Source organism: Bacillus sp. PSXD-155 (assembly GCF_049310765.1).
Classification (GTDB): domain Bacteria; phylum Bacillota; class Bacilli; order Bacillales; family Bacillaceae_G; genus Bacillus_A; species Bacillus_A cereus.
The window spans coordinates 1-57,671 of record NZ_JBMOWC010000025.1 but is presented as its reverse complement, the minus strand read 5'-3'; the positions used below and the strand labels follow the sequence as shown (position 1 = coordinate 57,671).

Sequence of the window (57,671 nt, the reverse complement as noted above, 5' to 3'; positions counted from 1 at the left end):
GGGCTCCCCCTTCCTTATATAAATTGACGAAAGTTTTTTCCATCTCTATACTGATAAGAGTTAATGAAATGAAACAAGGTGATAAATATGGATTTTGAAATAAATTATCTTTCCTTTTATGTTGTACAAGTAGAAGGAAAAGGTGAAGCAGTTGATAAACGCTACAAACATTTTCAAACTTTAGACGCTGAAGAATATGAAGATAGCTCCTTAAAAGAATTTTTGAATGGTGAGTTATTAAAAATATCGAAGCGAAAAGTAGAACGTCATGCAAAAACAGAACAAGCCCCAACAAAAATTGGTCGCTTTATTGTAGAGGAAGGGCACGAACTTGATTCAAACCCTCATTACAACCTTTTTAATCGTATTCGCTTTGCAGATACAAAGGACAACTTTAAAGATATGAGCGAACCTCTCGTTTATACATATCTTGACACAAGCGCTGTACGCGGTGGTGTATTTTTAATTGCTCAGGCAAAACTACGCAAATACTTTGATGACCCATTCGTATTCGTAATGAAATGCGACTTCGAACCAAAGGTTGCTTCTATTTCTGATGAATCCACACTGATTCGTAACGTTGAAATGGCCATCACAACAAAGAATATGAAATCTATCCAATACCCATACATGCCTGAAGAAGGTATGGTTGAAGTAGGCGAACTAAAAATACACCAAGCATCACATGCCCGCTACTTTGAAGACTTCTTAAAATTCGTCGAATATGAACGCTCTATGCCTGAAATTATGAAAACACAAGTAATGGACATGGTATACGACCAAATTGAAGATGTATTTGAAGAAGGTACGGAAGAACGCGAACAATTCGACCAAGCGATGGAAGTATGGGCTGCCAGTCCGAAACGCGAAATTATGGAACAATTTTCAACCGAAGAAGTAATGGAAGCAACCGCTCAAATCGTCGAGCATGCTCCTGAAGTGGAATTAAAACTAAAAGCCGATCATATCTCTGTGAAGGCGTTGCTTGCGGATTTCGGGGATCAAATACATATTGCGAAGGTAAATGATCGATATGTACTTATGATTGAAGCAGACACACTTACATTTGAAAAAGGCTTCTCTCCTATTGAGTTTCTGAAGCCGGATGAGCTGCAAGATGTGATTGAGCGGATTGAGAATAAGCAGCAGTATTCGTTTGACCCGAGCGGTATTGAATAAAGTGAAACTTTAATCAGTGGGGTTTTGTTCATCCCCCACTAATTATTAACCCTCACCAATCGGGCTTTTACGGGATAAATACTTCCATATAACTGTTGTTACTGGGCGCTTTTAATAAGCGCTCTTTTATTTATATTAAAAACCGATTCTACTAAGAATCGATTTTTCTGCTTTATAATAAAACATGTTTATTTTCAAATTTTTTTGATGCAAGATGACATTTGTTGCAGAATCAAATACATCCCTTCCTTGTTATACAAGCTTATTTCCATTAGAAATATCTACTTCAATATTTCTAGTTGACCAAGTCCTTCTATAAGTTGTTAAGATGCAAATTTCACTTTACTACCTCAAATTTATTGTACTCGTAAAAAGATAATTGAAAACGATATTCCGGATGTTCTCTCACCCAATCGTAGGCTTCTTCTAAAATTTCCATTTTGTTTTGCAAGTCATTAAGTTCACTACATTCGTCCCTTTTCTGTTTGCACAGAGGGCAGAATCCATTCACTATTTCCGCACTCGTCGCCCTAATAGTTTTACTTTCTAAATCAACTACTAGACGAAGAATAACAGAATGCTCTTCTTTTGTAGTCACCTTCATTTCAGCAATCCGATCCTCATTCCAAAAGACACCGTTTAATTCCATCTTTACTGTGACATCTTTAATATCCAAGTCTACCACTATCACACCTCCCTTGTACAAAACTCAATCTTACTCTTCTATTTTAAACTTTAATACACCACAACTTAAAGAGATATTAAGTTTTTTCCAATCCTTCTTTACTATGAAAGAAAGTGTAGTTAATGCTAATTGTGTGGTAAATATTATCCAAAAAACTAAAACAGTTAAAATGTTAAAGATTGCTTCCATTAAACTACACTCTTTTCTTTATATATATTTTTATTTTATTAATACGGTTTAAAACTCTTATTACGTCTTAACACTCCCAAAGCAATTATAATGCACAATCACAACAACAAGTTGATGCCTATTTAATATCAATACGCTGTTATTACATGTATGTAGTTAGAGATGGAGGAGAAATTCATTTAACCTCTGTATTCTCCTCCATCTCAGCCAAATACCTAATCTGTCGTTCCGCTTTTCTCACTGCCGTACGAAAATGTTTTTTCAGGAGTTCTACTGTATTTTCACTTATATAATATCTTTCCGTTATACTTTCCCACGTGTCACTACTTTCAAATGTACTCCATTCAAAAGGGCGTTCTGTATTTTTCTTTAGTTCTTTAAACACCCATTTCCGCATCTTTTTTTTCGCTTTTTCTGTTAGTTTTCCGTTTTTTACAAGTTCAAGTTCACCATGTCTTTTGTATCGCTTATTAATATCTCTCTCGCTATACACTTTAAGAAGTATATTTGCTGTATTTTCGGCATCTGCTAAAGCACGGTGCTGTTTCCCTTCCCACGTTAAAGCGAGCTGTTCTACCGCAAATTGTAAACTTGGCGTATGTTCAAACAATTCCTCATATGCTTGGAAAACAAATTTTTGCAAATCAATTCTACTTTCTTTTTCTATAATGGGGCATTCAACACCATGTAATGTACAATCATGAGATAGAAAGCGATAATCTTCTTTTCCCCATGAAACAAATATAGAATCTTCTCCGATAAACTGAATAAATTTCTCTATAATTTGAGGGAATTTGTCTACAGCCATTAAATCTTTCTTCGTAATACCGGTTAATTTTGTTGTATGACGAGTTAATCGTGCACTTGGTTTTACTAACTCCGAAAATTCTTCAATTATCTTCATTGTACCTATTTCTATTTTTACAGCTCCGATATCAACTATTTCTGACGGATCTTCTGATTTATACGGTCTGAAATTCCTCTCAATATCAAACACAATGAAATGTGTAGCGTTTTTCAATTTATTTACCTCTTTCTAAATTCCTTTTTCACACAAACACTCTATTTTCAGTATTTATTTATTCATGTACTTTATACAAAAATACTACGAATAAATAAATGAAAATTCAGTCTTGTTATGATATGTAAGTAGGAGGATATCTATAAAAATGCAAAAAAAAAGAAGGGCGAGCCCTTCTTTTTTCAAAAATTACTTCTTGTTTACGTTAGTAGCTTGAGGTCCACGGTTACCTTGTTCTACTTCGAAAGTAACTTCTTGACCTTCTTCTAAAGTTTTGAAGCCTTCGCCTTGGATAGCTGAGAAATGAACGAATACGTCTTCTCCGCCTTCAACTTCGATGAAACCGAAACCTTTTTCTGAGTTAAACCATTTTACTTTACCGTTTTGCATGAAAAAAATCCTCCTACAATGTACCTATATGTACATATTCATTTTCAACCACCTTACAATAATAAGCCAGATATTAAAAAACTGCAACCCCTGAGGAGATTTAACATTGCTATCCTCCTCGGAAGTTACAGCTCATTTAAATCTCTATATTATTAAAAGTAAAATGGTTTAAACATACTATATCATATCAATATAATAAAAGTAAAGTTTTTTCTTAAATTATTTTTTGTTCCCACTGCATTGCTTTTAATTCACCTGATCCAGCTACTACATAACCATCTTTTTGATTAACAATGCGCCATCCGTGCCCTTTAACTGAATCACATACTGTAACAATACCTTCGTCAAGAAGTACACGGCACACACTACTAATACCCGCCTTATTTTGTGTTGAAGTTGTATATAAGACATGTTGGTCTACACTTAAGTCTAAATAACTACTTGCTTTCTGCTCACTTTGACATGTATGCCAATATATTTTTTCACTCGCAATACTGTCATCTATTTTACAATAAGAAATATTCCCGCTAACTCCCTTGCACGATCCACTTGCCGCTACTAAATAAGAATTGTGTAAAGTCAACGCAGAGATCATTTGATTCATCGTAATTTTAATCCTCTTTAATTTACGTGTCTTCAAATCAAAGAGCCAAACACCACCATACTTAGCATGTATTTTCGTACCAATAAATAAGTAATGTTTATATAAAAATAATGATCGAATAGACGGTGCCGCACTGCCATACTCAAGAAACGGATGAATAGTCTCCCATGTCGAACCGAAATTATTAGAAAGATACAGCGTTTTTTCTCCATGAGCAACAACAGTTCCTTGTACATTGCTACATACATTCCAACTTGTTGCTTTTGTTGGAAAACGCTGAATTGTCCAGTTCTCTCCACTATTCATACTACGAATAAAAATCCCTTCGTCACCTACACCATAAACTACATTATCTTCGCTATGTAAATCCCTAATTCGTTTTTGAAAACCATTTAAAATTCGTTTCCATTCTCCGTCTTGTTCAACAAATAAGCCATTATATGTAGTAGCTAACAACAGTTTTCCATCTCTTAACTTTGTAATAGCAGTTGCACTTAACATCGTCTCCACGTTGACACTCCCATTCTTAGAAATTCTCAGCAAATGCAATTGCAAAATTACTGCATTTTTCAACATCCTCTTGATCTTCTGGAGCTAATTCAATTTTCAGCCCTTCTTGTACAAGCTCTGCACCTCGTTCTACAAGGCGTTCTTCAAATATCGTTACCGCTTCACAAAACAGTTCATACGCCGTATCACCTGATCCGAATACCGCTACCTTTTTCCCAGCTAAATCTATATTTTCTAAGTCCTCATGAAAATCTTCTGCTTCAAATGGTAATTCACCATCGCCCCACGTATAAGATCCTAAAATGATTCCATCATAAGCTAATAATTCTTCAGCATCCATGCCTTCCATCTCTTGCAATACTACTTCATGATCAAAAGCATCTAAACTAACTTTAATTAAATCAGCAATACTCTCTGTATTTCCTGACATACTTGCATAAGCTATTAAAATTTTTGCCACTTTGGCATCCCCCTCTAACAATAAATGATTCTCATTCTCATTATATTAATAATGAGAATCAATTTCAATTGATTTTTTTCTACTTTTATTTACATTTCACATTACTTATTTCAAATAAAGTGAAACTTTAATGAGTCCTCACCAATCAGGATTTTTCAGACAGCCCACAAATAGAGGAATAAATAAAAAAAGCACAGATGACTATACAATCATCTGTGCTTTTTTATTACTTTTTAAAAATACCAAAAGGCTTCCCTACTGGTAAAACAACTTTTCCGAAGTGTGTGTTTAACACTGCTGCTGCTGAACCATAGAAAGATAATAATGAAATAAGAAGTTCAGAATATGCTGCTAAATTATGCATTGCGTGCGGCATAACACCTAAAGTACTTAATGAAAGACCAATAAATAAGAAATCAATAAGGACGAAGATCATAAATAATACTTTATGTGTTTCCATTGCACCAATCGTCATAAAGATTGTGAAAATCAAATATCCGATAAAGGCTACACCAAGCTGTTTTGAATCTGCAACTTGTGCTAATTTTTCGCCAAATACTCCAAGTTGAATTAACCAAGTCATTCCAACACCTAACCAAAATAGGCCGTACGCACCAAATGCTGTCGTACCGAATGTATTGTTATGCTTTGCATCGTGAATGCAAGCAAAGATTTGTGCAAATCCTCCTAAAAAGATTGCCCATGGTAATACAAGTGAAACGCCATCTGTTAAGCCTAACTTTTGAGATGATGCTACAAGTGTTACCATCGCTAATCCAAATAGACCAATTCCAGATGGATCCGCTGTTGTCATTTTCACATGATGTGTAGTAGTTTGATTGCTCATATAAACCTCCTGATTATAAACATACTCGAATACAATACTTAAATCAGAAGCCTATGTCAATGGTTTTTTTTGTATGTTGTCAGACGTTATATTTTATAATAATTAAATATATTTCCGACCACTTCATAAGGTTTTATATTCACTTTTTCCAACTCGTTTATCGGTAGCCATAACGGAATATAACTCCCTCTACCTTCCCGCTGAAATTCCTCACCTGTTCCGCTTCCGAACACTCCGCCTGTAATATAGGCGCCATAATAATATTCATTTCCTTTATATTTTAACTTTGCAATAAGGTGCTCCACTTGTATATATACCCCTAATTCTTCGTATACCTCTCTTTTCGTTGCTTCTTCAGGCGTTTCACCTTCCTCAATCCCTCCGCCAGAAAAAACATAATATGTTTCCTCTTCTCGAATACGTTTTATAAGAGCGATTTTTCCTTCCTGTACAATGATGGCCGCCCCGCGATTTCTTATCATTTTATTACCTCAATACGAATCGCAACTGTTCCCCACTCTTTTTCTTGTTCTTTCGTATATATTTTGTATGTACTTTCTAACATTTCCTCTAAACTATCATTTTCACAATCCAATAATTTTTTATCAATTTGTTCATACATAGATTTAAAGCTCTCGTATCGCTTTATTTCCGTTACTTTTACCGTCATCATTTCTGTTGTCGTAAGATTCGTAAATACGATTTCATCGTCTTTGTTTATTAGTTGACGTTTTTTATCGTATAGGCGTACTTCATATACTTTTTTCCCTGATTGAATTGACTGAAACGGTTTATTATATAAACCCATTTCGTATCGCATACATCCCACTCCCTTTTGTTCATTTCACCTATTAATACAGTTCACATTACTACATCTTGCATATAATATTCCATACGTATCGCTTAATTGAGAAAGGAGGCTGAAGAAGCATGTTATATTTAAATCAAAAACCTGAATATAATAAATATGATATTGGTGATTATACTTATAGTAAAGTAGGGCCAACCATTTTTTCTTGGAACGATGAAACAAAATTAAAAATAGGTAAGTTTTGTTCATTAGCAGAAGAAGTCGTTTTCATACTTGGCGGTGAACATCGCGCAGACTGGATAACGACTTATCCATTTAATGCACTTTTTGATGAAGGAGCACATATTACTGGTCACCCTTCTTCAAAAGGTGATATCGTAGTCGGCAATGATGTATGGATTGGTTATCAATCCTGTATTTTATCTGGTGTTACAATTGGTAACGGGGCCATTATCGGCGCCAGGAGCGTTGTTACAAAAGACGTACCCCCGTATGCAATTGTAGCTGGTAATCCTGCAAAATTTGTTCGATATCGTTTCCCACAAGAAACGATTGACAAACTAGAGAATCTCGCATGGTGGGACTGGGACATTTCTGTTATAAAAGGAGCCATTCCATTACTACTCTCCGACAAAATCGACGAATTTTTCACCTCGCCTGAAAATGAATCTATATGATTAAAACAAAAAGAGCATCCAATTATTTTTCAGGATGCTCTTTCTGTTTTTATTTTTTATGTCCATGCAAATGATTACACGGAGAACATTGAAATGGAATCTTATCTAAGCAATTAAAGTTTGTTTCGCAAATTTGTTCAATCGTTGGAACAAATGGAATAACAACTATGTTACTTTCTACTATTTGTGTAACAGGTGGCAATACTGTGCCTACTTGATGTTCAAAACGAATACTCGCTTGATTTATATAATTTCCTGAACCATTTGGCGCGCTCTGTACTGCTACTTGGAACGAAACTGTCCTTGCTTCACCAGGATTTAAACTTCCGATAAGAAACCCTACTGCCGGGCTTACATTCGGCACTGGCGTATTATCAACCGTTACACTTCCAGGAACAAATCGAACACTACTATCTAACATATCTTGAAAACGAATATTTTGCATTACAGTATCACCCGTATTTGTGATGACTGTCGTAAACGTAATGACATCTCCAATTGTTGCTACCTGTAAATCTGCCGTTTTTACGACTGTCGTTGAGACATTTTGAGGAATAAACGGGATAACAACTGTATTACTATCACCTTCAACTACTACTGGCGGCTCATTCGGATTTACAGTTGCGAGCCCATTCGCTGTAGCGGTATTTGTAACTAAATTATTTACTTGCCCTCCTGTTATTACAACTTGGAAATTAATAATTGCTGCATCATTTGGCTGAAAATCACCTAACGGAATACCAGTATTCGGATTAGCAAATGGAAGAGGTACATCATTTACCGTTACCGTACCATTTATAAATAGCGTATTCGGATCAATGATATCTGTTAACACAATATTGGTCACAGGAACTGTACTATCATTTATAACAGCGATTCCGTAAGTGACAACATCCCCTATCATTGCTACTTCAAAGTTTGCTCCTTTTGCAACAAATAAGATTGCAGTATTTACCGTTACAATAACTGTATTGCTCGTGTCCATCACTGTAACTGGCGGCTCTCCTGGTACTAAAATATATTCTGCTAACGCTCCAGCAACGTTTACTACTGTTCCACCATCCGGAAAACTTGTAATCGTAGCTTCATATGTTACAAGTGCCGTCTCACCAACTGGTATATCAGGTATCGTAAATCCAATCTGCGGATTTAACCCCGGTTGCGGAACCCCATTTATCGTTACACTATTTGGAACGAAATCAGCTTCCTGAGATAGCACATCGATAAATTGAACATTCATTGCATCAGCAGTACCAGTATTTAATATACGAACAGTATACGTTACCATTTCTCCTACACCAACAACTGAATGGTCTACTTCTTTTAGCATATCTAAGCTGCCTCTATTTACCGGCGTAACCGTCGTATTACTTGAATTTGTAATTGTAGACGGAGGTTCTCCTGGAATCAATTCGAAATCACCCGTTACTCTTGCTGTATTCATAATGCTACTAGAAGGCGGAACTGCGATTACATTTACTTCAAATGTAATTAATACACTATCCCCTACTGCAAGATCAGGCAATGCAAAGCCTACAAATGGATCTAAACCTACTTGCGGAATCCCATTTATTTGTACACTTCCAGGAACGAATTCTAAACTAGGTGATGGAACATCGATAAACTGAACATTCGTTGCTGTTACCGTTCCCGTATTTGTAACTTGCACACTATACGTTAACGTATCTCCTAATCGTGTCGCTTCTTTATTTATAGATTTTATAACGCTGAATCGTCCTCTATTCACTCTAGTTATCGTCGTATTACTCGGCTCTGTTACTACAACTGGTGGTTCTCCTGGCACTAAAGTAAAGCTTCCTGTTATATTTGCAACGTTCGTAATTGTTCCTGATGACGGGATGTTTGTAACTGTCGCTTGAAACGTCACTATAACTGTTTCACCTACCGGTATATCTCCAACTCCAAATCCAGTAATTGGATTTAAGTTTGGTTGCGAGGCTCCATTTATCGTTACACTATTTGGTACAAATGACGCCCCTGCTGAAATGGTATCAACAAACTGAACAGCATTAGCTGTTACTGTTCCTGTATTCGTTATTTGAACCGTATACGTTAATATATCTCCAACGAGAGTAGCAACCCTATTTACTTGTTTAATAACATTAAATTGCCCTCTATTTACAGTTGTAAGTGCTGTATTGCTCGGCTCTGTTACTATAACTGGTGGTTCTCCTGGTACTAATACAAAACTTCCAGTTACATTTGCCGTATTGGCAATTGTTCCGTTTGATGGCGCACTAACAACGGTTACTTGGAAGATGACTTCTACACTTTCACCTGGATTTATATCTGGAAGCGGGAATCCGTTATTCGGATTGAATCCAGGTTGTAACACACCATCTATCGTTACACTGTTCGGCACGAATGCTATAGAGGAAGGTAATACATCACTATATTGAACATTCGTTGCTGGCACTGTTCCTGTATTTTGAACTACTGTTGTATATGTGATTGTATCGCCTACTGCAACAACCGGCTGACTCACTGATTTTAAAACATTCAAACCAGGCTCATTGATTTCTGTTAATGTCGTATTACTTGTCGTTGTTTCCGTAATAGGCGGTTCTGTTTCACTTACAGCAAATGTAGCTGTAACGTCTACAAAATTAACAATCGTTCCACCTTCTGGTATGCTTGTAACCACTTCCTGATATGTGACAAGTACAAAATCATCGACAGGTATATCTGGAACTGTAAAACCAATGAAAGGATCTAATCCTGGTGCTGGTACCCCGTTTATGCTCACACTTCCTGGTACAAATGCTACACCCGCGGAAGTAGTATCGATAAATTGAACATTCGTCGCTGGCACTGTTCCGAAATTAAAAATCAATACATCATACGTTAATATTTCTCCTACCGTCGCTACTTCTTTATCTACTAGTTTCAATGGAAAAATAAACGCTATATTAATTGTCGTAACGACTAAATTTGTTAATATCGTTTCCGTAATCGGTGGTTCCTGCGGATTTGGTTGTGAAGTAAATGTAACATCTGCATCATTTAATATGACTTCATTATCTGGAATTTCTGTAATCGTCACTTGGAATGTGACCTCAATACTTCCACCAGCGATTAATAATGGAGTAACTGTAAATCCTATTTCTGGATTTAAACCAAGTTGCTGCACTCCACCTATCGTTACACTATTGTCAACAAACGTCGTTCCTTCTGGTATGACATCTTGGAAGAACACATCTGTAACAGGGATAATTCCTACGTTTGAAATGAGCACAGTATACGTTAATACATCCCCAACGGCCCCAGTTGCAACATCAACTGTTTTTGTTGCAGTTACTTCACCAGGAGGAGGTAACGGTATTGTAACTACCGTTGTATTACTTGAATTCGTTGTTGTTACAGGTGGCTGTAAAGGATTTAATAAGAAAGTGGCTGTAGCAGATGCTGTATTTAATACTGCTCCACGTGTAGACGGTGCAACTACCGTAACTTGGAACGTTACTGTCAATGATGTTCCAGCTGCAATATTAGGAAGCGGGAAACCAACATTTGGGTCAAATCCAGGTTGTGGCGTTCCATTTATCGTTACACTATTTGCTACAAAAGTTGTTTCTAAAGCAATTGAATCAAGGAAAGAGACATTCGTTGCTGTTACTGTACCGTTATTTCGAATGACAACAGAATACGTGTAAGTTTCTCCAAGTGATGCTTGTTGTACAGATGAAGATTTTTGTATATTTAACTGTGCTGTGTTTACTTGCGTCACTACAAAATTACTATTTGTAACAGTCGTTATTGGAGGGTTTGCTGGATTTATAAGAAAACTTGCAGTAACGTTCGATTGGTTTCTTATATTTCCACCGCTCGGAACACTCGTCACTGTAACTTGAAACGTAATCGTAGCCGTTTGCCCGACCGGAATATTTGGTACCGGGAAACCTAGCATAGGATCCGCGCCTTGCTGTACGACTCCATTTATCGTCACACTATTTGCTACAAAGGCAGTACCAGACGGAATTGGATCTTGAAAAACAATATTCGTTGCAGGAACAGTTCCTGTATTTTGAATAAGAATCGTATACGTTAACGTATCTCCTACACCGGCTTGTGGTGTATTTACACTCTTCATTACATTAAGTGATCCTACATTCACTCGCGTCACAACAATATTACTAATCGTTACAATTGTAATTGGTGGCTGGAGAGGACTTACCTGGAAATCAGCAGTGACATTCGCATTATTCGGAAGAACTCTATTTGGTGGTACACTCGTGATTGTCACTTGAAAAGTGACCGTCACCATACCTCCTACTGGAATATTAGCAAGTGGAAATCCAGTTGTCGGGTTTAAACCTGGTTGAGGTGTCCCGTTTATTGTTACACTATTCGCTACAAAAGTGGTTCCAACTGGAATCGGATCAAGGAATGATACATTTGTCGCTGCCACCGTTCCACTATTTTGTATACGAACTGTATACGTTAACGTATCTCCTACACCGGCTTCAGTAGCACTTACACTTTTCATTACATTTAATCCTGAAGAATTCACGATCGTCATAACAGTATTACTTGGTACTGTTACAGTAATCGGTGGCTCTGTTGGATTTACAAGGAAATCTCCAGTTACATTCGCATTATTTACAACATTATTTCCTTGGGGAATTTCATCAATTAATACTTCAAATGTAACAATAACGCTGGCGCCAGTAGGCAAATTATTTAATGGGAATCCAAGTTCTGGATCTGCCCCTTCTTGTAATACACCATTCACAACTACACTATTTTCAATAAATAATGTCCCTTGTGGAATTGAATCTTGGAAAAATACATTTGTAGCTGGTACACTACCTGCATTTATAACTTCGATTGTATATACTAAAACATCTCCTACCGTTGCAACATCCGTATTGACTGCTTTCACAACTTCAAAGTTTCCTGATTGTACTGTCGTATTCACAACATTACTCGGTACATTGATTGTTACTGGTGGTTCATTCGGATTCACTTGAAAGCTTGCTGTTACATTTGCTTGATTTAAAATATCTTCATTTTCTGGATTCTGTACAATTACTACGTCAAATGTGACTACAACCGTTTGAGCCGCAGGAATATTCGGAAGAGAGAATCCTGTATTCGGATTTAGTCCACTTTGCTGTACTCCATTAATTGTTACAGAATTTGCAACAAATGAAACAGCAGAAGAAATAGGGTCTTGGAAAAATACATTTGTTAACGGAACGTTCCCTGTATTTTGGACGGCAATTGTGTACGTTAAAGTATCCCCTACCGCCGCTTGCGTTGTATTTACTTCTTTTATTACATTTAAACCGCCTGTATTAACTTGTGTCACAACTGTATTCGTTTGTCTATTAATTGTTATCGGTGGCTGATTCGGAATAACGACAAAATTAGCAGATACATTTCCGCGATTCGCAATCGTACCTCCCGATGGTGTAGATGTTACTCGTACTTGAAATGTAACAGTCCTACTTCCGCCAGGAGATATATTAGCTACTGTAAACCCAGTCGCTGGATTTACCCCAGGTTGTGAAACCCCATCCACAGTCACACTATTTGCGATAAATGTCGTTCCAATTGGGATCGGATCTTGAAAAATAACGTTCGTTGCAAGTACATTTCCTGTATTTTGAATTGTTACCGTGTACGTAAGAACGTCGTTAACCGTTGCAAAAGCTTTATCCACTGTTTTTCTCGTTGTTATATCAGCTATATTAATTGTCGTAACTACAGTATTACTTGTCGCTTGCCCTGAAACTGGTTGTTGACCAGGCACTGGAGTAAAGTTAAATGTTACACTCGCACGGTTTGGAATTGGATTGACAAGAGGGTTCGATGTTACTCGAACTTGAAAGCGCACTACAGTCGTTTGCGATGCATTAATACTTCCAAGATTAATACTACTTGCTGGATTCGCTCCTGGACGCGCTACTCCATTTACCGTAACGCTATTTGCGACAAATGTTGTTCCAGCAGGGATACTATCAACAAAAATAACATTGTTCGCAGTGACGTTTCCATTATTTGTGACATTAACTGTGTACGTTAATACATCATTAAGCGTTGCCGTCTGTAAATCTACAGATTTCTGCATACTTATAGTTGCTTGATTCACTGTCGTTTGTACTGTGTTTGAAGAAGACGTACTTGTAATAGGAGGACTACCAACGAAGGGACGGAATTGATATGACACCATTGCACGATTTAAAATAGGATTGGGATTCGGGAATGATGTTATTCGAACTTGAAATGTAACAATTCTTTGCGTGTTATTTGGGATTGTGCCTAAATTAATTCCATTAGCAGGGTTTGCATTCGGCTGTGTTACTCCCCCTACCGTAACACTACCTGCAACAAACGTCGTTCCGTTCGGAATACTATCACGTAATACAACGTTTTCTGCACTTCCTGTTCCTGTATTTGGGACCGTAATTGTATAAGTGAGAGTATCCCCTACCCCCGCGACTGTTCTATTAACTGATTTAACAGGATTAATAATTGGACCTGTTGCATCAATTTGAACACCAAAACCAGCTGCAGCGTATCCATCTCCATTTGTAACAAATCGAACCGTTGCTGATGTTTGACTGTTTACTAAAGATGAGGAGGCATCTACATTCGTAATATCCCACCCCTGTCTTCGGACGGCCAAAGCTACCCCTAACGGCTGATTCAAATCTCCAAACGTGCCGCTCGTATCTAAATTTCCACTGTCATTACAAATTTGTGACTGAAAGAAATTATTCGCAGGATTTCTCGGTCCGAATAATGCAACTGTAGCATTTGCATTCGGCCCAAAGCGAAGTTGATCTCCAACAATGTTAGAATCACCTTCTTGAGCAGTTACGAGCACTCTTCCTGTAACAGCTCCTGTTGCCGGCGTAGCAAAACCTGAAATTGTAGCATCAACTGGCGGGGATGAAGCATCGATAATTTCTTGACCTGCATATACTGACAAATTTCGAAGTGGTAAACTTGCATTTTGATACACAACCTCAAGCGTCCATCCAGCTGAACGACTGATTGTTGGGTCCGCTGAAGTTCTTGCAGCTGGCACAGCACCCGTTGTATATGTGCCTGCCCCACCTGCACTAACAAGATTCGTTACATTGGCAGAGCGAGCATAATAAAACTGATTTCCTACTGAACCTTGCTGCGCGGTAGCAGGATCTGGCGTAACAGAAAACGTCCCTGCTGGCGTTGTAAATGTAATGTTATCATTTAAAAATGGTAACACATCTTCCGTATCAGTCCGGAAAGTACCAGCCCAAACTAATTCTGCATATAATACACTGCTTCCCGCTGGAAGATTTAAAATTGCACTTGAAGAATTCAATTGCCATTCATCTGTTGTCCCTGCTGGGAACCCTGGTACTTGCAATGCTGTATTTACTGTCGTAAACACAGCAAGTGTACCAAAAATATTACCTGGTGCAGGTGATGTAGGGCTAAGTCCCAGCGTATTCCCAGTAAACGTGACGGCACCAGGTACTGTTGTCGTAAACCTATTTATAAAAGGCACACAATCATCTCATTTCAATTATAGTAAAAAGTGCTCTATACTATAAAATGTAGACAAACTATACAATGTACGTTGTCCAACAAAATTCCGCACATATGAGAGGGGTTTATAAAACTATGCGCTACGTTATCATAACAGGAACTTCACAAGGTTTAGGTGAGGCAATCGCTACGCAATTATTAGAAAAAAATACAACTGTCATCTCTATTTCTAGAAGAGAAAATAAAGAGCTTACGAAACTTGCAGAACAATATAACAGCAATTGCATTTTTCATTCCCTAGATCTTCAAGATGTACATAACTTAGAAACTAACTTTAAAGAGATCATTTCATCTATTAAAAAAGACAATGTATTCTCTATTCATTTAATTAATAATGCGGGTACAGTTGCACCTATGAAGCCAATCGAAAAAGCTGAAAGCGAACAATTCATTACGAACGTTCACATTAATTTACTTGCACCTATGATTCTTACATCTACATTTATGAAACATACGAAAGACTGGAAAGTAGATAAACGCGTTATTAACATTTCATCTGGTGCAGGAAAAAATCCTTACTTTGGCTGGGGCGCTTATTGTACAACGAAAGCTGGTGTAAATATGTTTACACAGTGCGTAGCAACTGAAGAAGTAGAAAAAGAATATCCAGTAAAAATCGTCGCTTTTGCACCTGGTGTTGTTGATACTAATATGCAATCACAAATTCGTGAAACAAATAAAGAAGATTTCATAAACTTGGACCGCTTCATTGCATTAAAAGAAGAAGGAAAACTATTATCACCTGAATATGTTGCGAAAGCTATTCGTAACTTACTAGAAACTGAGGACTTCCCTCAAGGCGAGATTATTAGAATTGATGAATAACAAAAAGGTGTGCTAAAATAGCACACCTTTTTGTTTTACTTCTCTAAAAATATAAGCACAGACTCCGCAATTTTCTCATAACCAATTTCTTGATAAATTTTATTCGATATCGGATTCGCTAAATCAGTATATAACGTAGTCGTCTTGTACCCTTCATCTAACATACGTTGACTAAGTGCCGCTACACAATTAGATGCGTATCCCTTTTTCCTTGCTTCTTTCGGCGTGTATACGAAATTAACTGTTATATTATTTTTAGTTGGTCTCGTTTTTGCAGCTACAGAAACAAGTTTCCTATCTACTTCCAAACCAAACAGTCGATTTGTAGTTATTAATGTATGCGCAGTTTGTTTTGCTTCTTCTTTCGTAGTAGGAAGCTTTACGTCTTCACAAAATTGATATATCCACTGTTCTATTAATGGTAATTCATCATTATTTACCGCCCGGAAAAGTCCGTTCGCATTACACTTCTTCTTTACTCTGTTCAGCTCATACACACCTTGCTCCATTGCAACATTCATTTTCTTATTTTCTAATACCGCAATCTCTTCCGCTAATTTCTGTACAATTTTCTTATTACCGATCAATCCAGGAATATCTGGATATACTTTCGTTAACTCTTTTGCAAGTTCCTCAATAGCTACTCCCGAAATTTCAGAAGTTGCAACAATGATTTGTTTCTTCTCTTCTGTTTGCAGAAATACAACCGCAATCTCTTCTCCTTGTTTCGCTATCCCCATAAATATTGGTTGTTGGATCATTTGTAATACACCTAATATGAGATTGTTTTCCTGCTCATTCTTTTCTAGAAATGGTGTAACATCTTCTTTAAAATGAAAAATCTCTTCATATACATGTAATTGAATCATCGACAATCTCTTCTCTCTATTTATATTTTAATTAAGTATTGGCGATTAATTCATTAAATCCCTCTTTTACGATTCAATAATATTCAAAACTAATGTATTTAAAGCATTTTCAGCTTGTAAAATTCTCTGTCTTTCCTTTTCAAATACATCTTCTTCTTTTCGAAATGACTCTTTTCGATTTTTAATCATACGATTCATTTCTTTTTTACTCGGTCCACCGTATACATTTCTTTTTTGAATAAAAGCTTCTGGCGATATAATTTCTTTCCACTCTTTTTCTAATAAATTTATTTTAAAATGTTCTTGCAAGTACATATTTATCTCTTTGAAGTGTAATTCATGTAGTTCTTTTTTCTGCTCCAATGACATATTTGCAATAGCACTTGCTGCATGATGAGCATGCCGAAATGGAATTTCATAGTTTTTTGTTAAAACATCGGCGAAATCCGTTATCGTTATTGCATGTTTATAGGAACGACTTTTTAACGTTTCTTCTTCTACTTTCATCGTTCGGATCACTGCATTCATCATACAAAAAACACGAATTGCCTTTTCAATTCCTTTATATAAATATGGCTGCAAGTCATCTTCCGTATCGACAATATCACCAAATGGTGTATTATGAATCATTTGAAATACTGTAAATGATTCTCCTAAAGCACTACTCGTAATTGCACGAGCGTGTTCAATTGAAACCGGATTTCGTTTTTGCGGCATTATACTACTGATTTGTACATATGGCTTTGCAACAGTAATACCGTCATATTCTTTCGTTGCTAACAACAAAAAGTCATGAATCCATCTACTCGTATTCGTCATCATTACCATAAGTAGCGAGCTAACTTCTAATAAATAATCCGCTCCGGCAACAGCATCATATGAGTTCTCAATTACAGTTGTAAATCCAAGTAGATGAGCAACTCGTTCTCGTTTAATCGGGAAACTTGTTGTAGAGAGTGCAGCTGCCCCCATTGGAGACTGATTTAAAAGCTGGTACGTTTTTTTCATTCGTTCTAAATCTCTTTGCATCGTATCGTAAATTGCTAAAGTATAATGACCAAATGTTGTTGGCTGTGCCGGTTGTGTATGTGTATAAGCTGGCATGATCGTTTCCTTATGATCATCAGCAAGTTGCAGTACACTTTCTTGCAATAGCAAATGATGTTCCATTAATCGTAATATATACCGCCTTAAACTCATGCGATACATCGTTACACCCATATCATTTCTACTTCTACCAATATGCATATTACTTACAAAATCGCATTTCGCTTCTTGAGAAATTAAATGTTCGATTAAAAAAAAGAGGTCTTCATGCTGCTCTGTATATACCAATTTACCTTTTGGTATTCGCTCTACTTTTCTAAGTGCGTTTAATATAACTTTAGCTTCTTCTATTTTCATTAAACTTTCTTCAGTCAGCATCGTAATGTGTGCTTTATGCACTTGAAACATATCTTTCAATAAGTAATTTCGTTGAAAATCAAATACATGTTGTAATACACAATCCACATATGTTTTTCCAGGGAAATCAGCGCCTTCACTCTTTATAAACTCTTCCTTACTCTGTTTCATCACCTTTTCCCCTCTCGCCTAAGTATTACTACCCATCATACCCAGAGATAGAAAAAAAGTGCCTGTACATAAAAATAAACTCGGTGCTCTCTGCACCGAGTTTATTTAATAAAAGTCGCATCATACTTATCGCTTTGCAACACTTGGAAATGTAAGTTTGCTAAATGTTTCCGTATTTCTGCACTATCGTCTTCATTTAAATTGTTCGCCAAAAACACAATTTCTGTACAGTTTCCACGTTTATCCATAGCGTAAACCGCTTTTGTAACCGTCCATGGTGTGTAACCATTCTTTTGTCCAGCATGTCTAAATGTTTTACGGTATTTCTTAGCACTCATGTCTGTTTCAACGATATTTGCCCACACTTTTTCTTCAGCTTCTGTCAAGCCACCTTTATGGTTTGCCTTTTGAAGTAATACCATATAATCATTTGCAGAAGCTGCTGGTAATCTATCTGACCAAATTTTGTCGTAACGTTCCTCTAAATAAAGCGGAATTTCCTTCTGTAATAATGGTCCCTTCTTCTTTAAGCGTTCATGAATAATCATCGAATATTCACGATATTGCTCTTGAGACATTTCTTTTAACTTTTTCTCTATTTTATATTTTGGAACATGTAATTCTTTATGCAAATATCCCGGGATATACAAAGATGAAACGATTGGAAATAGTGGTTGATGTGCAGGAAGTGATAAACTTTGTAAATTTCGATTGATGTTATCTAATCCTAACAATTCCATTAAGTATTCAGCATTTGCATTCGAACTAAACTTAACCATTCCTTTTGCCACTTCTTCTAAAGAAACCGCTCCTTCAGTTATCTTGCCCGTCTTCTCCAAATACTTTTGCCATCTATCTTGTGCACCACCATCTGTATTCGGCACATAATAGCGATTCACATCGTTAATCGACACGAAACTAGACGAATCAATTTTCCCTTCAGTAACTTGTTTCGTATATTCAAGCGCCACAATTAATTTCATCGTACTAGCAACTGGCAATACAACATTTGGGTTTACAGAATAAACAACTTTATCATTTCTCTTTACTAGAAGCGCACTATTTTTTTCATCTTTATGTTCTTCAATAAAAGATGCAATATACTGTGCATCATCATTATTTGAACTCCACACTTTTTTCACTAAAAAGTTACCCGATATTAGCAAAACAAAAATACCCACAATTACTGCGCATACTATAGTTTTTTTCAAGTAAAATTCCTCTCCTATTGTGTAACTCTTCTCTATTTATCATTAAAAAACAAAATAATGGAGATGGTCATTTAAATAACCATCTCCATTATTTTAACTTGTATGCTCCTATTATGTCTACGTCATAAATTTCACAAAATCCTCAAGAAACTTTTTATAATGTAACGACCAACCAATTCGCACCCAATTTTTTAATGCTTTTGCATCAGGTTGAGGTCGAAAATCAGCAATACTCTCTCCTTTTGCAATTCCAGCTGTATCTACATCGACACGACGATATACATAGTCTAAAAGGGATGGATTTGCCGCAACCATCATTGTAACGACGTCATGTACTGGGCTTCCTTTTATTTTCGGATTTAACTTTCTATAAGCTTTATAATAATACGTAAATATCGGCTCGATTAACTTATTAAAACTCGTTTTAGAGTGTTTCGTAATATATTTTACCATTTCCGGCGTAATAATTGCTTCAGATGTAACGTTAAGTGGTACTAATGTCACATTTTTAGCATTTTGCATAACTAATTGCGACGCAATCGGATCACCATGAAAATTCGCCTCTGCGACTGGTGTTACATTGCCAGGCATTAAGAAAGCACCGCCCATTATATAATATTCTTTCACATACTTCATCATCGGCTTTTCTAAAATAAATGCCGTCGCTAGTGTTGTTGATCTACCAGCATCGACTATTATTAATTCCCCTTTATATTTTTCAAGAAGATCAAAAAATGCACAAAAAGGCTTTATATTTGGCGAAAAAGTTTTTGGAGGTTTAATTGGCCCTAAACCGTCTGCCCCATGAATTTCTGGATAATACGTTGTAACATCTCCGGATAAAGGAATTTTCGCACCATTAATAACAGGTATATCTTCCCGTCCTGCCATTTGCAATAAATATGCGGCATTACTTGTCGCCTTTTCTTGTGTTACATTTCCATATCCCGTTACTACCCCAACAATATCAATATCAGGATGCAACAATCCATACATAATTGCTAAAGAGTCATCAATGCCTGGGTCTCCTAAAAATAACACTTTTTTCATCGACCTCAACTCCATCCCCTCAGTTGTTATTAATTTATGAATAAACGTGGATATACAGAATAAAAAAGAACAAATTCATACGAAAAAACGCAGTCTTATAAGGACTACGTTCTTCAGCTAACCTATACTGTTTTTTTTACAGCACTCATACTTCCAATAACATAAGCGATAAACGCAAAACAAATTGGGAAGACAACTGTATGTATACCGAACGGATTTGGATAGAAAAGATGAATACACATATATGAACCTACTCCAACGAAAATGGAAGCAAGCGCTCCTGTAGCATTTCCTTTTCTCCAATATAACCCTAATACGATTGGCCAAATGAATGCTGCTTCTAATCCACCGAAAGAAAATAAATTTAGCCATATTAAAAAATCTGGTGGTTTAATCGCCGCTGCATAAACGAGTAGCCCTACAATACCAGTAATCCACAAACTTCCTTTTTTTATCGTACTGTCTGCTGCATCTTTATTTATGTAATTTACGTATATATCTTTAATAATTGACGAGCTTACAAGTAATAATAAAGAGTTTACTGTAGACATAATCGCCGCCATTGGTGCGGCTAAGAAAACTCCAGCTAACCAAGGTGGCAACACTTCCATCGCGAGTAGCGGCATTACTTTATCTGGTACCGTTATACCTGGAAGTACTACTCTTGCAAATACACCTGTTAAATGCATACCAATCATAATTGTACCAACGACAACTGTTCCAATTATTAAAGCTTGGTGCATAGCTTTTGAATTTTTATAAGACATGGCACGCACGCTAATTTGCGGTAAACCTACAACGCCAATTCCAATTAAAATCCAAAATGATGTAACATATGATTTCGTTAAACTGCCATCTGCTCCGAATGGTGTAATTAAATTTGGATTAATTTGAACAAGTTCCTGCATAATCTTTTCAATTCCACCACCAGCAATGACAGTAGCAATTAAAATGATTGTCGTTCCAACTAACATAATGATTCCTAATAATGTATCTGATAGCGCGACTGCACGAAATCCACCAATTAATACGTACACAAGTACAGAAAAAGTAAATAAAAATAGTGCTGTTGTATACGATAGACCCGTTAGTGACTCGATTAATCGTCCACCGCCGACCCACTGGGCTACTGTCGCTGAAAATAAAAAGATAATAATACATAACGCAGAGAGTATAACAACTGCTTTATTATTGTATCTCCCTTTTAAATAATCGATAAGAGTAATTGCTTCCATCTTCCTAGCAATAATTGCAAACTTTTTACCGATAACCGTTAAAACGATATATCCTGTTACAACTTGAATCGCAGATAATAGTACCCATCCAAGCCCCATATTGTAAGCAATACCGGGACCACCAATAAAGCTACTTGCACTACCGTACGTAGCAATCATTGTCATCGCTAATAATAAACCGCCTAACTCACGCCCACCAAGAAAATATTCTTGTAAAAATTTATTATGTGCTGTTGCTTGCACGCGTCTTGAAGCATATACACCAATTAAAAATACAACGATAAACGAAATTATCATTGGAATGATTACATACCAATTCATCTATTATTCCTCACTTTTTTCTTCCTCATCGAGTGAAATATCTTGAAATACAAAACGAACAACTAAACTAAGTAAAATAACCATAACGATAAATCCAACGATACAGCTATAAAAAAACCATGCGGGAAAACCTAATACATATGTATATTCACTTGGATCTTTACTACCAAGCCCATAAGCAAATCCGTACCATATTATAAAATTAATAATAGCAAGTCCAAGACCAATTAACGCTTCTCTATGGGCTATTCGAAAGCGTGGATCATCATGATAATCTTTCATTTTTCCCCCTCCTCTCACGATGTATTATTGTACCATTGTTCTTCTAGTTTTTCCTACTAGAAAGCAAAAACAAGCAGGATTTTTTATAATCATATAGAAGCTTCTCTTACATTACATATTTTTTACAATTGTAACACAAATGAAATTTGAATTTTCAGTATTTATTAATTATGATTTTAATTAGAGGCTTTCCATCTAGTTTCCACATCCTTGATTTCGGAATAAGCGCCGTCTCGTACTGCGTTTACATTATATTTTCAAGGGGGTTATACAATGAGTCAACTAGCTGTAAATCTTCATGAAAAGGTAGAAAAGTTTCTTCAAGGTACAAAAAAGTTATATGTGAATGGATCTTTCATTGAAAGCGCTTCCGGTAAAACATTTAAAACACCTAACCCAGCAACTGGTGAAACACTTGCCGTCGTTTCTGAAGCTGGTCGCGAAGATATTCATAAAGCTGTAGTCGCAGCTCGTATGGCTTTTGACGAAGGTCCTTGGTCTCGTATGAGCACTGCTGAGCGAAGCCGTCTCATGTACAAGTTAGCTGATCTAATGGAAGAACATAAAGAAGAGCTTGCACAGCTCGAAACATTAGATAACGGAAAACCAATCCGTGAAACAATGGCAGCAGACATACCACTTGCAATTGAGCATATGCGCTATTACGCTGGATGGGCTACGAAAATCGTTGGTCAAACAATTCCTGTTTCCGGTGATTACTTTAACTATACACGCCATGAAGCTGTTGGTGTCGTTGGTCAAATTATCCCTTGGAACTTCCCGCTTCTTATGGCAATGTGGAAAATGGGGGCAGCGCTTGCTACAGGATGTACAATCGTTTTAAAACCTGCAGAACAAACTCCACTATCTGCTCTATACTTAGCTGAATTAATTGAAGAAGCTGGATTCCCGAAAGGTGTTATTAATATCGTACCTGGATTCGGTGAATCAGCTGGACAAGCTCTCGTTAATCATCCACTCGTTGATAAAATTGCATTTACCGGTTCTACTCCTGTCGGTAAACAAATTATGCGACAAGCATCCGAATCATTAAAACGCGTTACACTTGAATTAGGCGGTAAATCACCAAATATCATCTTGCCAGATGCTGATTTATCTCGTGCGATTCCTGGTGCACTTTCTGGTGTTATGTTTAACCAAGGACAAGTATGCTCTGCTGGGTCACGCTTATTTGTTCCGAAGAAAATGTATGATAATGTCATGGCTGATCTCGTCCTCTATTCTAAAAAACTAAATCAAGGTGTCGGTCTTAACCCTGAAACAACAATTGGTCCTCTCGTTTCTGAAGAACAACAAAAACGTGTAATGGGCTACATTGAAAAAGGGATTGAAGAAGGAGCTGAAGTACTATGCGGAGGAAGTAATCCATTCGATCAAGGCTACTTCGTTTCTCCTACAGTATTCGCTGACGTAAATGATGAAATGACGATCGCAAAAGAAGAAATTTTCGGTCCAGTTATTTCTGCAATACCGTTTAACGATATTGATGAAGTAATTGAACGTGCAAATAAATCACAATTCGGCTTAGCGGCTGGTGTGTGGACAGAAAATGTTAAAACAGCACACTATGTTGCAAGTAAAGTACGTGCAGGTACAGTATGGGTAAACTGTTATAACGTCTTTGATGCAGCATCTCCATTTGGAGGATTTAAACAATCTGGTCTTGGCCGTGAAATGGGATCTTACGCATTAAATAACTATACAGAAGTAAAGAGCGTTTGGCTTAACTTAAATTAATGAGAAAGAACCTGACCTACCTGGTCAGGTTCTTTTCATTATGTATTCCTTTAAACTTGCAGTCCTCCGCTCACATTTAATACTTCACCTGTAATATAAGATGCGTATTCTGATGCTAAAAAAGCTGCTGCGTTCGCAATATCTTCTGGCGTTCCAATTCTACCAACTGGAATAGCACCAACCATCTTTTCTTTCACTTTATCTGGTATCGTTTTTGTCATATCTGTATCCATAAAACCCGGACAAATCGCATTACAAGTAATACCGAAGCTTCCAACTTCTTTCGCTGCTGTTTTCGTTAAACCGACAACTCCTGCCTTTGTAGCCGCATAATTTGCTTGACCTATGTTTCCTTCTCTACTAATTGAAGATATATTAATAATGCGTCCATACCCTTGTTGTCTCATGTAAAGAAGCGCTGGTTGCATACAATAAAAAACACCAGTTAAGTTCACTTGTAATACTTGTTCCCAAGCAGACTTCTCCATTTTATGTAACATTGCATCTCTTGTAATCCCGGCGTTATTCACCAAAATATGTAATGTACCGAATTTTTGAACCGCATATTCAATTAACGACTTCGCTTCATTTTGATTACTCACATCACATCGATATGAGCATACTTCATATCCTTCATCTGATAATTCACGTGTCGTTTTTTGTAGCTTCTCTTCATTTACATCGCTAATTAATACTTTCGCCCCCAGCTTTGCATAAACCCTTGCAATCTCTTTTCCAATTCCCTGTGCAGCTCCTGTTACAACAGCTGTTTTCCCATATAAAAACTCCATTCCTATCCCCCATTTCTATTACTTATACTGTATATTTCGGCTTTTTACTTTCCAATTCCTCTTTGTATAAAAAAGTCTATTTGTGTCAAACTAACTTTGCAACGTCGCATAAAGTGCAAGGAGATTATGTCGAATGAACAAAAAGAATTTCAAACAAAGCAAAGCAACTGATGGCATTGATGTTGAGTTCTCTCGCGAACTCGCTGACCACAATGACTTAGAAGCAAACGCACGTGCAAATGCCGCTGATGCACGTCAAAAACGCCAATCAACCGAAAAATAAGGTACATCACAACCTTATTCTTTTCAAAAGGGACCTACTACCCAACAAAATAAACCGAGAGACATCTCTCGGTTTATTTTCTATATTTTTTTGCATAATGAGCCAAAGTAAGCAACGGATATATATGAGCATAACTATGATAACGAATATAAAACCCACCTGGCAAGCCTGTTCCAGTAGGATATTTTTCATTTACATAAGGGTTGGAGAGCAAATATGAAATACCTTTGCGAATGACTGGCGTTTCTTTATCATAGTAAGAAATGAGGGCATCTAACGCCCATGCTGTTTGGGATGGTGTACTAAATGGCAAAGTAACAAATCTTTTTTCCACACTACTTTGGCAAGATTCTCCCCAGCCACCATCTTCATGCTGTATATGTTCAAGCCATAAAGCTGCTCGTTTCAATGATGGATCGCTAAATGGTATTCCGAGTGACCGTAAACCCGTCAACACTGCCCACGTACCATATATATAACAAATTCCCCATTTCCCATACCACGATCCATTTTCCTCTTGTACATTCATTAACCAATTTATCGCACTTTGTTTTTGTTTCTCGGGCAATTCATTTTGCGTATACGTCCCGAAAAATTCTAACACTCTTCCTGTAATATCTGGTGTAGAAGGATCTGTAATCATATCACTTGCATTTTCGATTGGTAAATTTGCTAATATACGGCTCGTTACCCCTTTTTCAAAAGCCCCCCAACCACCATCATTATTTTGCAATCCTTTAACCCAATTAACCGCTCGCTTCCAAGCATTGTCTACATTTTCGTTCCCTCTACTTCGCGCCAATGCTCTTAACGCAGCAGTTGTATCATCAATATCTGGAATCGTCGTATTCACATCCGAAAAGCCCCAACCACCTGGGAAGAGATCCGGTGCATGTACACTCCAATCTACTTTCTTTGTTTGCTGTTTTCTTAGTAAATACGCTGATGCATTTTGAATCACTTTACTTGCTTTCGGAACTTGAGCTTCTTGCAAAGCATAACTGAGTAAAGCTGTATCCCATATAGTTGACGGAGAGTTTTGCAAATGGCTCCCTCTCTCCATCTTCCATATATAAGATGTGATTCCCATTATAGCCTTCTGAATAATTGGTGAGTGAATAGAATGTCCTAATGCAAGTAAAGCATAAATCATATAAAACGAGGCAGTTGCGTAACTATATAATGTTCCATTTTCATCAATACGCTCTTTCATAAAACGTTCTACTTCCTCATATCCTTTATGATGCAAAGAAAGTGGATACGTTATAATTTTCTTCACGTCACTTACTAACGTTTGAAAAACTGGAGACCGATCCTCCCGAAACCATTCTCCGCCCCCGCCTGCAATATGATTTAAATTTGGCAATAACTTTTTCCCTACTCGAAATCTTTTATTTAAACACAACATCATCGGAATTAAATGGATACGTGCTGAGCTACTCAATTCAAATATACTGAGAGGGGAATCATTCTGCAGAAACATAATTGGTGTTGGCAAATGAAAGAGAGAAGGATATTCATATTCTCCATGAATCGCTAATAAAAACTTCGTCATAAAATGAGCACGCGCTACCCCACCGCGCTCATTTATAAACATTTCCGCTCGCTTCATATTCGCATCTTCTTTTGTATATTTTTCCGATGCAAGTAAGGCAGCATAAGATTGAATTGTAGCAGATAAATTACCACCCATTTCATCTTCATACAATTTCCATGTTCCTTCATTTGTTTGAAGTGATGCTAATCTTTTTACAAACGGTTCTATCTCTTTATCTCTACCTAATAATTTTAATAAAAAAATCATATGACAATCTGTTAGCGGCGCTCCTTCAAAACAAAACTGCCACGTACCATCTTGCCGTTGCATTGTTTGAAGTGCAGTTGTTCTTCTCGCTATTTCTTCATGCACTTTTTCATATAATAACAAGTTACTCACCCACCCTTTCGAAATCCGTATAACGATATTCAAAAAGGTAGCTGAATATGTATAAAAACAAAGAAAAGCAGAACATATAAAATGTTCCGCTCATAAACAATATCCTACTCCGACAATAATCCCTAATAAAGCACCAACTACTACTTCATACGGTGTATGCCCAACAAGTTCATTTAACTTCTTATATTCTGTTTGTCTACCGTGAAAAAAGTCATTCAATATTTTTGCTTGTTTACTTACTGCAAGCCTTACTCCTGAAGCATCATACATAACAATAATGGCAAAAATAGTAGCAACCGCAAACATCGAGCTTTCCACACCTTCTACTACCCCAACTCCTGTAGCAAGTGCTGTAACAGTTGAAGCATGAGAACTCGGCATCCCACCTGAAGCGAAAAACTTTGCAAAATCAAATTCACCCGTTTTGACTAATTTAAAGACTACTTTCGTTAATTGTGCTAAAAACCATGAAATTACAGCGGCCATAAGCGGATCATTATGTAAAATTGTTTCCACGTTCTCAGCTCCCTACTAGCTATGATGGAAATCCTATATAGTATCAGTATAAAGAAAAATGCGTAGAAAATACTACGCATTATGATACTTTTGCTGATTTATTTTTTATAAATTTCGGTTGTTTCTGCACTAAAAACTTTGTCTTCGCTACCGAGAATACAAATAAAGCAACCCATATACAGAAAAATGCAATCATATGTGTAGATGTGAAATGTTCACCAAATACAAATACACCTAAAATTAAGCTAATTGTTGGCGCAATATATTGTAAAAATCCCACCATATAAAGCGGAATAAGTTGTGCTCCTTTTGCAAAATAAAATAGTGGTAATGCCGTTACAATACCTGCTCCTATTAAAAGTAACGTTGATAACATTGAAATAGATCCAAATGAGCCGAAACCATGTGCTCCTGTCATAACAAGATAAATGATTGCAAACGGCGTCACTAACATCGTTTCCATCGTAAGTCCAATTGTGGCATCATAGTTTAACAGTTTTTTCGTTAATCCGTATAATCCAAATGAAAAGGCAAGTGAAAGAGAAACCCACGGAATAGATCCGAAACGTACTGTTAAAATGACAACCCCTACTCCTGCTAAACCAACTGCAACATATTGCCAAAAGTTTAACTTTTCCTTTAAAACGACTGTACCAAGTAAAATACTAATAAGCGGATTAATATAATAGCCAAGACTCGCTTCAATAACATGATTATGATTAACGGCCCATATGTAAACAAACCAGTTTCCGCTAATCAAGACTGAAGCTATTGTTAATGACATTAATAATTTAGGTCGTTTAAAAAGATTCACAAATTCCCCAATAAACTGGCGAAACCTCTTCGTAACACCTAATACAAGTAACATAAAAACAAATGCCCAAACGATGCGGTGTGCTAATATTTCATCTGCTGGAACTTCCTCAACCCATTTCCAATAAATCGGTAGAATTCCCCACATCGTATAAGCACCAGCCGCATATAGTATCCCTTTTTTTTGCTCTGCTGATTGACTCCCCATCTTCCTTTTTCTCCTCTTCTCATTTTTTCTCCATTATACGGTCTCACATGCTCACTTTACCAATAATCAATCTGCATTTCTTTCGACATTTCTCATACAACGAATAATAAACATACCGTTATTACAACAAGTAACGGTATGCCGAAAACAAATTTCTTTTTATGAGTTTTATGATGAAACATATACATACCGATCCAAGCTCCAACTGCTCCCCCAGCTGCCGCTGATAAAAACAGCGTACTTTCTGGCGTTCTCCACTGTTTCTTCTTTGCTTTTCGTTTATCAAGCCCCATAAGGCTAAAAGCTATAACGTTAATAATAAGAAAATAAATCCATTTCATCGCTTTCTCTCCTTATGAAAAATTCGCTTAATGGTAACACGAAAAAACGCCGGAAACAACTGAAGAACTCTTTTTATCAAACTAGTTTCATTCCTTTTTCTTAATTAGTTACCTTCATATTTACAAAACCAACTAAAATCGCAATTAAAGCATTTAAATAGAAAAATGTTATGAGCAGAATCTTATATTTCATTACATTCACCCACTACCATATCATCAAAAAAACTGCTCTCAATCACTTTCTCCTCAAAATGAAGAACTACAATTAGCCCTACATATAAAGAAACCAAATTTAGAAACCATTCCCCATTCTCATCTTTCTTAGCTAAGCATTTAAATATCTCTTGAAATTGCATACGCTCGTCTGCAGCAACAATCGGACGCACACCAAAATATTTCAATACGAGATTCAGCTTCAACTGCACGGATAATGATAAAATATATTTTAATAGCTTCGTATACTCTGTACTATCTTTTTGACTATACAACTTCACAAGCTTTGGATGTAAATTCGAAATCGATAATTCCTCGTCAGTCACTCTAGTTACTTCTATCGTTTCAATCATCTTTTTCATATCCATCACATTCACCCCTTCTGAAAAAATTCTAAAGCCAAAAAGTACTTAATTCAAAATGTGCAATAATTGTGCGTTTCTCGTCTCTCGTTCTTCCTCACTGACTAAATCATACTTTTTTAGAAGGTGAAAAATATCATTTAATAATTTCTGCGAATGATTACCTTGTAAAAAACTCTTTAACTCTTTAAAGATCCCTTCAGGTAAAGAATTCTTTTGACTTTCGAGCTTATTCATTACATCTTCAATAGAATGATCTATATTACACGCCATACTAAACTTCCCCCTCTATCCTTTATAAATAATATCCTCCGCTAACGATGTAAACACTTCTCCTACAAGAGAGTCTTCATCATATACAGATGAACCGTTATTTTCTTCTCGTTTTGCAAAAGGTATTTGCGCAATCACTTCTGTTTGCAATTGTTCTGCTAACATTTCGCCGCCGCCTTTTCCGAACAGATAATTTTTCGATCCATCTTGTTCTTCATAATAAGCCATGTTTTCCACAATACCTAAAATCTCGTGTTTCGTATGTTTTGCCATTACACCGACTCTTGAAGCAACGAATGAAGCTACATTGTGCGGAGTTGTAACAATTATTTCTTTCGCTTGCGGAATCATCGCTGCAACATCAATCGCAACATCTCCTGTACCTGGTGGTAAATCAAGTAATAAATAATCTAATTCTCCCCAGTGCGTATTCGCAAGGAAATTTTGAATCCATTTATTTAGCATCGGACCGCGCCACATAACTGGGTTATTTCCTTCTGTAAAAAATCCCATCGACATGATTTTAACACCGTGACTAATGACTGGAATTGCCGTTTGATCAATCATCGTTGGTTTCGTATTCGTTTCCATCATAGCTGGAATACTAAAACCATATATATCCGCATCTAATATCCCCACTTTTTTCCCCATACGAGCTAGTGCAGTTGCAAGATTAATTGTCACCGTTGATTTTCCAACTCCGCCTTTTCCGCTCGTTACAGTAATAAAACGTACTCCTGAATCCGGGCGAAGCATGATCGGCATACCAGTTTCTGTTCTAGTATTTTTCTTTAACTTCTCTGTTAAAGCTGCACGTTCTTCTTGTGTCATAGAACCAAATGTTATCTCCACTTTAGAAGCACCAATTGCGTGAAGTGATTCTTCAATATCTTGTTGAATTTTTGCTTTTAACGGACAACCTTGGATTGTTAGTACTACTTCAAGTTTAACCTCTGTTCCGTTCATTTGTATATTTCTAACCATATTTAATTCTACAACACTTTTGTGTAACTCTGGATCCTCTACATGTTTTAATGCATTCATTATTTGTTCTTGAGTAAGCATGGAACTCATCCCTTCTCTTATTCTAATTTATATACAACATCTTCTTGGCGCTTCATCTGGTGAAAAAGCTTATTACCCGCCGCTAACGGGCGGGATTAATGCGACTATATCTCCAGCCTTTATCATCTCTTCATTCATTACAAACTCCTCATTAACAGCCACCATCACTTTATCCAGCGATTGTAAACAATAGCTGACTTTGAGCCATTCTTTTAATTGCTGCACTGTCATTTCTTGCTTTTCTGAAATTACTAATCGATCCGATCCAACTTCCTCACGCAAATTTGCAAATAATAAAATTGTAATCATTTTCTCATTCTTCCTTCTTTGGTTTTCCTTCTGGATATGGTGTGTTTTCAAGTTGATCTCCAATCCACATCGTTCCATCTTCCCAAAATTCTTTTTTCCAAATTGGAACAATTCGTTTTATACGTTCAATCGCGTACTCATTCGCTTCATAAGCTACTTTACGATGCGGTGATGAAACTGCAATGACTACCGCAATATCCATTATTTCTAGCCGCCCTACACGGTGCGTAATTGCTACTTTTGCATCCGGCCATCTTTCACTAATCTCTTCACCAATTCTCATAAGTTGTTTTACTGCCATCGGTTTATATGCTTCATACTCTAAATGTAGCGTTCGTTTTCCTTTTGTTAATTCTCTCACCGTACCAATGAATGTTGTAATCGCACCTGCTTTCCTTCTTGCGACTTTATTCGTTACTTCTTCAACTAAAATCGGATTATCTACAATTTCAAATAGCGCTTGTCTCATTAGAACCACCTCTCACTTTATGAAATGTCCAAGGCCATTCACTACCTTCGTTATCTTCTAATAATAGAACATCAACAAACATATCTTTTTTATATCCTCTTGTCCCGCCCGGCAATACGATAAACGCATTTGATTCTGCCAATGAAGAAACTGAGCTAGATTTATCAAACCCTGATGGATAAGCGATTAATTTCCCCTCATCATATTGCAATTTTGCTCGTACAAATCTTGTAAATGGATTCGGTTTTAGAAAATCTTCTCCTAATAACGCTTTTTCTCTTTTTAAATGTACTTTTTCACTAAACATATACGTCCGAATACACGGTCTTACGAATAATTCAAACCCTACGTAACAAGCGGATGGATTTCCTGATAAACCAAATAATAACTTGCCATTTAATTGTGCTACAGTCGTAACACTTCCTGGTCGCATTGCAACTTTATTAAAAAGAACAGATGCACCTAACTTTTCGTAAATAGCTGGTAAATAATCATAATCTCCTACTGATACACCGCCCGTTGTAATTAACATATCTACTTGGCCAAGCGCTTCTTTCACAGCTGTAAAACACGTATTAAAATCATCACTAAACTTCCCAAAATATTTTACTCTGCCGCCCGCTCTTCGAATTTGAGACAATATCATATACGTATTACTGTTTCGGATTTTCCCTGGCTGTAATGAATCATCGACATCAAGCAATTCACTCCCAGTCGCTAACAGTCCAATTACAGGCTTTCTCGCAACTGGCACTTCACTATAACCGAATGTAGCAAGAAGAGCTGAAATACCTGGATTAATGTACGATCCTTTCTTTGCAAGAACCGTTCCTTTACGAGCATCTTCACCTTGAAAAGAAATATTGTCGCCCGTTTTGAATGATCGCTTCACTTCCATATAATTGTTGCCATTCTTCTCATATTGACGAGTCAGCTCTAACATAACAACCGCATCACACTCATTCGGAATTTGTGCTCCCGTCATAATTCGAACTGCTTGAAACGGACCTACTTTCTCATGGAATAGCGATCCTGCACCAATTTCACCCACTACTTCAAATACAATTGGCGTTTCATAACTTGCTAAATTAGTATCTTCTGCTCGAATAGCAAATCCGTCATACGGCGAACGATTAAATGACGGTACATCATGGTCAGCTACTAAATCCTCCGCTAATATACGTCCATAAGCTAATTCAATTGGTAATAGCTCCTTTAAGCCTTTATCAGCAAATACCATCACTTTACGAACAGCTTCTTCAACCGTAATTGGCACTCTTCTTTCCATTGTTGACACCCTCTCTATTAACCGAATACGCGATAATATAGTTGTTTCGCTTTCGAAATATCATTTGTACCATGAATAAAAACACGACCATCTCGAAAAACAACCACGCGGTAATCATCGAATTGGCAAGATAGTAAATACGGATTCCGATCTACTTTCCCCAGTTTTTGTAATACTTTTTCTATATCATCAAAATTGTATTTCCTATTGTCTACTGTTCTAATTTGAACTGTATTTCTTCCGCATAAAACAGCTGCTTTCGTTTGATTTTCGTATGATAAATAAGGATAAGTTCGATTCAAACCGCATGAGAGACAAGTGTCTGTTTTTATTTTCCCTAATTTTATAAAATGATTTTGATTACTCCATATATCAAACATGAAAAATGTTTTTCTAATTGCTGAGAAATCTTCCACTAAAATTTTGAGTGCTTCTGCCACTTGATATGCTGCGACGATTTGAACAGTCGGGCTAATAATTCCAGCGGTATCACATGTCACACCTGTAACAGGAATATTTTTCAGCATACAATGTAAACACGGTGTCTCTTGCGGAATAATTGTATAACTCATACCATACGATCCAACGCAAGAACCATATACCCAAGGAATATTATGTTTTTGTGATAAATCATTTATTACAAATCGAATATCAAAATTATCTGTTGCATCAATGATTACATCTACATTTTTTAATAGACCTTCCATATTTTCTGAAGTTGCATCCATTACGAAAGCATGTATTTGTACTTCCGAATTAATTTGTTCTAACCGATTTTTTGCAGCAATTGCTTTCGGCATTTTCTCTCTCGCATCTTGTTCAGAGTACAATTGTTGCCTTTGTAAATTACTCCATTCAACGTAGTCACGATCAATAATCGTCAACTTGCCAACACCTGCACGTACGAAACTTTCGGCACTTGCACTTCCTAATGCGCCTGCCCCTACAATTAACACATGTTTATTTCGAATTTTTTCTTGTCCTTTACTCCCAATTGGTTTGAACAACTGTTGTCGTGAATACCGATCAGCCATTACATACCCTTCCTCTCAAGAACTCTATTTCATATCAGAATGTTGTTTCTGATAACAAGCAAAGTAAGCAAAACCAACAAACCCAGCTCCTCCAATTACATTTCCGATAAAAACAGGAACAAAATTTTTAGCCAAATCCATCCACGTTAGATGACCAGCAAAAATAACAGCGGAAATGACAAACATATTTGCTACTACTTGCTGAAATCCAATCACTACAAATGCCATAATTGGAATCCAAATTCCGATGATTTTTCCGACAAAATCACTCGTCCCGTAAGCGAGCCAAAGAGCAAGACAAACGAGCCAATTACAACCAATTGCTAAAATTAAAGTTCTTCCAAATGATTCATGTAACTTCCCTTCCGCTATCGCTACCGTTTTATTTAAATACTCTCCCTCTGTTAATCCGCCAAGATGCCCAAAGCAATACGCAACGAAAATTGCCCCAATAAAATTCATGAGAGTAATCCAAACCCAGTTATTCAGTACACTTATCAATGTAATTTTCTTTGCATAAAGCGCCATAGACAGTGACATCATATTTCCCGTAATTAATTCTCCTCCTGCTAATACTACGAGCATGAGTCCAACAGGAAATACTGCTCCTCCTAAAACATTCACTAGACTTCCCCAGCGCTCAGGTAAATTCCCTAAAACTCGAATGTTAAGTAAAAAACCTATCGCAATAAACGCTCCTCCTAAAAAACCGAGAATAAGCATCGCTGGCAATGTCTGTCTTACTTTTTGAACACCGGCCTCAATGACAAGCTCAGCAATTTGTTCCGGCTTATGAAATGCCATTACCCATTCCTCCATTTTCTCCAAATAAAAAAGCAACTTCAAAAAACCTCCTCAAAATAAAGGTTTTTGAATGCTGCTTAATTTCTCTGCACATCTTTTACAGAGATATCAATCATCACTTTTACTATAAAATAGAAAATCCACAACTCTTGTAAATTTTCCATTTTTCACTATGAAGCTAGCTTTATATATTAACCACCGATATGTGACATTTCAATTTTAGGTATTGTTTTCTTATTTGTATGATTTAAGCGTTCATCTGAATAACGATCTTCCCTATTATTCCATATATCGCGTACTACATCTGTAATGTCCTCATCTGTATGTTCAGAACGAAGCAATTCTCTTAAATCATTTCCTTTAGAAGCAAATAAGCAAGTATATAATTTTCCTTCTGCAGAAATACGAGCTCTCGTACATGATGAGCAAAAAGATTCTGTTACTGATGAAATAATACCTATTTCCTCATCGCTTCCTATATAACGATACCTAGTAGCCACTTCACCAGAATAATTTGCTTCTATCCGTTCTAACGGCATAACTTGATGAATCGTATCTACTATTTCTTGTTTAGAGACGACCTCTTTTAAATCCCAACCATTATAATTTCCAACATCCATATACTCAATAAAACGAAGAATATGCTTATTTTCCTTAAAATATTGCGCCATCTGCAAAATGTCCTGTTCGTTTTTTCCCTTTTGAACGACCATGTTTATTTTAATTTTCATTCCAACTTCAGCTGCAGCCTGTATTCCTTCCAGAACCCTTTGCACTTTGCTCCTATTACCATTTAAATAGAAAAACCGATCTTCTTCCAAGGAATCTAAGCTAACTGTTACACGTGATAGTCCCGTCTTATATAAATCAGGAGCAAACTTTTTAAGTAACGATCCATTGGTTGTTAAACCGATATCTTCTACACCATCAATTTTATTAAGGCGCTCAATAAGCTGCGGAAGACCTCTTCGAAGTAACGGTTCTCCGCCCGTAATTCGTAACTTTCTTACACCTAAAGAAACAAAAATACGTGTTATCCTTTCAATCTCATCAAAAGATAAAATTTTATCATTAGACAAAAACGAGTAATCAGGACCAAATATTTCTTCTGGCATACAATATCGGCAGCGAAAATTACAGCGATCAGTAACTGAAATACGTAAATCCTTTAACGGACGTTGCAACTTGTCTAATGTAACTGATTTCATCTTCATTGCCTCACTTTTATTTTATATTTAAAACACGTTCTGGATGGGTATATACATTTAAGGAGTGATTACGAATAAATCCTATTGTCGTAATACCTAAATCTTCCGCTAGTTGCAAAGCTAATTCAGTTGGAGCTGATTTTGATAGTATAATTTCACAACCGATTTTTGCAACTTTCAATAATATTTCCGAAGAAATACGACCACTAAAAACAATGATTTTATCTTTTATAGAAATATCGTTTCTTAAACAATAACCGTAAATTTTGTCTAGTGCATTATGCCTACCAATATCCATTCGGCTTAAAATAATACCATTCACATCACATAAAGCTGCATTATGAACCCCGCCAGTATGATGAAACGTATCCGCAGATTGCTGCATTTCTTTCATTAACCGAAAACAATCCTCTGCCGCAACCTGTACATGGACACCCTTCATTTTTTTTGCACTTAGTGCATCATTAGCAAAAACAAACCCTTGCCTACTCATACCACAACAAGACGTAATATATCGTTTATTTTGCATTTGTTCATAATACGGATTTACTTTTGTCGTTGTTACATGTACAAATCCTTCTTTCTCCTGCATCCATATGCTATCAATATCTTCATACTTCCGAATGATTCCTTCAGACGCCAAGAAGCCTATTACCATATCTTCTATATATTCTGGAGTACTAACCATTGTAACAAACTCCTGTCCGTTCATTTTAATGGTGACAGGAAACTCTGTTACAATGCTGTCCTCTATATGCTTAAACGCCCCTTGTTCATAACGAAAGATTTCTCTTTCTACCTGTATCGGTTTCACGATCAGTATCCTTCTCTCACGTTATATTTTTATCAAAAACAAATACCGAAACTGCAATATCTTCTTCTACTTTCATATCTGAAAACAAATTCACTAATTTTGCTCCAACAAGTTCCTCCAAATGTTCACGGGAATTCGCAGCATACACCTCTTGAATCATTTTCGTTCTAGCCATATGAACCATTTCCGCACCGTCCATCGTACTTGAAATAAATTTTTCAGTAGGTGTTAAGTTTCCATAAAGAGTCGCTATAGCCATATTTTCTGCAAAAACAGTATGAATTCGTTCTGGTCCTTTTCCGAAAAGTTCCTTTCGAAGTTTTCGTATCATATCATTAAATTCATGTACTTTTTTTGACATACAATTATACCTCCCAAAAGCCTCATTTTACTTTATTATATATTTTACCAAAATGAGCCTTCCGCCCAAACTATTTCGTACAAATATTTGGGCGGAAAGGTTCACTTCATGAAATTTATTCGTCTCTTAACCCTTTCCCCATACCTTTTAAGAAATGAAGTCCAAACCCGATAGCACGGTTAATATCTGGGTCTTTCAATACTTTCATAAGATCGAATACCCCTACTTTTTTATTACTTTCTAGATGTTCATTACCTTCTTCTAGCCCGACTAATAAACTACCTATAAGCTTTTTCGTAAGTTCTGGGTCAAGTTCAGTTAACGCACCTGCAGCACCCATCATATTATTAATTAAATTTGTAACAGGCTCACGAGTTACTTGACCTAGAACAATCTTTGCAATTGGTTCTTTCGCTTTCAGCATAGAATTTGCAGCTTCTAGCATTCCAATGTCATTTAATTCCCCTACTATATTAAACATCTGATTTAGAGCTTCTTCATTATTTGTTAAAAGCTCCTTTAAATCATCTAATTTTTGCTGTTTTATTTCTTCCTCAGTTAATTCTTGTTGTTGAATCATTTTTATAGGTGCAGCCATAGTTTTCTCCTCCTACTTATCCGTTAAATGCACATACCCTGGACGTGCCCACTTACGATGTACCTCAATTCCAGCTTGAGGGTGACGTTTTTTATTGCGTGGGTTCGCTTTTGGCATCGGATTTTCGCCATCAACTTCTAACACTTCCATACGCACTTTCGTTTGTTTATACGCAGGTGTATTCGTACGTACATCCACAGCAGGACCTGTTAAGAAATTAATTGCCGTTTCGTTATCTGTAGAGTTCATCGGTAAATATAACTCATTCGCTTTTACACGATCTGTAACGAGTGCACGTAATTTTAATGCTCCAAAAGGAGAGACAAGACGAACTAACGAACCTGTTTTTACGCCACGTTCTTTTGCAAGGTCTGGAGAGATTTCAACGAAAACACCAGGTACTTTCGTTTGAATACCTGTTGATTTATTTGTCATATTCCCTTCATGGAAATGCTCAAGCATACGACCGTTGTTAATGTGAAGGTCGAACTCCGCTGGAAATTCAGCTGGACGTACCCAGTCAGCAATCGCAAAACGAGCTTTTTTATCTGGGAAGTTAAATCCATCTTGGAACAGAAGTGGTGTATTTGTTCCATCAAAACTTCCCCAATGGAAACTGTTCCATCCTTCAAGCACTTTATAGTTCGCTTGCGAGAATAATGGTGATAAACTTGCCATTTCAGCAAAGATTTCACTTGGGTGGCTATAATTCCAGTTTGCCCCTAGTTTATTCGCAACCTCCTGGACGATCCACCAGTCTGGTTTCGCATCTCCTAGCGTAGGAAGAACTTGATATAATCTTTGGACACGGCGCTCTGTATTTGTGAAAGTACCTTCTTTCTCAAGAGATGGCGCTGCTGGTAATACAACATCTGCATATTGAGCAGTTTTAGAAAGGAAAACATCTTGCACAACGAAGAAATCAAGGCTCGACAACACTTCATGTACATGATTTGCATTAGAATCTACAAGAGCCATATCTTCTCCGACAAGATACATTGCTTTCATTTTTCCTTCGTCAATTGCGTGAAGCATTTCAATATTATTAAGACCTGGTTCACTATCAATTTTCACTCCGTAAGCAGTTTCAAATTTCGCACGTTCCATTTCGTTAGTAACGTGCTGATATCCTGGAAGCCATCCTGGTAAAGTACCCATATCACAAGCACCTTGTACGTTATTGTGACCTCGAAGTGGGTATGCACCTGCTCCTGGACGACGATAGTTCCCTGTTGCAAGAAGTAAGTTTGAAATTGCAGCGGAAGTATCAGAACCACCTGTATTTTGCGTTACCCCCATACCCCAAAGGATACACGTACCATCTGCATCACGAATCATTTCAGCCATTTGAATAAGTGTTTCTTTTGAAATACCTGTTACTTCTTCTGCATATGCAAGTGTATATTCTTCTAGACTTTCTTTGAAATCTTCAAAGAAGTTTACATTCTCATTAATAAATTCTTGATCATGCCAACCTTGATCGATCATATATTTAGTAACAGCCATTAACCAAACTTGATCTGTTCCTTGTTTTGGACTAATAAAGACATCTGATCGCTCTGCCATTTCTGTTTTACGAAGATCAGCTACAATTAACTTTTGTCCGTGTAATTTATGTGCACGTTTAATACGTGTAGCTAAAACTGGATGACCTTCTGTCGGATTACATCCTACAATAATAACAAGACCAGATTGCGCAATATCTTTAATCGTTCCTGCATCACCGCCCATACCAATTGTACGGAACAAACCATCCGTTGCTGGTGATTGGCAATAACGTGAGCAGTTATCAATATTATTCGTTCCAAATACTTGTCGAGCTAATTTTTGAATTACATAATTATCTTCATTTGTAATTTTAGAGGAAGAAATAAATCCGATAGAACCTTTACCGTACTCTTCTTTAATAGTACCTAATTTATTTGCAACTACATTCAGTGCTTCTTCCCATGTAGATTCAACAAACGTTCCATTTTTACGAATTAAAGGTTTTGTAATTCGTTCTTTAGAATTTACGAAATCCCAACCAAATTTCCCTTTTACACAAGTGGAAATTGCGTTAACTGGTGCATCTGAAGATGGCTGTACTTTAAGGATTTTACGCCCCTTCGTCCACACTTCAAACGAACAACCTACACCACAAAATGTACATACTGTTTTCGTTTTCTTCGTACGAGTATCACGCATGGCCGCTTCCACTTCTGATACCGCAAAAATACCGCTATATCCAGGCTCAACTTCTTTAATTAAATCTACCATCGGTTCAAGAATATCTGGTTTTAATCCCGTCATAAATCCAGCTTCACCGAGCATCGTTTTCTCCATTAAAGCGTTACAAGGGCAAATCGTTACACATTGACCACAGCTAACGCATGAAGAATCATTAATATTTACTCCTTCATCCCAAATAACTCGTGGGCGTTCCGCTTCCCAGTCTATCGATAACGTTTCATTTACTTGTAAGTTTTGACACACCTCAACGCATTGACCGCACGCAATACATTGATTAGGGTCATAGCGATAAAACGGATGCGTCATATCAACTTCACTTACATCTACTTTCGGTTCATAAGGATATTTTTGATGTTCAATTTCCATTAATTCTGCTGTATTATGCAGTTTACAGTTCCCATTGTTGTTGTCACATACTGTACAGTATAATAAATGATTTTCTAGTAACCGATCCATCGCCTCTGTTTGTGCTTCTTTTGCGCGAACAGAAGCACGCTCAACGTTCATACCTTCCGTTGCTATCGTCGAACAAGAACGCATTAACTTTCCGTCAACTTCTACAATACAAGCGTCACATGTTTGAATAGGATCTACTTCCGGCACGTAACAAATTTGCGGATGTTCAATCCCGTTCTCATTAATAACACCCAATATCGTTGAACCAGGCTCCGCTGTATACTTTTTTCCGTCAATTGTAATATGAACCATGTTGTCATTCATGGTCTTTCCCCCTTTTTGAGAATAAAAAAAACTCCACCACGAAAATATACGCACCACATTTTGGGCACGCTATCATCATGGTGGAGTAGTTTATTAGCACATCTTGCTAAAATACCAATCCATTTATTCATAAATAAAACGATAGATTCATAACAGGTCATATCACGATTCCATCTTTAACACTATAATTATAGCGTTAAATGTACAAATATACAATATAAATTTTAAACTGCGCATATGTCTGTATGTAACTATCCATAATAACCCATATAAAGTTCAACGAGGAATAAGGTGAATATATGGGATCTTTTCGAAAATGGATAAGGGGCGAAAAATCTTTCTCTACACATGAGCAATCTGAAACTGTATTAAATAAAGAAATTTCTTCCTCCATGCCGCTTAATCTTAAACACTTATCCAAATTATTTAGTGGTATTCCAGAATTAATTACACGCACTTTCCCGTTAAAAAACGGAAAAGAAGCTGCTCTTATATATATGGAAGGACTTGTAGATAAAACTGTTATTAATGTAGATATTCTTCGTCCTCTCTTATTTAAAGAATGGAATGAAGATGATTTTTGGGAATCTTCTGTTTCTATAGGGAATATTAAAAAAGTTCAGAAGTGGATAGACATTGAGCAATCTCTCTTACATGGCAAAAGTATTTTATTTATAAACGGGCAATTATCAGCTTTAGAACTAGATACGCAAGCGGCGCCAAAAAGGAGTATTGAAGAACCTACAACAGAGACTTCCATAAAAAGCTCACACGAAGGATTTAATGAAGTGGCAAGTGATAGTATCGCACTTATTCGTCGCTATATTCCAAATCGCGAATTAAAAGTGAAGGAATTCACTGTTGGCGAACGAGCAACCTCTAAAGTTTTTTTACTTTATCTTGCAGATGTTACAAACGAAGATGTTGTACAAGATATGGCATGCCGCATTGAATCAATCAAAGTAGATGCTATTCTTACTACCGGTGAATTAGAAGGATTTGTTGAAGATAATTCCTATACTCTCTTCCCACAATTGTCTATCACTGAACGTCCTGACACAACGGCACATCATATTTTGAATGGGCGAATTGCTGTTGTTGTAGATCGCTCACCAGGCGTATTAATAGGACCTATGACCTTTTCATCCTTCTTTCAGACGATAGATGATTACAGCTTCAGACCTATGATTCCATCTTTTATACGACTCCTTCGTTTCACTGGGCTATTTATTGCAATATTTGCTCCTGCTCTTTATATTGCTATGATTTCCTTCCATTATGAAGTGATTCCGCTCAAATTGTTGTTAACGATTGGAGAATCTCGAGCCAAAATTCCTTTTCCTCCCATATTAGAAGCTTTATTAATGGAATTAGTTCTCGAAATGCTCCGAGAAGCAGCGATTCGGCTTCCTGGGCCTGTTGGACAAACAATCGGCGTCGTAGGAGGAATTGTAATTGGACAAGCTGCGGTTCAAGCTGGGATTGTGAGTAACGTTATGGTTATCGTCGTATCAATTACTGCGGTTGCCTCCTTCATTATTCCTAACTTAGAAATGTCAGCAGGAATTCGGCTTCTTCGATTCCCAATGATGATAGCCGCCTCTTTATTTGGCGTCATTGGAATTATGGTTGGAATGGCAATCATTATCATCCATATTCTTTCTATGGAATCACTTGGTGTACCATATGGTAGTCCTTTTTCTCCGTCATATGCTTCGGATTTAAAAGATACCCTTATACGTTTCCCATGGAAAATTATGAAGAAACGGCCACTATCTCTACAATTAAAACAAGATAACCGGCAAAGAGATGTTGAAGAAAAGGAGGAGAATTAGTGACAAAACGTGCAAAGAGGGAGATTACTTTATTTCAATACATTTTAACTATTAGTGGTGTTCAAGTCGGATTCGGCGTACTTACACTTCCGCGTGAAGTTGCACAAGGAGCGAATACAGATGGCTGGATATCTATTATTATCGGATGTGTCATTACTACTTTAGTCAGTCTATGTATTGTAAAAATCATGGAAAAACATCCAGGATATACTTTACTTGATGTGCTGATACGCTATCTTGGAAAATGGCTAGGAAGAGTAGTAATGATTTTTTGGATTTTATATGCTGTACTCGCAGCTGTTTCCTTAATTTTTTCCCTCTTATACGTTATTCATATTTGGATTTTACCTAGATCTCCTATGTCTTTAATTATGATTTTGCTATCTATTCCAATGCTTATGCTTGCATGTAAAGGAGCACTTATTATTAGTCGTTTTGCTGTTTTCACTGTCATCTTTACACTTTGGATGCCATTATTATTATTTATTCCTCTTAAAGATGGGCATTTTATATATCTTCTTCCTCTTATCAAGGAAGGATGGCTACCAATTATAAACACCGTAAAATCAACTATCATTGCGTTTCTCGGATTCGAGTTTGCGTTTGTCCTTTATCCTTATTTAACTAACAAAGCATCTGCAAAAAAAGGAATTGTTATTGCAAATTTGATTACGTTATTTATTTATCTTCAAATCACGTTCGTTTCTTTTATTTATTTTAGTCCAGATGGTATAACAAAGTTTTTATGGCCAACTCTTTCTCTTGTTACACCGTTTCATTTCTCATTTCTTGAGCGGTTTGAAATTATCTTTTTGTCATTTTATCTCTTTATTATTTTTGATTCCTGTATTCCTTATATTTTTACTGCTTCAGATGGTATTAATCAATTACTTAACAAAAAAGGCAGTTCATTACCTATTTATTTTTTATTATTCGGGTGTATTTTCATCTTATTCTTTTATATCCCTTCTTCTTATCAGATAAGTTCGTTGCGGGAATTTTGGGGAACTGCTAGTTATTTTATCGTTTTTCTATTCCCAGTTGTATTTCTCTTATACATGACACTTTATCAGCATTGGAAAAGGAGAAAAGTTTAAATGAGACGCTTTATTCATTTTATTATATTTTGTTTTCTCATAATTTTTTTAGCAGGTTGTGAAGATCGGCTTGATTTAGAAAAACAATCCATCTCATTAATTTACGGTTTTGACGCAAAAGCAAAAGGAAAAGGAAAATTAATTGTGTATCACGTAAATCCTATTTTCAATGAAGATGTAGAGAAAAAGTACGAAATTCATGAAGCGAAAGTACATACACCCCGAGAAGCAAAAGATACGTTTAACAGTTCAAGCAGCGGTTTAGTGTCCACAGAAAAGTTACAGCTTATATTGTTTAGCACGAATTTTTTAAAACAAGAAGGAGCTATGCCTTATCTGGATGTTTGGTATCGCGACCCTAAAAATACAGGGAATATGCGCATGGTTGCAGTAGATGGCCCCATTTCTTCTGTTATATATAATAATTTCAAAGATAAGCCTGCTCTTCCTGAATATTTAACAGATTTAATTAATACGAACAAACTATACAATCGGACCGTGTTTACGACATTCCATGAATTTCATAGACAAACTTTTAATAAAGGCGTAACTCCTGCTATTTCAGAAATAAAAAAAGGGAAGAAAGATGTTATTGTTACCGGTTCGGCACTATTAACCTCTCGTGGAACTTATAAGATGTCTTTAAATCGCTACGAAAGTGCCCTTCTTCTTATGGTGCAAAAGAAAGCTAATATACCCGTTTCACTTACAATGAAAATCCCCTCTAATTTAGTTGAAAGTAATAGCCATCTAAAAGATACAAAAGGCGACGATTTTATAACAATAAATGTTCTTAGTATGAATCATGATATCGGTACAGACTATAGCGATAACCGCTTCAAATTTAATATTAAAATGGATTTAAAAATTGCCGTATCTGAACTTACATTCAACATGGATATAGAAAATGATAGAAAAAAATTAACTTCTCTTATTACAAAACAACTAAACAATGATTTAAACGATTTAATCCACAAAATTCAAAAACAGCAGCTTGATCCATTCGGATTTGGTGATTATGCGAGAGCGTTTCAATATAAAGAATGGAAACAAGTTGAAGATGATTGGCCAAGTTCCTTTTCAAAAGCTAATGTGAAAGTGGCACCAACTATTAAAATTTTAGAAAATGGGATTATTAAATAGAAAAAACACGCTACTTGTTCTTATATGAATAAGTAGCGTGTTTTCATTTCCATTACAAGTATTATTTCAATGGACTATACTCTATTTCCATTTCTAACATTACTATGTTTTTTAGCATATACAAAATATATGAAAACGCCTATTATAATCCATGCCACAAAACTAATTAAAGTAAGCTTAGAAAGGTTCAAAGCCAAATATATACAACTTACTATTGAAACGATAGGTAAAAAAGGTACTAGAGGGGCACGGAATGGCCTCTTCATATCAGGATGTGTCTTTCTTAATACAATGACAGCTATAGATACAAACACAAATGCTGTTATCGTTCCCATATTCACTAAATTAGCTAATAAATTCAAATCCACTAATCCCGCTAATAAAGCTGCTAGTATACCTGTAACCCACGTATTAAAAAATGGAGTTTGTAAACGTTTATGGACACTTGAAAGTCTTTTTGGTAACAGTCCATCTCGACTCATCGAATAAGATACACGAACAAATGCAAACATAGCTACTAACAGAACTGTTGTTAGCCCTGCTATCGCTCCCACCGATAACAACCCAGCAATTCTATCTTCTCCTACAGTGCGCAACGCATATGCAACCGGATCAGCAACATTTAATTCCGTAAACGGAACCATTCCAGTTAGCACGAATGAAACACCTACATATAGAACGGTACAAATGAACAAGGAAACAAGTAGCCCAATTGGCACGTTACGTTGTGGACGCTTCACTTCCTCTGCGGCTGTTGCAACTGCATCAAATCCTAAAAAAGCAAAAAATACAGTAGCAGCGCCCCCTACCACACCGTGAAAACCAAACGGTAGAAATGGTTGCCAATTCTCTGGTCTTACATATTGTGTCCCTACAACAATAAATCCTACAATAACAGCCAGTTTAATAATAACCATTATATTATTAATTCGTGCACTTTCTTTTGCACCACGGCTTAATAAAAATGTAACAACTAAAATAATAAGAACTGCTGGTAAATCAATGATTCCACCCTTCCCCATTCCTGGTGCCGAAGCAAAAACCGTAGGAATGTGAATATTAAAACCTAGTAGCAGTGACTGAAAATACGCTGACCAGCCTGCTGCAACCGCAGAAGTCGCTAATAAATACTCCAGCATAACACACCAGCCAACTATAAATGCAAAAATCTCACCTAGTGTCATATATGTATATGAATATACACTTCCCGAAACTGGAACTGTAGATGCAAATTCAGCATAACAGAAAGCTACACATGCACATATAATTGCCGCTAATACAAAAGATAATACAATCGCCGGACCAGCATGTTTCGCTGCTACAATACCAGTTAATACGAAAATACCTGTACCAATAATTGCTCCAATACCTAAAAGAGTTAAATCAATCGCTCCTAAAGTTTGATTCAATACTTTTTTCTTTTCTTCATCCATTGCTTTCTTTATGAAAAGACTCATTCTTTGAAACCTCTTTTTCAAGTTTATCTCTTACTTGTTACATTCTTTATTACTGTTCTATTTTAAAAATAAAAATATACATAGTTCACTTCCCCTATAGACTTAGTAACCCGTCTCAATAAAAACAGAAAAATCAATCTCTTTATACCGTATTGAATTTTCAAAATATTAATCATACCAAAAAACCATTAAGAATGCTGATTGAATTTATCATACAATTAATTATATTGTCAATAATAAATCACTCAAAAATAATCGGTTGATTATGTATCAAATGTTATTTTTATACATAATTATTTTCTCAAAAACATTGTTGTTTTCCACCTTAATATTCATATGTATTTTATTACATTGATTTTCATACAATTTTCATTACATACAATGTAATGAAAATCATAATAACCTCAAATGAATTATTATTCAAAAATAATAATTCATTTGAGGTTATTTCACCATTTTAATACTAACAAAAAAGTGCAGATTTTCATCTGCACTTTTTTTATTCTTCCACTTCAGCTTCTGCACTACTATTTTCAAGATGCTCCTTCTGAGCTTCCTCTTGCAACTCTGCTGAAATCATCCCATAATAAAGTTCCGGATATAACCCAAATATTTGATATACACTTCCTAAAAACGGCATCAGAATCCCTCTTTTCTAAAGTTGTATTGCCACTTTTAAGGATTCCCTTTTCATTCACTATACATTCGTTTTTGGCGTTTCTTCTTCATCTTGAATACTTAATAAATTTTGCCATTTTTTATACGGAGCGCTATTTGGATCTACATATCCTTTCGCATGCGAGCGATCCCACAATTGTTTAATAAACATTTCTTTCTCTTTCTTTGCAACCATATCAGCACCTGTACCGTAATAGTTCTGGAAATACAACTCGATTTCATCAAGGAATAGTCTTAATAATTCATCTGATGTTTCTTCTAACGTCGGATCATACTTCGCTTCACGGTCATACATTAAAATCATGTCTAAAAGATTGTGGACATGTTCTTTTCTAAGCCATCTTACATCTTGGGCTCCTAATACGAACGGATGTGTATATAAATGTCCACCTTGTATCATCGCCTTTTCTTGCTCTTCTTCAAATCGTGACAAGATGTTTTCATAAATAAACGGATTATGAAGCAATGCTCTGTGTAATTTATAACTTTCGCTTGAAATATTTTTCCCCATCGACTGAATTAAAAAGCTACGTCCCACACCGTTATATTGATACACAAACTGTCCATCAACAGCAACTAAACTAATCCAGCGATACATATATGCGTATAGTAAGGCACGATTACATTTATCATAATCTAATTTTGTTTGAGTCGCATTCAAATCTGGCATAAAGGCTGGTAAGTGCCAATACTTATCTAAATGCGGCGTTAAACTAGATTTTTTACTATTTAATTTGTTTACACGGCGATAATACGATTGGAAATAGTCCCCTTTATCATTCATAAATCCGTTTGAAATATGTCCTGATGATAATTTAGGAAAATCTTGCAGCGATAAGCCATAATGTGCTCGATAACAGATCACTTCAAATGGCGAAAAGGCTTCGTGTACTGTATCTTTTTCTTTAAACATTTCTTGAATCAATTCCTCTTGTAGCTCTTTCTTTAAAGAAGGATGTATACCCCAATATTGTAATTCCCTATGATGAGCAACTTTCGGAATGAATGGACTTGCTAAATGGAACAGGTCTTCAATTTTTTCACGCACGTATTCATCGCGATCACGTTTCTTATAATCTGCTTCTTTTCGCAACGCTTCAATAATATTCAATTCTAATTTATCACGATAGCGTACTTGCAGTTCGTCATAACAATAGCTCAGTATATGTTCGCGATAGAAATCCTCTACCTTTTTCGACTGAATCTCTTCTGTTTTCGCATCACGACAATATTCCCCATACAAACTCATATAAATTTCCGCTGATATATCTTTCGGTAGTACACCTAAATTTAAATGTTGCTGCATATCTTGCCATATCTTTTCTTGCAGCTGTTCCTCTGCTAATACATAAACATTCGTCGGGTTTGTTTTCCCTTCAAATTCCTTACTGCGCTTTTGGATTTCAAACAATAAATTTTCACGTGTTTCATGTAAATTATCAAAAAATCTTTCCCAATATTGAATCATTTTATTAACTGCCTGATATAGCGATTGATATACAAGTTCTAATAGCATTTCTTTTCGATATTCATTTAATTTGTGTACATATTGCGTTACGATGTCTTCAAATTCTCTTTTGAATAAACGTTGCTGATTATTAATCATTTTTCCGAACCAGCCTTGTTGTTGAGCAATTTCTACTCGGCGTACAGCCGTTACCGTGCCATCGATATTACCTACATTAAATTTTTTATCGTAGTTTTGAATTACATTACGCTTTTGTTCATTATTTTCATGTAATCGATTCATTTTTTCTACTAACTGTTTTCGAATTTCATATAACATAAAACGTGCTGCTACTGGGTGAACTGGATCTGTTTTCTTTAAAAACCATGTATTTAATTGATAGGACTGCCCTTCAGAACCACTTGGTGAAAAGCGGTCTGATTCAATCATGTCATATAAAAGTGTCGTTACATGTTCATGTACACGGCTCGGAATCGCATATGCATATAAGCGAACTGCATGATCCACTCTTGCCACTTCACCTTTCATTTGTTCCATCATTTTCAGTTTCGCAGCTGAAATTTTACACTCATGTTGCAAACGATTTAATTCCTCATCTTTTTGCACCGTGCGTTGTACATAACTTTCTACAGCTTCTAAAAACAGTTTTGATTTCGCAACTCCGAGCTTACCACCTTCTGCTCCTTCACGCGTTTCATTGTACATTTGTCTATAGAAAATATGAGCTTGCTCTGGACGGGTAGCAAGATGTTCCAAGTCCTCTAAATAACTTTTACCTCTCTCCGGCTTTTCACGCTGCATCCCACGTTTTACATCTTGGTCATATCTTTGCTTCTTCTCTTGAAACAGTTGATCTAAATGAAGCCACGATTCATCTAAACCTTGCACAGCCCATTTTAAAGCACAATATTTTAACACATGCTCATACGGATAAATGAGTTTTGCCGTTCCTGCCCCGCAATATCGTCCTTTTCCGCTTGATTCTGCTAATTGCTGAATTTGATTGTCTTCTTGTGCAAAATGACTTGTGGACATCGGGCTAAATAACTGTAAATAAATTGTATTTGCCATCTGTTCCATATAATCTGATAAATTGTGTAAATGGTGTCCATGTAGGTTTTCATAATCGTATAAGAAACAATAATTGTACGGTAAATGATGTTGTTTAATTGTATGATTCGTTCTTCCGTCTTCATCTACTTGATCAGGGCGATACTCTAATTCAATTGTTACACCGCCGCGTTTTGATAATTCTCCAGTAGAACCGAGCGTAATAGCATGTAATTCTTTTAACGATGCATAGCCGTTCGCTTGCACCGTTTCAAACTCTTTCGCACTAACTGTTCTCGTCTTTACTAAAACATCCGGCATTAAAAACGCACCGCGTATTAAAATGTTATGATGCTGCAATTTCTTCCGAAGCATTTCACGTAAATATAATGCAATTTGCAGAAACATCCCTGAACCTGTTCCGCCTGCTAGTGATGTTACTATAATGACACGCACACCATATTCCGTTTGATCACTTGTAACCGGAAAAATTTTCTCGATTTCTTGCCAAAAAGACGTCAATTTATCTTCTTTCATCGCAGCACGTAACGCTAAACGTGAAATGACGCGTAACTGTCCTGCTCCTTCTGTTAATGGCTTATCAAGTATAGTCGGATCCATCGGAAACCACTCTGGGATCGTTGGATCTCCCGCAATATACTCCCTAGGCGTTTTACTAGAACTTGTTTGTGTCTTAAACTTTCGAATATGATCAAATTTACTTAATGTATTCACATCTGTATCAAATACGTGCATTGCTACCTTTTTTCGGCGCTCTTCAGGCAGTTTTTCATATATTTGATGCGTCACAGTACTACCGATTCCACCTAAACCAATTAATATTGTTGGAACTTGTAATGTCATGTAAACCACCTTCCTATTCTTGCTTGTTTGAAAAAAGGGAAAGAGAATCAATACTCCATCCCCTTCTTATCCATACCTACTATTCACATTCGTACTTGTAAATCTCCTTACCATATCCTCTATCAATTAGTAAAAGTTCATTTGGATATAGTGTCTTATGTTCCATTCCTACTTCATCCTTTGTTATAAACATCCCATCAATAATCATTCCAACTACTTGTGATTCTTTCGCTACAAAGACAGATTTCGAACCTTTCTTCGCTATAAACGTAACGGATTGCACTGTTTTTCTTTCTGCTCTAAATGGGATACCAAAATAATGGTTCCACCATTTATTTCGAAGTAATTCTGGTTCAGATTGATATAGCCAATCTTTCGCTACCTCTTGATCCCATTCATAATACAGTAGTGCTTTCCGGTGAAATCTTGGCCGAACAATCCATCCTAAAACAATGATTCCTACTACTAGTAGTAATAAAGTGATAGGAATGACAAACTTAAAAATAAGCGCATATTTTTCATAAAACGGAGCATCTTGAATATGGAATGTTATGTTTTTCTTTACTTCTTGTAATTTTGAATCCTGCATTACGATGGTAGCTTCTACGGTGCCGGTATCTGTAAAATTAAATGTGTCGGAGTAATAGGGGCGAGGATAAACATAGATCTGATTTCCATGTTGCTTTATTTCATAATTGATTGATTGTTTAGATGTGACACCAGTAGATTTTAATAGTTTTTTTACAGCTTCTTCTGTCATCGGCTTACCATCTAACTGTGGCTGCAAAACAAATGGTTTACTATTCTCTAAATTTGTCACTTTTTCTTCATAATCTTTTGTAACAGTTTGAAGTGATAATTTTGGTTTCTCAGCTGTTTCAATTTTAAATTCTTTCGTCTGTCTATAAAACCCCTTTATATTCATATGAACTTTCCCGCGTACTAACCCTTTACCAAGCCTAGTTTCGTAATAAAACACATGCCTCTTATCGTCCCACTTCATCGGATATTGTTTTCCGTCTATTTCTACTTCTGCCTGAAAGTAAGAAGACTGAACTGGCAACTCCGTAGGCTTTGCTTCAATAACAGCAGTAACACCTTCGTACATTTCCTCTACATTTTTTTGACTACTATCATCTTTGTCATAAGTAGAAACCGTATAATTAAGCGCCGGTTCAACTAGTACTTGTAGTCCTTCTTTCTCAATGTCCTGGTCCACTTCTATCGTATAAGTTCCCGGTTTAATAACTTCCTGATTTTCCGTACTTATATGAACTATATTTCCGAACAATTTTGCTTCTCCTGGTGCATGTATGGAAAAAGAAGATTGTAATTGTAATGGTTTAGAAATTTGTGTGACCTGATAATCGGGCAGAGAAGGCGATTGTCGTACAAGCGTCATACGCTTTAATGGAAACGGTGTTGTAATCTCTACTCTTTTCCCCACTACTTTCGTTTTTACAATCGATTCAACAGAGGAGAATGGATCACGATTTGCAACTAATGCTGCCACTTGATTTACACTTTTTACAATGCCATCTTCTCCGCTTGACGGCATAGTAACACCATTTATCTCTTTCTTCCATATTTCTTTGAACGTGTTTAATTGTTCTTTTTCTTGTTGTCCTAAATCTTCTTCCATCGTAATTAAGACTGGGTGTAACGATATCTTTTTTGCATCCATTTCTTTCTTAAACTGGGCTAATTTCTGCAAAATTTGTTCTTTTCCGCCAACCTTATCTTTCTCTAAATCATTAAATGCCCCGTCAGTTAATACAATAAGCCAAAATTCACGTTTTCCATCTATATCTGCTTCCTTTTTTATAGATTGCATCGCCGTTTCTACCGCGCTAAATGGAGTATTTAAATACGTTTTCCACGCTCCAATTCCCTCAATTTCTGTTTGCCTTTTATCCTTCGTTAACGAAATGTTTAATGGATCATTCGGCTTACTCATTGGAACGTAAGAAAATTTATCTTTTTCATCTAATAGCGCAACTAAACTTTGCAAAGCATAATTGGCATATTTCCAGCGATCGTTATTTCTCATGCTGCCCGAATCGTCATATACAAGTGAAACGACCCTTTCCTTTGCCTCCTCTCCTTTTGCAAAAGCTGATAAAGGTAAACATATAAATAGAAACAACATGAACGTGGCACAAATTCGAATTTTCATGATGAGGCTTCGCCACCTTTGTAGACAAATTCCTATGTTTAAATTTATGAGAGGAAACAAGATATATGACTTGTATTTTAGGACAACTAACCCACCATAACTTTATTATGTAAACAGATCATACACTGGGTAATATTCCTTCTAGCATTCTCTATCCAATTATATAAGTAAAAAAGCCTGTTTAAGCTCCACGCTTAAAACAGACTTTTCCTACTTTTTATTTTAAAAACACATAACAAAAAGTTTGATTTTTGACTTAACACATCACTTCAATTGTAAATCCACCAGGTGCTTCAACGTAAAACGTATACGCATGGACATGCTTAGGAGGCTCCACGAAAAATCCATCTTCCTTCAATCTTTGATTTATCTTATCTACTTGTTCTTCACTTTCTTGTGGAAATCCTATATGAAATGTTTTTGGATACTGAACTTCTTTTCCTTTCATTAAAGTTAGTATAAATCCATCATTATCACGCATAACTGCAAAGGCATTCCCCCTTGTTCCACTACAAATCAAACCAAAATACCTCTCTAAAAACGCTCTAGATGCTGTTACATCTGTAACTGTTAAATTAAGATGTTTAATTCCCAATCCTTCACCTTCTTTCTCAATTTTCTAACATTTTATCATATAAAGTGAAACTTGAATCAGTCGGAGTTTTGTTCATCCCCCACTGATTATTAGCCCTCACCAATCGGGATTTTACGGGCCGCAGGGCCCCCATCTAACTTCTTTGCTTCCGCTGAATTTTGAGGTGGGGGTCTTACTGCCCACAAATAGCGGGACAAATAAAAAACACGCCTTTCACAGCGTGTTTCATTGCTTTACATACACTTCAACAATCGGATTCTCTTTATTATCCGCATGCAAGCGTATATTCGCTTCACTTGTATTATAAATACTAGCTAATAACATTATCGTTAACACATTAGGTATCTTCGCATCACTTCCGTATTTTCTCTCAAGCCCTTCCTTATATTCAAAATCTAAATCCCCCTGCACATATGTATACACTTCAAAACCATCTTCTAAATTGCAAACTACTGTATCAATAATATCTGCCCCTACTTGCTTCTTCATTTCCTCTCGCAACGCTTCAATAAATTCTTCCCACGGTACTTCGTATGTCTGAAACTGATCTGTAGATTTCATGCCTTTTCCTCCTTATATATCCTCTTCTTATATTTCCCCTTTCCTATAACAATTATGATAGATAGGACATTCATACAAGCCGCACTTGTCCCCCTTACATATCGTATTACTGTAATGCGGAAGGAGGAAAGAACATGCATAGACAAAAATGTTATGATACATGCCGACGTTATTTCGGAAAAGTTGTTCGGATTGAAGACCGTGATGGCCGTATACATTTAGGTAAAATAATCGATTTGACACAAAGCTCTGTATGGATCGAACCGGTGCAACAGCGCTCATCTTTTGATTCAGGATTCGGATACTATGATGCTTATGCAAACGGTGGTTGTGACCTTTGCGGCGGCCTTAGCAGATGTGATAGTTGCGGATTTGGATGCGGTGGTGGATTCAGCAGTTGCGGATGTGGTGGCCGTGGTTGCGGTAGTTGTGGTGGCGGCGGCTGGGGTGGCGGCGGCTGGGGTGGCGGCGGTTGTGGCTGGGGTGTTGAACTCGGATTTGGTTTCATCTTCGGAATTACATTAGCTGCATTATTTTTCATTTAACATAGTAAAGAGTTGGCTACCTTTAGCCAACTCTTTTTCTTTATTTTTCACATATAAAAATACGATGCCCTAAAATGTGTTGGTACATAAGCCGTACATTTTCATGCTGTACCCACGCCTCATATAACTCATTCGGAATATGTGAGGATACATTCCATTCTGGCTCTTCTACATAGCCAGAGATTGTTTCTGAAATCGTGCCACCGCCAGCAATTGTGATTCTTTTAAAATTTGCTTTCTGAAATAATTGTACCCACTCATTCTCAGTTAATAGTTCTTTCATGCCATATAATTGGGCGATTTTTTCTTCCTCACCCTTATCAATGTGCCTATCAATAATCATTTCAATGACAACAAGCTTACCATCCTGCTGTAATACACGATAACACTCCGAGATAACCCTTTCTTTCTCTGTAAAAGCGATGATTGATTCTCCAAGTACGAACTCAAATGAGTTATTCAAACAAGGTAATTGCTCTACACTTCCTTTAATTAATTGTATATCTAACCCTTCAAACAACCATCTATCTTTTGCCTTTTGAATCATAATTTCATTCTTTTCAACCGCTGTTACTTTATAACCAAATTCCCTTGTCATATACGCCGCTGTTTTCCCTGTGCCGCAACCTATCTCAAGAACATTCGCTCCCTGTCCAAGAGGCAGTTGTGCTAGCAATTGTTTCGTTAACGTAAAACCACCTGGATGAGCACTTCCTATTCCGTAATAAGCTAGGAAATCGATGTATGTGTTTCGTTTCATAGGACTCTCCCTTTTTTATTTTATATATTCGAGGACGGAAGAAAAGTGCATAGAAAAAGGGGCGTATTGTACGCCCCTCATCTTACTTATCCTCTGTAATATATGCCCATTTATAGCTGTAGTCTCCACCAACTGGATGGTGAACAATACCTTTTACTTTAGGTCTTTGAACGATAGCATCACCACGTTGATATAATGGTGCAATTGCTGCATCTTCCAATAACATTTTCTCCGCTTTCAGTAAGCTATCCCAACGCTCTTTCGTTTTCGTTAATAGCTCACCTTTACCTTTTTGTACAATTTCATCATATTTAGGATTTGAATACCCTGTTTGGTTATGAGGGCCATTTGTAACGAACATATCAATGAATGTCATTGGATCTAAGTAGTCAGGCCCCCAACCAGCGTAAGATAAATCATAATCTAGATCTGATTCTAATTTTAACTTTTGTTTAAATGGCTGGTTTTTCAAATTCACTGTTAAACCTGGTAAGTTTTTCTCAAGTTCTCCTTTTAAGAATTCTCCTACTTTTTTCGCACCATCACCATCATAGTTTAATAGTTCTACTGTAATTGCATCTTTTCCAAGTTCTTTTTTCGCTTTTTCCCAATGCTCTTTTGCTTTTTTCACATCTGTTTTTAAAATATCTCCATTTTCTTTACGGAAGTCTTTTCCATCTGGGCTCTTAGCAAATTCTTTTGGCACTAAATAATCTGCAGGTGTAGAACCATCATTTAAAATTACATTCGTTAAGCCTTTTTTATCGTACGCTTTTGCAATCGCTAAACGTAAATCTTTGCTCTTTAACACTGTATCTTGCCCACCACGTTTTTGGTTTAAGCGTAAGAAGTACGTTGACGGTGTTTTTTGTGTAAAGAAGTCGGGGCTTGATTTATATTTGTCAACAAATTCAGATGTAAGTCCTGAACGATCAATTTGTCCACTTTCATATAAGTTAACACGTGTACCGCTATCTTTTACTACGTTAAAATTAATTTCTTCCAACTTAACTGTCTTATTATCCCAGTATTGTGCATTTTTCTTTAACTTCCAACCTTCTTCATGTTTCCAGTCTGTTAATGTAAACGGTCCGTTGTATAACGTCGTATCTGATTCTAAACCGTACTTTTCTCCTTTTTCTTTTACAAATTTCTCGTTTAATGGATAAAATGTTCCAAATGAAGTTAATTCTACAAAGTAAGGAACTGGATTTTCTAATTCTACTTCTAACGTATAGTCATCTACAGCTTTTACTCCTAACGTATCTAGTTCAGCTTTTCCTTCATTAATCGCTTGTGCATTTTTCAAATCAAACATAATGTATGCATATTCTGCTGCTGTATTTTTATCTACCGCACGTTTCCAAGCAAACACGAAATCTTTCGCTGTTACAGGTTCTCCATTTGACCATTTTGCATTTTTATTTAATGTAAATGTGTATTTTTTACCATCATCACTCTTTTTATATGACTCAGCAACTCCTGGTGTTGCTTTATTATCTTTATCAAGTCGATATAAACCTTCCATTACGTTGTTTAAAGCTAGAAACGATACTTGGTCTGTCGCTTTAGCAGAGTCCATAGATGGAATCTCTTGAGACTCTGTTAAATTAAGCACTTGCTTCGCCGCTAGCTTTCCGCCTTCTTTTTCACCGCTTTTTGGTGTTGTGCTTGCCTTATCTTTTTCCCCAGATCCAGAGCAAGCTGTTAATGCCATACTCATTACTAAAACTGGTGCTACAACCGCTGTTAATTTTTTCATCTTTTTTCTCTTCATTTTTGTACCCTCCCCAATTATATGTACGATATTAACTTTGAGAGATCCTTTTTAATTATTAGAAAATTCTTACTTATTATCATTCTACTAATTTCTCTAGATTTGTAAAGTGTTTTTATGAATATTCTGAATAATTAACCTAACAACCATAATAACTATTACTATACGAATTCTCCCACATCTACTATATGTAAGTACCACTTTTCTTATTCTTCTCTATTTAATTTAATAGTAAAAGAGCGTTCTAAAAGTCATTTATGAACTGCACCTCCAATTGTTAGACACAGTCTAACAATTGGAGGTGCAGTTTTTCTATGGCTAAATTTACAGCTGATGAAAAAATACAAATCGTTCTACGTTATTTGAACGGAAATGAAAGTTATCGAGAAATGGGTAGATCGCTCGGTATAAGTGACACAATCATTTTGAATTGGGTAAACCAATATAAACAGAATGGTCTGGAAGCTTTTCTAAAACGATGTACAAATTACACACAACAATTTAAACTAGACGTACTAAACTTTATGATTGAAAACGGTATGTCCTTATTTGAGACGGCAGCTATCTTTAATATTCCTGCCCCTTCAACGATTTCTGTTTGGAAAAAACAGCTCGAAACACAAGGAATTGATGCCCTTCAATCTAAGAAAAAGGGGCGTCCATCCATGAAAAAAGATTCAAATAAACAATTAAAACAACCTTTAGCTGAAGGGTCAGTCGAAGTACTTGAAGCACGCATTAAACAGCTTGAGATGGAAAATGAGTACTTAAAAAAGTTAAATGCCTTAGTTCAAAACAAGGAAAAATCACAAAACAAGACAAAGCGCAAGTAGTCTATGAATTAAGGCATAAATATTCGGTCAAGGCACTCGTGGAGCTAGCTACTATTCCTCGAAGCACGTATTATGATTTAGTAAAGAAAATGAATCGTCCAGATGTAGATGCCGATTTGAAAGCTGAGATTA

General features: G+C 36.4%; 50 protein-coding genes and 1 pseudogene. 10 read left to right on the top strand and 41 right to left on the bottom strand.

The window, feature by feature from the left end:
* Window positions 1-87: 87 nt before the first annotated feature.
* Window positions 88-1,179 carry a DUF3900 domain-containing protein gene (locus ACO6VI_RS22585; protein ID WP_161520189.1) on the top strand — a complete coding sequence of 364 codons (1,092 nt, stop codon included), beginning with the start codon at window positions 88-90 and terminating at the stop codon, window positions 1,177-1,179.
* Window positions 1,180-1,516: 337 nt separating this feature from the next.
* Here ACO6VI_RS22585 and ACO6VI_RS22580 read toward each other — a convergent pair whose 3' ends face one another.
* From ACO6VI_RS22580 to ACO6VI_RS22545, 8 genes are all read right to left on the bottom strand, one after another.
* Complete coding sequence (locus ACO6VI_RS22580; RefSeq protein WP_000227983.1) at window positions 1,517-1,864, bottom strand: hypothetical protein; 348 nt, start codon at window positions 1,862-1,864, stop codon at window positions 1,517-1,519.
* Window positions 1,865-2,228: 364 nt separating this feature from the next.
* On the bottom strand, window positions 2,229-3,074 hold the full coding sequence (locus ACO6VI_RS22575) for an exonuclease (protein ID WP_161520188.1): 846 nt from the start codon (window positions 3,072-3,074) through the stop codon (window positions 2,229-2,231).
* A 189-nt stretch (window positions 3,075-3,263) separates the two neighbouring features.
* A complete protein-coding gene (gene cspB / locus ACO6VI_RS22570; protein ID WP_001179150.1) occupies window positions 3,264-3,464 on the bottom strand; it encodes a cold shock-like protein CspB in 201 nt (66 codons plus the stop codon).
* A gap of 214 nt (window positions 3,465-3,678) precedes the next feature.
* Window positions 3,679-4,578 carry a WD40/YVTN/BNR-like repeat-containing protein gene (locus ACO6VI_RS22565; RefSeq protein ID WP_000449499.1) on the bottom strand — a complete coding sequence of 300 codons (900 nt, stop codon included), beginning with the start codon at window positions 4,576-4,578 and terminating at the stop codon, window positions 3,679-3,681.
* A 16-nt stretch (window positions 4,579-4,594) separates the two neighbouring features.
* Window positions 4,595-5,038 (bottom strand): flavodoxin, encoded by a 444-nt coding sequence (locus ACO6VI_RS22560; protein ID WP_063548286.1) that lies wholly within the window; start codon window positions 5,036-5,038, stop codon window positions 4,595-4,597.
* A gap of 226 nt (window positions 5,039-5,264) precedes the next feature.
* Window positions 5,265-5,885 carry an acetate uptake transporter gene (locus ACO6VI_RS22555; RefSeq protein WP_000070945.1) on the bottom strand — a complete coding sequence of 207 codons (621 nt, stop codon included), beginning with the start codon at window positions 5,883-5,885 and terminating at the stop codon, window positions 5,265-5,267.
* An 86-nt stretch (window positions 5,886-5,971) separates the two neighbouring features.
* Window positions 5,972-6,367: an NUDIX hydrolase gene (locus tag ACO6VI_RS22550; RefSeq protein ID WP_098840244.1), complete on the bottom strand. Its 396-nt coding sequence runs from the start codon at window positions 6,365-6,367 to the stop codon at window positions 5,972-5,974.
* Window positions 6,364-6,705, bottom strand: coding sequence for an ASCH domain-containing protein (locus ACO6VI_RS22545; protein WP_001268359.1), 342 nt, complete (start codon window positions 6,703-6,705; stop codon window positions 6,364-6,366). Before ACO6VI_RS22545 ends, ACO6VI_RS22550 begins: the two co-directional genes overlap by 4 nt.
* A 110-nt stretch (window positions 6,706-6,815) precedes the next feature.
* Here ACO6VI_RS22545 and ACO6VI_RS22540 point away from each other — a divergent pair, with 110 nt between their 5' ends.
* A complete protein-coding gene (locus ACO6VI_RS22540; RefSeq protein ID WP_000966308.1) occupies window positions 6,816-7,373 on the top strand; it encodes a CatB-related O-acetyltransferase in 558 nt (185 codons plus the stop codon).
* Window positions 7,374-7,422: 49 nt separating this feature from the next.
* Here ACO6VI_RS22540 and ACO6VI_RS22535 read toward each other — a convergent pair whose 3' ends face one another.
* A complete protein-coding gene (locus ACO6VI_RS22535) occupies window positions 7,423-14,895 on the bottom strand; it encodes a DUF11 domain-containing protein (RefSeq protein WP_078994444.1) in 7,473 nt (2,490 codons plus the stop codon).
* A 116-nt stretch (window positions 14,896-15,011) separates the two neighbouring features.
* Between ACO6VI_RS22535 and ACO6VI_RS22530 the strand changes: the two genes are divergently transcribed.
* Window positions 15,012-15,761 carry a (S)-benzoin forming benzil reductase gene (locus tag ACO6VI_RS22530; protein WP_063548294.1) on the top strand — a complete coding sequence of 250 codons (750 nt, stop codon included), beginning with the start codon at window positions 15,012-15,014 and terminating at the stop codon, window positions 15,759-15,761.
* A gap of 35 nt (window positions 15,762-15,796) precedes the next feature.
* Here ACO6VI_RS22530 and ACO6VI_RS22525 read toward each other — a convergent pair whose 3' ends face one another.
* The 6 genes from ACO6VI_RS22525 to ACO6VI_RS22500 all read right to left on the bottom strand — a co-directional run bounded on the left by ACO6VI_RS22525 (window position 15,797) and on the right by ACO6VI_RS22500 (window position 22,304).
* Window positions 15,797-16,630, bottom strand: coding sequence for a GNAT family N-acetyltransferase (locus ACO6VI_RS22525; protein WP_023522690.1), 834 nt, complete (start codon window positions 16,628-16,630; stop codon window positions 15,797-15,799).
* 66 nt (window positions 16,631-16,696) lie between these two features.
* Window positions 16,697-18,205: an argininosuccinate lyase gene (gene argH / locus ACO6VI_RS22520; RefSeq protein WP_023522691.1), complete on the bottom strand. Its 1,509-nt coding sequence runs from the start codon at window positions 18,203-18,205 to the stop codon at window positions 16,697-16,699.
* A gap of 101 nt (window positions 18,206-18,306) precedes the next feature.
* Window positions 18,307-19,416, bottom strand: coding sequence for a serine hydrolase (locus ACO6VI_RS22515; RefSeq protein ID WP_000751368.1), 1,110 nt, complete (start codon window positions 19,414-19,416; stop codon window positions 18,307-18,309).
* A gap of 117 nt (window positions 19,417-19,533) precedes the next feature.
* On the bottom strand, window positions 19,534-20,466 hold the full coding sequence (locus tag ACO6VI_RS22510) for a nucleoside hydrolase (RefSeq protein WP_000756465.1): 933 nt from the start codon (window positions 20,464-20,466) through the stop codon (window positions 19,534-19,536).
* Between the two features lie 122 nt (window positions 20,467-20,588).
* Complete coding sequence (gene panF / locus ACO6VI_RS22505) at window positions 20,589-22,022, bottom strand: sodium/pantothenate symporter (protein ID WP_001104824.1); 1,434 nt, start codon at window positions 22,020-22,022, stop codon at window positions 20,589-20,591.
* 3 nt (window positions 22,023-22,025) lie between these two features.
* On the bottom strand, window positions 22,026-22,304 hold the full coding sequence (locus tag ACO6VI_RS22500) for a YhdT family protein (protein ID WP_000656237.1): 279 nt from the start codon (window positions 22,302-22,304) through the stop codon (window positions 22,026-22,028).
* A gap of 273 nt (window positions 22,305-22,577) precedes the next feature.
* Here ACO6VI_RS22500 and dhaS point away from each other — a divergent pair, with 273 nt between their 5' ends.
* Window positions 22,578-24,062, top strand: a complete 1,485-nt coding sequence (dhaS, locus tag ACO6VI_RS22495) for an aldehyde dehydrogenase DhaS (RefSeq protein ID WP_000080279.1) — start codon at window positions 22,578-22,580, stop codon at window positions 24,060-24,062.
* Window positions 24,063-24,112: 50 nt separating this feature from the next.
* Here the strand turns inward: dhaS and fabG are convergent, their stop codons facing one another.
* Window positions 24,113-24,853, bottom strand: coding sequence for a 3-oxoacyl-ACP reductase FabG (gene fabG / locus ACO6VI_RS22490; RefSeq protein ID WP_000395352.1), 741 nt, complete (start codon window positions 24,851-24,853; stop codon window positions 24,113-24,115).
* 133 nt (window positions 24,854-24,986) lie between these two features.
* Here fabG and ACO6VI_RS22485 point away from each other — a divergent pair, with 133 nt between their 5' ends.
* Window positions 24,987-25,136, top strand: coding sequence for a YfhD family protein (locus ACO6VI_RS22485; RefSeq protein ID WP_001035815.1), 150 nt, complete (start codon window positions 24,987-24,989; stop codon window positions 25,134-25,136).
* A 73-nt stretch (window positions 25,137-25,209) separates the two neighbouring features.
* Here the strand turns inward: ACO6VI_RS22485 and ACO6VI_RS22480 are convergent, their stop codons facing one another.
* From ACO6VI_RS22480 to fdhF, 17 genes are all read right to left on the bottom strand, one after another.
* Window positions 25,210-27,063 (bottom strand): prenyltransferase/squalene oxidase repeat-containing protein, encoded by a 1,854-nt coding sequence (locus ACO6VI_RS22480; RefSeq protein WP_063548296.1) that lies wholly within the window; start codon window positions 27,061-27,063, stop codon window positions 25,210-25,212.
* A 99-nt stretch (window positions 27,064-27,162) separates the two neighbouring features.
* Window positions 27,163-27,588 (bottom strand): divergent PAP2 family protein, encoded by a 426-nt coding sequence (locus tag ACO6VI_RS22475; protein ID WP_063548298.1) that lies wholly within the window; start codon window positions 27,586-27,588, stop codon window positions 27,163-27,165.
* A gap of 79 nt (window positions 27,589-27,667) precedes the next feature.
* Complete coding sequence (gene rarD, locus ACO6VI_RS22470) at window positions 27,668-28,609, bottom strand: EamA family transporter RarD (protein WP_000535541.1); 942 nt, start codon at window positions 28,607-28,609, stop codon at window positions 27,668-27,670.
* Between the two features lie 92 nt (window positions 28,610-28,701).
* Window positions 28,702-28,950: a DUF1294 domain-containing protein gene (locus ACO6VI_RS22465; RefSeq protein WP_000871349.1), complete on the bottom strand. Its 249-nt coding sequence runs from the start codon at window positions 28,948-28,950 to the stop codon at window positions 28,702-28,704.
* A 182-nt stretch (window positions 28,951-29,132) separates the two neighbouring features.
* Window positions 29,133-29,531, bottom strand: coding sequence for a hypothetical protein (locus tag ACO6VI_RS22460; RefSeq protein WP_000367304.1), 399 nt, complete (start codon window positions 29,529-29,531; stop codon window positions 29,133-29,135).
* A 42-nt stretch (window positions 29,532-29,573) separates the two neighbouring features.
* Complete coding sequence (locus ACO6VI_RS22455) at window positions 29,574-29,798, bottom strand: hypothetical protein (protein ID WP_000752378.1); 225 nt, start codon at window positions 29,796-29,798, stop codon at window positions 29,574-29,576.
* A 15-nt stretch (window positions 29,799-29,813) separates the two neighbouring features.
* Window positions 29,814-30,863, bottom strand: coding sequence for a P-loop NTPase (locus ACO6VI_RS22450; RefSeq protein WP_161520186.1), 1,050 nt, complete (start codon window positions 30,861-30,863; stop codon window positions 29,814-29,816).
* Window positions 30,864-30,935: 72 nt separating this feature from the next.
* Entirely contained in the window at window positions 30,936-31,172 is a 237-nt protein-coding gene (moaD, locus tag ACO6VI_RS22445) for a molybdopterin converting factor subunit 1 (protein WP_000628502.1), read from the bottom strand.
* 4 nt (window positions 31,173-31,176) lie between these two features.
* A complete protein-coding gene (moaE, locus tag ACO6VI_RS22440) occupies window positions 31,177-31,641 on the bottom strand; it encodes a molybdopterin synthase catalytic subunit MoaE (protein ID WP_422424118.1) in 465 nt (154 codons plus the stop codon).
* On the bottom strand, window positions 31,622-32,929 hold the full coding sequence (gene glp, locus ACO6VI_RS22435) for a gephyrin-like molybdotransferase Glp (protein ID WP_161520185.1): 1,308 nt from the start codon (window positions 32,927-32,929) through the stop codon (window positions 31,622-31,624). The genes moaE and glp overlap by 20 nt, the downstream gene beginning before the upstream one ends.
* Window positions 32,930-32,946: 17 nt before the next feature.
* Complete coding sequence (locus ACO6VI_RS22430; protein WP_000785264.1) at window positions 32,947-33,963, bottom strand: molybdopterin-synthase adenylyltransferase MoeB; 1,017 nt, start codon at window positions 33,961-33,963, stop codon at window positions 32,947-32,949.
* Between the two features lie 24 nt (window positions 33,964-33,987).
* Window positions 33,988-34,767, bottom strand: coding sequence for a formate/nitrite transporter family protein (locus ACO6VI_RS22425; protein WP_097961095.1), 780 nt, complete (start codon window positions 34,765-34,767; stop codon window positions 33,988-33,990).
* 191 nt (window positions 34,768-34,958) lie between these two features.
* Window positions 34,959-35,975, bottom strand: a complete 1,017-nt coding sequence (gene moaA / locus ACO6VI_RS22420) for a GTP 3',8-cyclase MoaA (RefSeq protein WP_023522699.1) — start codon at window positions 35,973-35,975, stop codon at window positions 34,959-34,961.
* A 16-nt stretch (window positions 35,976-35,991) separates the two neighbouring features.
* Window positions 35,992-36,789, bottom strand: a complete 798-nt coding sequence (fdhD, locus tag ACO6VI_RS22415) for a formate dehydrogenase accessory sulfurtransferase FdhD (RefSeq protein ID WP_063548306.1) — start codon at window positions 36,787-36,789, stop codon at window positions 35,992-35,994.
* A 16-nt stretch (window positions 36,790-36,805) separates the two neighbouring features.
* Window positions 36,806-37,150 (bottom strand): DUF2294 domain-containing protein, encoded by a 345-nt coding sequence (locus ACO6VI_RS22410; RefSeq protein ID WP_000039582.1) that lies wholly within the window; start codon window positions 37,148-37,150, stop codon window positions 36,806-36,808.
* A 115-nt stretch (window positions 37,151-37,265) separates the two neighbouring features.
* Window positions 37,266-37,748 (bottom strand): DUF1641 domain-containing protein, encoded by a 483-nt coding sequence (locus tag ACO6VI_RS22405; protein WP_098033796.1) that lies wholly within the window; start codon window positions 37,746-37,748, stop codon window positions 37,266-37,268.
* A 12-nt stretch (window positions 37,749-37,760) separates the two neighbouring features.
* Window positions 37,761-40,700, bottom strand: coding sequence for a formate dehydrogenase subunit alpha (gene fdhF / locus ACO6VI_RS22400; RefSeq protein WP_161520184.1), 2,940 nt, complete (start codon window positions 40,698-40,700; stop codon window positions 37,761-37,763).
* A gap of 299 nt (window positions 40,701-40,999) precedes the next feature.
* Here fdhF and ACO6VI_RS22395 point away from each other — a divergent pair, with 299 nt between their 5' ends.
* Genes ACO6VI_RS22395 through ACO6VI_RS22385 form a run of 3 tightly spaced genes read left to right on the top strand, consistent with a single transcriptional unit; the run spans window position 41,000 to window position 44,775 of the window.
* A complete protein-coding gene (locus tag ACO6VI_RS22395) occupies window positions 41,000-42,535 on the top strand; it encodes a spore germination protein (protein WP_000534548.1) in 1,536 nt (511 codons plus the stop codon).
* The gene (locus tag ACO6VI_RS22390) at window positions 42,535-43,632 is read left to right on the top strand and encodes an endospore germination permease (RefSeq protein ID WP_023522703.1); all 1,098 of its coding nucleotides are present in this window, start codon (window positions 42,535-42,537) and stop codon (window positions 43,630-43,632) included. The genes ACO6VI_RS22395 and ACO6VI_RS22390 overlap by 1 nt, the downstream gene beginning before the upstream one ends.
* Window positions 43,633-44,775: a Ger(x)C family spore germination protein gene (locus tag ACO6VI_RS22385; RefSeq protein WP_063548308.1), complete on the top strand. Its 1,143-nt coding sequence runs from the start codon at window positions 43,633-43,635 to the stop codon at window positions 44,773-44,775. It abuts the gene before it with no gap.
* Between the two features lie 74 nt (window positions 44,776-44,849).
* Here ACO6VI_RS22385 and ACO6VI_RS22380 read toward each other — a convergent pair whose 3' ends face one another.
* From ACO6VI_RS22380 to ACO6VI_RS22355, 6 genes are all read right to left on the bottom strand, one after another.
* On the bottom strand, window positions 44,850-46,232 hold the full coding sequence (locus tag ACO6VI_RS22380; protein ID WP_000051664.1) for an APC family permease: 1,383 nt from the start codon (window positions 46,230-46,232) through the stop codon (window positions 44,850-44,852).
* A 499-nt stretch (window positions 46,233-46,731) separates the two neighbouring features.
* Window positions 46,732-46,872, bottom strand: coding sequence for a hypothetical protein (locus ACO6VI_RS22375; RefSeq protein ID WP_001116193.1), 141 nt, complete (start codon window positions 46,870-46,872; stop codon window positions 46,732-46,734).
* 57 nt (window positions 46,873-46,929) lie between these two features.
* Window positions 46,930-50,292 carry a tubulin-like doman-containing protein gene (locus ACO6VI_RS22370; protein WP_000175110.1) on the bottom strand — a complete coding sequence of 1,121 codons (3,363 nt, stop codon included), beginning with the start codon at window positions 50,290-50,292 and terminating at the stop codon, window positions 46,930-46,932.
* 79 nt (window positions 50,293-50,371) lie between these two features.
* Entirely contained in the window at window positions 50,372-52,468 is a 2,097-nt protein-coding gene (locus tag ACO6VI_RS22365; RefSeq protein WP_098840252.1) for a vWA domain-containing protein, read from the bottom strand.
* A gap of 256 nt (window positions 52,469-52,724) precedes the next feature.
* Window positions 52,725-53,063: a VOC family protein gene (locus ACO6VI_RS22360; protein ID WP_023522706.1), complete on the bottom strand. Its 339-nt coding sequence runs from the start codon at window positions 53,061-53,063 to the stop codon at window positions 52,725-52,727.
* Window positions 53,064-53,288: 225 nt separating this feature from the next.
* Window positions 53,289-53,624, bottom strand: a complete 336-nt coding sequence (locus ACO6VI_RS22355) for a hypothetical protein (protein WP_000842905.1) — start codon at window positions 53,622-53,624, stop codon at window positions 53,289-53,291.
* Between the two features lie 134 nt (window positions 53,625-53,758).
* On the opposite strand from ACO6VI_RS22355, the gene ACO6VI_RS22350 reads away from it, so the two are divergent.
* Window positions 53,759-54,169: a hypothetical protein gene (locus tag ACO6VI_RS22350; RefSeq protein WP_161520183.1), complete on the top strand. Its 411-nt coding sequence runs from the start codon at window positions 53,759-53,761 to the stop codon at window positions 54,167-54,169.
* A 40-nt stretch (window positions 54,170-54,209) separates the two neighbouring features.
* On the opposite strand, the gene ACO6VI_RS22345 is transcribed toward ACO6VI_RS22350, so the two are convergent.
* Together ACO6VI_RS22345 and ACO6VI_RS22340 are read right to left on the bottom strand one after the other, a co-directional pair.
* Window positions 54,210-54,929: a class I SAM-dependent methyltransferase gene (locus ACO6VI_RS22345; protein WP_023522710.1), complete on the bottom strand. Its 720-nt coding sequence runs from the start codon at window positions 54,927-54,929 to the stop codon at window positions 54,210-54,212.
* A gap of 82 nt (window positions 54,930-55,011) precedes the next feature.
* Entirely contained in the window at window positions 55,012-56,706 is a 1,695-nt protein-coding gene (locus ACO6VI_RS22340) for a peptide ABC transporter substrate-binding protein (RefSeq protein WP_063548318.1), read from the bottom strand.
* A 314-nt stretch (window positions 56,707-57,020) separates the two neighbouring features.
* On the opposite strand from ACO6VI_RS22340, the pseudogene ACO6VI_RS22335 reads away from it, so the two are divergent.
* Window positions 57,021-57,671, top strand: a pseudogene (locus ACO6VI_RS22335) (helix-turn-helix domain-containing protein); the annotation flags it as partial.

Bases quoted from the DNA above. Each gene is read 5' to 3' on its own strand.
- ACO6VI_RS22585 (WP_161520189.1), top strand. From the start codon at position 88: ATGGATTTTGAAATAAATTATCTTTCCTTTTATGTTGTACAAGTAGAA.
- cspB (WP_001179150.1), bottom strand. From the start codon at position 3,464: ATGCAAAACGGTAAAGTAAAATGGTTTAACTCAGAAAAAGGTTTCGGT.
- ACO6VI_RS22555 (WP_000070945.1), bottom strand. From the start codon at position 5,885: ATGAGCAATCAAACTACTACACATCATGTGAAAATGACAACAGCGGAT.
- ACO6VI_RS22550 (WP_098840244.1), bottom strand. From the start codon at position 6,367: ATGATAAGAAATCGCGGGGCGGCCATCATTGTACAGGAAGGAAAAATC.
- ACO6VI_RS22545 (WP_001268359.1), bottom strand. From the start codon at position 6,705: ATGCGATACGAAATGGGTTTATATAATAAACCGTTTCAGTCAATTCAA.
- ACO6VI_RS22540 (WP_000966308.1), top strand. From the start codon at position 6,816: ATGTTATATTTAAATCAAAAACCTGAATATAATAAATATGATATTGGT.
- ACO6VI_RS22530 (WP_063548294.1), top strand. From the start codon at position 15,012: ATGCGCTACGTTATCATAACAGGAACTTCACAAGGTTTAGGTGAGGCA.
- ACO6VI_RS22525 (WP_023522690.1), bottom strand. From the start codon at position 16,630: ATGATTCAATTACATGTATATGAAGAGATTTTTCATTTTAAAGAAGAT.
- argH (WP_023522691.1), bottom strand. From the start codon at position 18,205: ATGAAACAGAGTAAGGAAGAGTTTATAAAGAGTGAAGGCGCTGATTTC.
- ACO6VI_RS22510 (WP_000756465.1), bottom strand. From the start codon at position 20,466: ATGAAAAAAGTGTTATTTTTAGGAGACCCAGGCATTGATGACTCTTTA.
- panF (WP_001104824.1), bottom strand. From the start codon at position 22,022: ATGAATTGGTATGTAATCATTCCAATGATAATTTCGTTTATCGTTGTA.
- ACO6VI_RS22500 (WP_000656237.1), bottom strand. From the start codon at position 22,304: ATGAAAGATTATCATGATGATCCACGCTTTCGAATAGCCCATAGAGAA.
- dhaS (WP_000080279.1), top strand. From the start codon at position 22,578: ATGAGTCAACTAGCTGTAAATCTTCATGAAAAGGTAGAAAAGTTTCTT.
- fabG (WP_000395352.1), bottom strand. From the start codon at position 24,853: ATGGAGTTTTTATATGGGAAAACAGCTGTTGTAACAGGAGCTGCACAG.
- ACO6VI_RS22485 (WP_001035815.1), top strand. From the start codon at position 24,987: ATGAACAAAAAGAATTTCAAACAAAGCAAAGCAACTGATGGCATTGAT.
- rarD (WP_000535541.1), bottom strand. From the start codon at position 28,609: ATGGGGAGTCAATCAGCAGAGCAAAAAAAAGGGATACTATATGCGGCT.
- ACO6VI_RS22465 (WP_000871349.1), bottom strand. From the start codon at position 28,950: ATGAAATGGATTTATTTTCTTATTATTAACGTTATAGCTTTTAGCCTT.
- ACO6VI_RS22460 (WP_000367304.1), bottom strand. From the start codon at position 29,531: ATGGATATGAAAAAGATGATTGAAACGATAGAAGTAACTAGAGTGACT.
- ACO6VI_RS22455 (WP_000752378.1), bottom strand. From the start codon at position 29,798: ATGGCGTGTAATATAGATCATTCTATTGAAGATGTAATGAATAAGCTC.
- ACO6VI_RS22450 (WP_161520186.1), bottom strand. From the start codon at position 30,863: ATGCTTACTCAAGAACAAATAATGAATGCATTAAAACATGTAGAGGAT.
- moaD (WP_000628502.1), bottom strand. From the start codon at position 31,172: ATGATTACAATTTTATTATTTGCAAATTTGCGTGAGGAAGTTGGATCG.
- moaE (WP_422424118.1), bottom strand. From the start codon at position 31,641: ATGAGACAAGCGCTATTTGAAATTGTAGATAATCCGATTTTAGTTGAA.
- glp (WP_161520185.1), bottom strand. From the start codon at position 32,929: ATGGAAAGAAGAGTGCCAATTACGGTTGAAGAAGCTGTTCGTAAAGTG.
- ACO6VI_RS22430 (WP_000785264.1), bottom strand. From the start codon at position 33,963: ATGGCTGATCGGTATTCACGACAACAGTTGTTCAAACCAATTGGGAGT.
- ACO6VI_RS22425 (WP_097961095.1), bottom strand. From the start codon at position 34,767: ATGGCATTTCATAAGCCGGAACAAATTGCTGAGCTTGTCATTGAGGCC.
- moaA (WP_023522699.1), bottom strand. From the start codon at position 35,975: ATGAAATCAGTTACATTAGACAAGTTGCAACGTCCGTTAAAGGATTTA.
- ACO6VI_RS22410 (WP_000039582.1), bottom strand. From the start codon at position 37,150: ATGTCAAAAAAAGTACATGAATTTAATGATATGATACGAAAACTTCGA.
- ACO6VI_RS22405 (WP_098033796.1), bottom strand. From the start codon at position 37,748: ATGGCTGCACCTATAAAAATGATTCAACAACAAGAATTAACTGAGGAA.
- fdhF (WP_161520184.1), bottom strand. From the start codon at position 40,700: ATGAATGACAACATGGTTCATATTACAATTGACGGAAAAAAGTATACA.
- ACO6VI_RS22395 (WP_000534548.1), top strand. From the start codon at position 41,000: ATGGGATCTTTTCGAAAATGGATAAGGGGCGAAAAATCTTTCTCTACA.
- ACO6VI_RS22385 (WP_063548308.1), top strand. From the start codon at position 43,633: ATGAGACGCTTTATTCATTTTATTATATTTTGTTTTCTCATAATTTTT.
- ACO6VI_RS22380 (WP_000051664.1), bottom strand. From the start codon at position 46,232: ATGAGTCTTTTCATAAAGAAAGCAATGGATGAAGAAAAGAAAAAAGTA.
- ACO6VI_RS22375 (WP_001116193.1), bottom strand. From the start codon at position 46,872: ATGCCGTTTTTAGGAAGTGTATATCAAATATTTGGGTTATATCCGGAA.
- ACO6VI_RS22370 (WP_000175110.1), bottom strand. From the start codon at position 50,292: ATGACATTACAAGTTCCAACAATATTAATTGGTTTAGGTGGAATCGGT.
- ACO6VI_RS22365 (WP_098840252.1), bottom strand. From the start codon at position 52,468: ATGAAAATTCGAATTTGTGCCACGTTCATGTTGTTTCTATTTATATGT.
- ACO6VI_RS22355 (WP_000842905.1), bottom strand. From the start codon at position 53,624: ATGAAATCTACAGATCAGTTTCAGACATACGAAGTACCGTGGGAAGAA.
- ACO6VI_RS22350 (WP_161520183.1), top strand. From the start codon at position 53,759: ATGCATAGACAAAAATGTTATGATACATGCCGACGTTATTTCGGAAAA.
- ACO6VI_RS22345 (WP_023522710.1), bottom strand. From the start codon at position 54,929: ATGAAACGAAACACATACATCGATTTCCTAGCTTATTACGGAATAGGA.
- ACO6VI_RS22340 (WP_063548318.1), bottom strand. From the start codon at position 56,706: ATGAAGAGAAAAAAGATGAAAAAATTAACAGCGGTTGTAGCACCAGTT.